We start from the raw sequence: 57,671 nt of genomic DNA, 5'->3' as shown, positions 1-57,671 counted from the left end.
CCGGCTGGTCGTCCTCGACCGCCGATACGCTCGATCCCGCCAAGGCATCGCTGTCGACGGACTATGTGCGCTGTTGCTCGCTCTACAATCGCCTGACCTTCATCGATAAAGCCGGCGTGACGCAGATGGAGCTCGCCGAAAGCATCGAAAGCAAGGACGCCAAGACCTGGACAGTCAAGCTGCGCAAGGGCGTGACATTCCACGACGGCAAGGAGCTGACGGCCGATGATGTCGTCTTCTCGCTCAAGCGCCATCTCGATCCCGGTGTCGGCTCGAAAGTCGCCAAGATCGCCGCGCAGATGACCGGCTTCAAGGCTGTCGACAAGTCGACGGTCGAAATCACGCTCGCCGACCCGAATGCCGACCTGCCGACCATTCTCGCCCTGCATCACTTCATGATCGTCGCCAACGGCACGACCGATTTCTCCAAGGGCAATGGTACCGGAGCCTTCGTTCTCCAAACCTTCGACCCGGGCAATCGCTCGGTCGTGGTGAAGAACAAGAACTACTGGAAGTCCGGACAGCCTTATCTCGACTCGTTCGAATTCTTTGCGATCAGCGATGATAATGCCCGCGTCAATGCGCTGCTTTCGGGCGACATCCACTACGCCGCTTCGATCAATCCACGCGCCATGAAGCTGATCGACGGCCAGTCGGGCTTTACGCTGTCGAAGACCACGAGCGGCAATTATACCAATCTCAACATGCGCCTCGACATGACGCCGGGCAACAAGAAGGACTTCGTCGATGGCATGAAGTCGCTCGTCAATCGCGAGCAGATCGTCAAGTCGGCCCTGCGCGGCCTCGGCGAGGTTGCCAATGACCAGCCCGTTTCCCCCGCCAATATCTATCACAACAACGATCTGAAGCCGAAGGCCTTTGATCCGGACAAGGCGAAGTTCCATTTCCAGAAGGCCGGCGTGCTCGGACAATCCATTCCGGTGATAGCCTCCGACGCTGCAACCTCGTCGATCGACATGGCGATGATCATCCAGGCGGCCGGCGCCAATATCGGCATGAAGCTCGACGTTCAGCGCGTTCCCTCCGACGGCTATTGGGATAATTACTGGCTGAAGGCGCCGATCCACTTCGGCAACATCAATCCGCGCCCGACGCCCGACATCCTGTTTTCGCTCCTCTATGCCTCGAACGCGCCCTGGAATGAGAGCCAGTACAAGTCGGAAAAATTCGACAAGATGCTCATCGAAGCGCGCGGCTTGCTCGATCAGGCCAAGCGCAAACAGATCTACGCCGAAATGCAGGTGATGATCGCGGAAGAAGCCGGTACCATCATCCCGGCCTATATCTCGAATGTGGATGCGTTTTCGAGCAAGGTGCACGGATTGGAAGCCAACCCGCTCGGTGGCATGATGGGTTACGCAATGGCGGAGTATCTGTGGCTCGATGCCTAGCGGCCGCTGAACCTCCCTGGACGGCGCAAAGTCGTCCAGGGACCTCCGTCTCGCAAACGCCGTTCGTTTCGTAGATCGCCGCAGGAGCATTGCCTTTGAGATCCGAGGTCTCCATTCTTATCCTAAACCGGCTCTTCATCGCGCTCATCACCTTGCTGATCGTGTCATTCGCCGTCTTCTTCGCAACGAGCATGCTGCCGGGAGACACGGCCTCCATCCTGCTCGGCCAGGCGGCGACGCCTGAAGCGGTCGCCGGCCTGCGCAAGGCAATGCATCTCGACGAGCCGGCGATCCTGCGGTTCCTGGAATGGCTGCTGGGCCTGGTAAAGGGCGATCTCGGCACGTCCTACGCAAACAATATGCCCGTTGCGGAGCTGATTGGCCGCCGCCTGCTGGCAACACTGGAGCTTGCCGCCATCACGACGCTCGTCTCGGTGCCGCTTGCACTTCTGCTTGGCATTACTTCGGCCATGCTTCGCGGCTCCTATTACGATCGGATCGTCACGATCATTTCCATCGGCGTCATATCGGTGCCCGAATTCATGGTCGCAACGCTTGCGGTGCTGTTATTCGCCGTCTATCTGCGCTGGCTGCCGGCGCTCTCCTCCATCAGCGAGGCGCATACGGTCTTCGATCTTGTGAAGATCTACGCCATGCCCGTCATCACGCTCACCTTCGTCATCTCAGCCCAAATGATCCGCATGACCAGGGCGGCTCTGATCGAGACGCTGAAGACGCCTTATGTGGAAATGGCCCTGCTGAAGGGCGCCTCGCGCGGCCGCATGGTGTTCAGGCACGCATTGCCGAATGCGCTGGGGCCGATCGTCAACGCAGTCGCGCTGTCGCTCTCCTATCTCGTCGGCGGCGTGATCATCGTCGAAACTATCTTCAACTATCCGGGCATCGCCAAATTGATGGTAGACGCCGTCGCGACCCGCGATCTCCCGCTCATCCAGAGCTGCGCGATGATCTTCTGCCTTGGTTATCTCATGCTGATCACCATGGCCGATATCGTCGCAATCCTCTCAAATCCGAGGCTGCGATGACCACGAACAGCTTGGCTTCCCATACCCCATCCCTTCTCGGCTACAATGTCAGCCTTGTTGGCATCGTAGCTTTTGCCATCATCCTTGGCTGGACGATTGTCGCCCTGTTCGCGCCCTATATCATCCCCTATTCGGTCGGCGATATCGTCGATACCGACTATTTCGGCCCTATAAGCGGACAACTGTGGCTCGGCTCGGACTATCTCGGCCGTGACATGTTCTCGCGCGTTTTGATGGGTGCGCGCTATACGGTCGGCATTTCATTGGCCGCGGTGGCGCTCTGCTGTTTTTGCGGCGTGACGCTGGGCATGATCGCCGCGGTTGTCGGTGGATGGTTCGACACGATCCTGAGCCGGTTTCTTGACGCCTTGAACTCGATTCCAAGCAAGCTTTTCGGCCTGGTCGTCGTCGCCGCCGTCGGCTCGTCCATTCCGGTGCTGATCATCACGCTCGCCGTCATCTATACGCCCGGCGCCTATCGCTTTGCCCGCGCGCTCGCGGTCAATATCAACACGATGGATTTCATCACGGTTGCCCGCACCCGCGGCGAGCGGGTCGGCTACATCATCGGTTCGGAAATTCTGCCGAACATTATCCGTCCCGTTCTGGCGGATTTCGGTTTACGCTTCGTCTTCGTCGTTCTCCTGTTGTCCGGTCTTTCCTTCCTCGGCCTCGGCCTGCAGCCGCCCTATGCCGACTGGGGAGCCCTGGTTCGCGAAAATATCGGCGGCCTGCCCTTCGCAGCACCTGCCGTGATCGTGCCCTCCTTTGCCATTGCCAGCCTCACCATCAGCGTCAACCTGCTGATCGACAACCTGCCGCGCAAGATCAGGGACAGGAGCGCATGACGATGGACAATCTGGTTGAAATCAGAAATCTGAGAGTCGAAGCCAAGACCGACTCCGGTCGCATCGTCGAGATCATCAAGGGCGTCAGTTTCAATATCGCCAAGGGCGAGATTGTCGCGCTCATCGGCGAAAGCGGCTCGGGCAAGACGACGATCGCGCTGACGCTCATGGGGCATGCGCGCGAGGGCTGTCGCATCTCCGGCGGTACGATCCAGGTCGATGGACAGGACATGGCCGCCCTTTCCGAAAACGAACGCTCGAAGGTCCGCGGCACAACAGTCGCCTATATTCCGCAAAGTGCCGCAGCCGCTTTCAACCCGGCGACGAAGATCATGGAGCAGGTGATCGAGGTCACTCGCATCCACCGGCTGATGCCGCCCGAACAGGCGCGCCGGCGCGCGATCGAGCTCTTCCGTGCGTTATCGCTGCCGAACCCGGAAACCATCGGCGAGCGATATCCGCATCAGGTCTCGGGAGGCCAGTTGCAGCGGTTGGCCGCAGCCATGGCTCTGATCGGCGAACCGAAGCTTGTCATTTTCGATGAGCCGACGACCGCGCTCGACGTGACGACGCAGATCGATGTGCTGAAGGCATTCAAGTCGGTCATCCGCACCGGCGATATTGCCGGCGTCTATGTGTCACACGATCTGGCGGTCGTCGCCCAGATCGCCGATCGCATTGCTGTGCTCAAGGGCGGCGAAATCCAGGAGCTGGCGAAAACCGAAGCGGTCCTGACGCAGCCGAGCCATCCCTATACGCGTGAGTTGCTGGCCGCCTTCGAGCCGAAACAGACTGCTCGCGACAGCAAAACAAGCGGGGCGACTGCATCCGTGCTCAGGATCGACAATCTGGTGGCAGGCTATGGCGATATGCAGCCCAACGGCCTGCCGGCGGTTTGTGCGGTTCAATCCGTAAGCCTCGAAGTGGAGAAAGGCAGAAATCTGGGCATCATCGGTGAATCCGGATGCGGAAAGTCGACACTGGCGCGTGCAATCGCCGGCATATTGCCGGCGGTATCAGGCACTATCGGCTTTAATGGCAGCGAGATGAACCGTGCCGCAAAGTTGCGCTCGCGCGATCAATTGCGGGAAATGCAGATCGTCTTTCAATATGCCGACACCGCACTCAACCCGGCAAAGTCGATCGCCGATATTCTCGAGCGGCCCCTGGCCTTCTACCATGGTATGGACCGCAGGACTCGAGCGGCCAAGGTCGATGAGTTGCTCGATATGGTGCGATTGCCCCGAGCGCTTCGCTATCGCTATCCGTCGGAATTGTCGGGCGGACAGAAGCAGCGCGTGAATTTCGCTCGCGCGCTCGCAGCCGAGCCGCGCCTGATCATTTGCGATGAAATCACATCGGCGCTCGATACGGTGGTCGCGGCGGCAATCATCGACCTGCTCAAGGAACTGCAGCGTGAACTGCATTTGTCCTACATCTTCATCAGCCACGATCTATCGGTGGTCGAAGCAATCTGCGACGAGATCGTCGTGATGTATGGCGGCAAGAAAGTTGAGCAGATCACGCGCGAGGCGGCAGATGCGCCCCGCCATCCCTATTCCCAGCTGCTGTTCGGATCTGTTCCCAAGCTTGATCCGACCTGGCTCGACAATCTCGTTCAGGACCCGGAACTCAAGCGCGAATATGGCCATGGCTAGCCGATACAGCCTGGAAATACCGTTGGACACCGCTACATGGGAAACAGGCTGGTCAGGGGCATATGCGCCTTGACGATCGGCGACTTGAGCACCACGAAGCTGAAATACTTGTCGATGCCGATATCCAGGTCGGTCAGGCGCTCCATGATCGTCTGATATTCCCCGATACCTGCCGTCACGAACTTCAGCATATAATCATAGCCACCTGAGACGAGGTGGCATTCGATGACCTGATCGACCTTCTCCACTGCCGAAAGAAAACGCGCGAAGTCGATCTGCCGGTGGTTCTTGAGCGTGACTTCCGTAAAGACTGTCAGCGTCTGACCCAGCTTACCGATATTGATCTGGGCAGAATATCCCTCGATATAGCCTTCCTGCTGCAGTTTCTTGACCCGCATCAGACAGGGGCTTGGCGACAGGTTGACCAGTTCCGCCAATTCGACATTGGTGATGCGTCCGTTCTTCTGAAGTTCGTACAGGATCTTGATGTCGATACGGTCGAGCTTCATCGGCAAATCTTTCCCATATGAGGCAGCATTTTATGCCGCGAATTCTCCAAGATCGAGCATAACACCATGGTTCGTCTTGTCTATTTCATTCTGTACGACTACAGCCGGCACAATCAGCCGCTTGGTTCGTCATGAGCAGAATCTTATGCCGAATGGCGTAGTTGTGCGGCAGCTTCATGTCCGATCATTTCGCTATGCTGTCGGCTCGATAGGAGACCCGCATCCATGCCCGCACCGCTTACCCTTGTCGAAAACACTCCCGAATTGCCGACGTCCGCCGATGTCGTCGTCATCGGGGCTGGGATTGTCGGCGTTTTTACCGCCTATTATCTGGCAAAGCGGGGCCTCAAAGTCGTTCTCCTCGAAAAAGGCCGCGTCGGCGCCGAGCAGTCCAGCCGCAACTGGGGTTGGTGCAGGCAGCAGAACCGCGACGCTCGCGAGCTGCCGATGGCGACGAAAAGCCTCGAGCTCTGGGACCAATTCGCCGCAGAAACGGAAGAGGACACCGGCTTTCGTCGCTGCGGCCTCTTCTATCTGAGCAATAGCGAGGAAGAACTCGCCGGATGGGCACGCTGGCGTGACTTTGCGCGCAGCGTCGGTGTGACCACTCATATGCTCGATAGCGCTGAAGCCAGCGAGCGCGGCAAGGCGACCGGCCGCATCTGGAAAGGCGGCGTCTTTTCTCCCACGGATGGTATTGCCGATCCGGCCAACGCTGCACCGGCGGTCGCTCGCGCCCTGATGAAGCGGGGGGGCTGTCTGCGCCAGAATTGCGCGGCTCGCGGCATAGAGACCGAAGGCGGAAAGCTCTCCGCCGTCGTGACCGAAGAAGGCACGATCAGGACGAGGATTGCCATCCTGTCCGGCGGCGCCTGGGCATCATCCTTCTGCCGACAGCTTGGCGTCCGTTTCCCGCAGGCGTCGATCCGCTCGTCGATCCTTTCGGTCAGCGCCGGCGCCGGCGACCTCCCGGACGCTCTGCATACCGCACATGTTTCCGTCACCCGCAGAGGCGACGGCGGCCATACGCTCGCGATCAGCGGGCGTGGCCGCGTCGATCCCACGCCGCAGACCATGCGCTTCGGGGCACAGTTTCTGCCGATGTTCATTCGCCGATGGCGCGCGCTTTCCCTGGGCGGGTTCGAGGGCTTTCGCAGCGGCCACGAAAACCTGTCGCGCTGGCGCCTGGATCGGCCAACGCCGATGGAGCGGATGCGCATCCTCGATCCGGCGGTCGACAGAAACACGATCCGGCTCACCTATGACCGCGCGGTCGAATTGCTGCCTGCCATCGCAAACCGACGCATTACCGCAAGCTGGGCCGGCTACATCGATTCGACCCCGGACGGCGTGCCCGGCATAGGCGAGATCGCTGCCATTCCAGGCTTCGTGCTGGCCGCCGGTTTCAGCGGCCATGGCTTCGGCATCGGTCCTGGAGCCGGCCACCTGATCGCCGATATCGTCACCGGTGCCACGCCGATAGTCGACCCGAAACCCTATCACCCCGACCGCTTCCTGCAGTCCGCATGGGGCAAGGTGGCCGACTTCTGAAAAGGACCGCCCGTGCTAGACTTCGCCGGCAACCGAACCAGACACTACGGATTTTCCTGATGCAGGCCCGTCAGCTCGAAGTCTTCTGCATGCTCATGCGATCGGGAACGGTGACCGGCGCCGCCGCCATGCTCAACATCACGCAGCCGGCGCTGAGCCAGATCCTGCTGCATGCGGAAGACCAGCTGGGGTTCAAACTCTTCAATCGCGTGCGCGGCAAGCTGGTCCCCACCCGCGAGGCCGAAGAACTGTATCCGGAAGCAGAGCGCATCTTTTCCGAGCTCGGGGCGCTTCGGCGCCGAACGACCGACATGCGCTTCGGGCGGACGGGGCTGATCCGGATCGCCGCAACAACGCCGCCAGCCATGTCGATCGTTCCCAAGGCGCTTCTCGCCTTCAGAACGACCTATCCGGATATCGTCGTCCGATCGCTGATCGCACCGCTGATCAATGTCGTGGATATGATCCGCAATGGCGATGCTCCGCTCGGCATCGTCATGAACAACATTGCGCGGCCCGGCATCGATGTCGAAACGCTCGGATATGCCGAACTCATCTGCATCGTACCGGAGGGACACCATCTTGCCCCGCGCGACAGCATCACATTCGCCGATCTTCAGAACGAGACGCTGATCTCCTACCGCGCTGATACCTTCCCCGGCCAACTGCTTGCCAATGCCGCAGCCTCGGAAAACCAGGCGTTCAATCCCGCAATCGAGATCGATATCTCCATCACCGCCTTGCCTTTTGTCCGCAACGGCTTTGGTGTCGCGATCGTGGATGGTCTGCTGCCGTGGGAACAGTTTCCGGGCCTTGTGCGCCGGCCGCTTCTGCCGCGAAAGACCGTCCCGATCGCGCTGCTGACCAGCCGGGACCGTCCCCTGACGGGCAGCCACCTGACGATGCGCGACTATCTGCGCCAGGCCTGCGCCGGGGCGCTGAAGGATGGCGAAGCCGTGCCGGAGTAAAATCGCGTCGGCATAGCCGAACCGAGCTTGGTCACGTGTCGTCGTCCATCCAGGATCCGATCGGCAGCGGACGAACAGGCGCCTGCTCGCGCAGGCGACCGACCTCGCAAACCGGGATTCCCGCACGCTCCGCAATCAATTCGGCGCCGGTGAGCTGACAAAACCGTCCCTGGCATCGTCCCATACCCACGCGCACCATTGACTTCACCCGGTTTGCCTCACCTCCGGCATAGTCGACGCTCTCACGCAGATCGCCGGCGCTGATGCCTTCGCAGCGGCAGACTATCGTTTCATCGGGAATGGATCGGACCATGCCGGCGGGCCAGGGAAAGGCGCGGGCGATGGCGCGAGCAAAGCGTTCGTAGCGGGCAAGCCGCCGGAGATCCCGTGCCGGATTTGGATAGGGCAATCCCATATCGGCAAGGCAGGCGCTCGCGGCAAGCCGCCCTGCAACTTCCGCGCCATCGGCGCCAAGAATCCGCAAGCCGTCACCGGCAAGATAGACGCCATCGGCAGATCGGCCCATCCGATCCGCCTGCGGCAGCCATTGGGCCCAGCCCGGATCGTAATCGAAACTGCATTGGGCTAGGCCTGCAAGCTGCGTTTCGGCTCTCAGGTGCCAGCCAATGCCGACCGCATCGCATTCGATATGATGGTCGCACCCGCCGGCATCCCGCCAACGAACGGCCACCGGGCCGCCTTTGTCGCTGACGATTTCCGTCAGCGACACCCCTGCGCGATATAGGCGGCCGAGTTTCGCCCGCATCGCCAGACCCCGCAAGACCAGGACCGGCCTTGCCATCATGCCCGGAAGCGCAAGGATCTGGTTTCGAACAGAAGAGGTATCGAGAACGGCCGCAACATTTGCCCCGGCCTTCAAAAGCTGGAACGCAACGAGGGTCAGCAGAGGCCCGGAGCCCGCTAGAACAATCCTTCGCCCCATGGCGACCCCTTGTGCCTTCAGCGCGATCTGCATTGCACCGAGACTATAGACGCCGGGAGCTTGCCAGCCCGGCAGCGGCACCAGCCGGTCGGTCGCGCCGGTTGCGAGTATCAGCCTGTTATAGGCGAATTCCCGGCGGCCGGCGGGCGTCAGCACCTGCAGCATATTGTCGGCGAGCGCCATCGCTGAACTTCGAGCATAATATTCGACCTCGCCGCGAGCCACCATGCGATCGAAGACAGAGTGAAGGGCAAGGGCTTTGCCGGCTTCCGATCCATAGAGCTGCTGGGCTGACCGCGTAAAGCTCTCCGGGGGACGGCGATATATCTGGCCGCCGGCCCTCATTCCCTCATCGATGACGACGGGCCGGATACCGGCTGCCATAAGAAGCTCGGCTGCGCGTATGCCCGCCGGACCGGCGCCGACAATTACCGTTACTTTCCGTTCACCCGCCATCGTCATGGCCAGCCTCCGGGCGCTTGTGTCATCAGGGACATGCCATTGCCGACGAAGGTCGAACAGGCGCGCAGGCGGGTTCCATCCTGTTGCCAGACCCAGCAGTCCTGGCAGGCACCCATCAGGCAGAAGCCCGCCCGCCCTTCCGGCCCGAATTCGGATTGCCGAAGAGTGGGAGAAAATATCAGCATGGCCGTCAGTACCGTGTCGCCGGCCAGTGCTTCCCGTTCGATGCCGTCGAGCAGGAAGCGGACAGGCGCACGGCCCTGTTCGGCGAGGCGGACGATGCGCCCCGTTTCTCCAGGCGGACGCGCACCCTTGCTCATTCGGCCGCCTCTTTGATTTGAAGACGAACTTCCGGCATTTCCGGGAACCGGGCGCGAACATCGGCAAAAGCCGCGGCAACGCCTTCACGTCCCGCACGTCCCTTCATTCGGCGGAAAATCTCCGTCTTGGTGAAGAAGCGCCAATGGATGGGAAGACAGGCAAGAATATCGGTGAGCAGGTTGTAGGCTGCGGGTGTCCACTGCGCCTCGTAGCCGTCTCGCTCCGCGCCATAATGGAAATGGGCGGTTGGACTTGTGCGCGATACCCTGAGACGGGACGTTTCGGCTTCGTCCACCTTGCCGTCGCGAATGACCACGCCATAATCCCGCTCGGCCGCTTCCAAGGAAACATAGCCGCGCTCCACATCCCGCAGCACGCGCCAGTCCTCGCGCTCAAGTGGATTTCCGCGGCCGCCGCCCCCGGCCGAACGGATCTCGAGCACATCTCCCGGCTGCAGGACAGCGGTATCGATGTTGCCGAGGCGACGAAAGTCCTCGCGCCCGGGGTTCAATACCATATCGGAGAGCCCTGCCGCCTTGCCGCCGAGCAGCCCCCAGGGGCGGAAGAAGCTGCGGTCGCGGTTGCGGGCCGTGATACGGCTCCCGGGCGCGAACACGCGGAACGCCATTTCGGTCGCGAGCCCCCCACGCCAGCGGCCGGCACCGCCGCTGTCTCTGGCAAGCCCGTATTTGACGAACTCGATCGGTACTTCGGTTTCCGTGATTTCGATCGGCGTATTCTTCAGATAGGCAGCATCGGCGCCCGAACCGTTGGTCCCATCGCGATGCGGCATCCCGCCGCCGCCGCCAACCACCGGATTGACGGCGGCGATCACGCTGCGGCCCGTCCGTTCGTCAGTGGTCATGACGTTGACGATGCAATTGTTGCCGGCCGGCGCGGCAGGCAGCAATTCGGGAACCGCCTGGCAGAAGGCGCCGAAGATCACGGACCGCAGGCGCGCGCAGGTGAGCGAACGCATGCCGACAGCAGCCGGCGATACCGGATTGAGAACGCTCCCCTGCGGCGCGATGCAGGTAAAGGGACGGGTCAGGCCCGTGTTGAGCAGGATCTTGGGGTTCAGCGTGTAGAGAATATAATAGACGCCGACCAGCAGCATGGTGTGGCGCGGATCGCCGCCAGAGGGAACGTTGAGCGACGAGCCGAGCTGCGGATCGGATCCGGTGAAATCGAGGATCGCCTCGTCGCCCCTGATCGTCAACGTCAGCTTCAGGCGGCAAGGATTGGCCTCGACGGAATCCTCGTCGGCATAATCGACGAATTCCCAAGTGCCATCCGGCATTGCCCGCAGGAGATCGCGCGCCTGCGCTTCGGCGTGATCGAGAAGCACGTCTGCGCCTTCGAGAAATGCCTGCTTGCCGAATTTCTCGACCATGGCCAGGATCTTGCGCTCACCGGTGTTGAGCGCCCCGACGAGCGCCTTGATATCGCCGATATTGAGGTCTGGTTTGCGGACATTCGTGGTCATGATTTTCAGGATGTCTTCGTCGAAGATACCTTCATTGACCAGCTTCATCGGCGGAAATCGAATGCCTTCCTGATGGATCTCGGTCAGCGCGCGCGACAGGGAAGCCGGCACGGCACCGCCCATGTCGGTGTTGTGGATATGCCCGCCGGTCCAGGCAATGATCTCGCCGTCATAGAAAACCGGTTTCCAGAGATGCGTGTCCGGCGCATGCGTGGCCACGAAGCAGGAATAGGGATCGTTGGTAAAGGCAACGTCGCCCGGCTTGTAGTCCCCGATCATTTCGATGGCTCGGGTATAGGTAAGCCCGGGATACCATGTCGCGCCGAGGCCCATCGGAACGCCGAAGGTTTCGCCCTTGCGATTGATGAGCATAACGGTGAAATCCTCCGTCTCCTTGACGAAGGCCGAATGGGCCGTCCGCTGCAGCGTATAGGCCATGTTTTCGGCGGCAGCCCTGGTATGGTTGGCAAACACTTGAAGGTTCGAACGGTCGAACATGGGCCACTACTCCGAAAAGGTGAGATGAAGGTTCTGGTGGCGATCGATCGTCACCTGCGTGCCGGCGGGAATGGCGAAGGTCGTATCGTCCTGGGCCACGACGGCAGGGCCGCTGAACCGGCCGCCTGGACGCAGCTGGTCCCGCCGGTATAGTCCGATCCATTCGAACGCCTTGCCGGTATAGACCGGTATTTCGCGCTCCGGTTCGGCCATCCCGGCAATCTCTTCGAGACCGACGGTCGTTTGCAGCGCCGGTCCGGCGCCGATCGCGGACAGACGGAGATTGACGATCTCGATCCTGCCGTCCCGGTCGGCAAAATCATAGAGGCGAGCGTGCATGGCATGGAACGCCTCTTCCATTGCGGCGAGATCGCCTTCCGCCACCCAGGCCGCCCGCAGCGGAACCTCGATTTCAAAGCTTTGGCCGACATAGCGCATGTCGGCGGAAATCCGCAGCTCGGCAGGCCCCTTATGGCCTTGCTTGATGAGCCAGCTTCGCCCTTCATCCGACAGCGCCTCCGAAGAACCGCGCAGCAACGGCAGGGCTTCCGGCGACAGATGCGTGAAGACCGTCTTGATGAAGTCGCCGCGCAGATCCGCGACCAGACCGCCGAGTGCCGAAACCACGCCCGGACGCGGCGGCCCGATGACTTTTGCCATGCGGAATTCGCGAGCCAGGAACGCGCCCAGCATGGGGCCACCGCCACCGAACGGCATGAGGGTAAACTCCCGCAAGTCGACTCCAGCACGCGACGCCAGCTTTTCCACCTCGACGAACATCTCCGAGATCGCGATGTCGAGAATGGCCTGGGACACCTCTTCAACCGAGCGCCCGATACGCTCGGCAAGCGTTGCGACGGCCGCGCGCGCCAGCCCGACATCGATCCGCAACTGACCGTAGGCCATCTCGCTGTGCCCCAGCCAGCCGCAGACCGCCATGGCATCGGTCACGGTCGCTTGCGTGCCGCCCCGGCCATAACAGGCGGGACCAGGCGTCGAACCGGCTGATTCCGGCCCAACCCGCAAGATGCCATGGGCGTCCACGCTGGCAATGGAACCACCGCCGATGCCGATGGAACTGACGGAGACCGAAGGGATGTGAAGCGGAAACTCGCCGATCAGCTCGCCCGTCCCGAATTGCGGCTCGCCATCGATGATCAACGCGAAGTCTGCCGAGGTGCCGCCGATATCGAGGGTAAGAACATGTTTCTCACCGGCAAGGCGCGCCAGCCAGGCGGCGCCGATCACGCCCGAGGCCGTGCCGGAAAGCAGCATCTGAACGCAGGAGCGCTTTCCTTCGGCCGCGTTCATCACGCCGCCATTCGATTTCGTCAACAGGGCCGGCGCCTTCACTCCGCGCGATGCGAGCTTGTCTTCGAGAGCCGTCAGGTAGCCCGAAACCCTCGGATGGACGTAGCCATTGAGGATCGCGGTCGTCGTCCGCTCGTATTCGCGAATGACGGGCCACACCTCCGAGGATGTGAAGACGAAGAGATCGGGTGCGAGCTTTTCGATTTCGTTCTTGACCGCGGTTTCCTGGGCATCGTCGCGCCAGGCATGCAGAAAGGATATGACGATGCCCGCTGCGCCCTTGGCCTTTGCCGCTGCGACCGCGGTGGCAACCACCTTCATATCCGGCGCTTGTACTTCGCTGCCATCGGCCCGCAAGCGAGCGGGGATGCCGAAGATCATGTCCCGTGCGATCAGCTGTTCCGGCCGCGAGCAGAAGAGAGAATAGACGTCAGGCATTCTCAGCCGAGCGAGCTCGATGACATCTTCAAAACCGGCATTCGTCAGGAGCGCAAGCGATACGCCGCGTCTCTGAATGACGGTGTTGATACCGACCGTGGTGCCGTGAACGAAGCGACTGATCGCCTCCGGCGCCAATCCCTCGCGCTCGGCAAGCAACGAAAGCCCGGTCATCAATTCCGCACCCGGATCATCGGGTGTGGTCAGCACTTTCAGCGAAGCAATGCGGCCGGAGCGGCTTTCCAGGGCGCAGAAATCGATGAAGGTGCCACCGATATCGACACCGATCTTCCAGTCCTGCTGCGAAGCCTCTGCTGCTTGCCTTGCCGCATCCGTCATGTCCGTTCCTTTCCTTTGCCTGTGACGAAACTGGCATGGACGGATCGGCAAGGTCCAAGAGCGAAAATGCTAGAGGTCATAAGCCGGACTTATGCTCTGACGATCGGCAAAACCCATAGGCCGGACTTATAGGCGTAGCGTAATCCCGACTTTGACAGCGGCAAGCTGGCTCGGACAAGGTGGAGGTTGTTTTCAGCCTCTGGAGATCCTCGATGGACGCTATCGTGCTGGGCGGCGGGCTCATGGGAGCCGCCTCTGCCTTTTTTCTCGCCCGGCGCGGCGTCCGCGTGACGCTGATCGAACGCAACCGGGTCGGGAGCGGCGCCACGGTGGCGTCATTCGGCAACATCAGGCGAAGCGGCCGATATATTCCGCAATTGCCGCTTGCCCACCGCTCGCTCGCTCTGTGGCGACAGGCCGAGGCCATGCTCGGCCGCGACGTCGAATTCCGCGCGACGGGCCACCTGCGGCTGGTATTTAGCCAGGAAGGACTAGTGGCGATGCGATCCTTCATCGAGGATGCCCGGCCATGGGGACTGGAGCTGGAGGAGCTGACCGCAAAGGAAGTACGGTCGCGCTTTCCTGGTCTTGGTCCTGAGGCGATCGCCGCATCCTTTTCGCCGAACGATGGAAGCGGCAACCCGCGTCTGATCGCACCCGCCTTTGCGAGTGCTGCCCGAAAGCTAGGCGCCAATATCGTCGAAAATGTCGGCATCGGGGCCATCAGAAAACGTGCCTATGGATTTCAGGTCGAAACGTCGAAGGGCTCGCATGAAGCCTCGATGTTGCTGAACACGACGGGTGCCTGGGGTGCGCGGGTCGCGAGCCTGTTCGGAGAGAGGGTTCCGATCGTTGCCAAAGGCCCGCAAATGGGAGTGACCGAACCTCTCCCCCATCGCATTCTCCCGGTCGTCGGTGTATGGGCCCATGATCACGGCGGTGGCTACCTGCGGCAGGTGGAACGAGGCAACATCGTCTTCGGTGGCGGCGCCGAGCGCACCGACGTTTCACTCGATACCGGCCACGCCAGGGCGGACCCGGCGCGCTTGCCGGGCCAGCTTCGTTCTCTGCTGCCGATCTTGCCGGCGCTGAAACAAGTTGCCGTGATACGCACCTGGTCGGGTTGCGAGGGCTATGTCGAGGACGGTCTTCCGGTGATGGGACGGTCATCGACGACACCGGGGCTCTTCCACGCATTCGGTTTTTCCGGCCACGGCTTCCAACTCGGACCCGGTGTTGGCGACGTCATGGCGGAAATCATGGCGACAGGGAAAACAGATATTCCGCTGCAGGACTTTCACATCGAACGCTTCGGCAAGTGGAATTGACTTCCAAGCCGACGCAGTTGACCGTTATTCCCACCGCGGGGTAGATGCCGTCTTCGACCATCGACGCTCGGATTTCGAGGCTCGTCAGGTTCCTTCCAAGTTGAAAGCTCCCTGCGCCGACCTTCAGGCTGCCGCAGGGAGCTTATCGTTCATTACTTCGCGATCTTCTGGTCGAGGAAGCTGCGGATCAACGGCGCCATCTCATCCAGCTTGTCTTCCAGCGCGAAATGTCCGGTGTCGAGCATGTGAATTTCGGCCTCGGGAAGGTCGCGAAGATAAGGATGCGCACCTTTTTCCGGAAAGATCTGGTCGTTCTTGCCCCAGACGATGAGGGTCGGCGGCTTGCGTTCGCGGAAGAATGCCTGGAATTGGGGATAGAGGGGCAGATTGGTGCGATAGTCGTAAAACAGGTCGAGCTGGATATCCTTGTTGCCCGGCCGGTCGAGCAGCGCCTGGTCGTGAACCCAATTGTCGGGGCTGATCCGCGTCAGATCTTTGACACCATCGGTATACTGGAATTTGGTCGTTTCCGGTGCAACGAGAACAGAAAGCGCGTCCCGGTCCTTCTTGGCCCCCGACTTCCAGTAGGTGCGGATCGGGTTCCAGAAATCGCGAATGCCTTCGTCATATGCGTTGCCGTTCTGGACAATCAGTCCGGTGACGCGATCCGGATGCTTGAGCGCCAGCCGGTAGCCGACCGGTGCGCCGTAATCCATGACATACATCGAATACTTGGCGGCACCGAGCTTGGTCAGCAACGTATCGACGATATCGGCATAGTGTCCGAACGAATATTCGAACTTCGTATGATCGGGTGCGTCGCTCTGGCCGAAGCCCGGATAATCAGGGGCGATGACCCGGTAGCGGTCAGCAAGCAGCGGGATCAGGTTGCGGAACATGTGAGACGATGTCGGAAAGCCGTGAAGCAGGACGACGACGGGGCCGTCTGCGGGGCCTGCTTCCCGATAGAACACGTTCACGCCATCGATCTTTACGGAGCGATAGTGGACCGTCGCAGGTACCTGCTGAACGATTGCGGGTTTTTCGGCAAAGGCGATCGTGGCGGAAGCGGGGGCGAAGATGCTGGCGGAAGCGAGAAGCAGGGTGACAAGAGCGCGGGCCATGATGTTTCTCCTCAGTGGGGGTGACAGGCTTATTGCCTGCAGCCAACATCGCTCTTTCACCGGGAGACGAGAATGCATGTAATTGGAAAGAGATTGTTACAGTGACCGATATGAATTCCAGTCGAGGTAGAAGCATTTCCACCGCCGACGATTACGCAGGCTGACTGTCGAAAATTCCTCGACCAGCAGGTCGATGAGCATCCCAACTTGACGCGCGGGATTTTCGCCCGGGCACCTTCGATTGGCGGATCGCTTTCCAACCCCGTTGCCATATAGGGGTCAATTAAGAAGCCTGTTCTCGCGGAGGCTAGCCGAAGCCATATCAACAAATGTCCGGACCTTCGCAGGAGCATGCCGGCCCTCGGGATGCAGTATGTGAATGGGCATGGGCGGTTCTTCATACTCGCTGAGTATGATCTGTAACTCTCCTGCCATGAGTGCGGGTCCAATCTGGTAGTGAAGAACTCTTGTGAGGCCCCATCCCTCTCGTGCTGAATGTATAGCAGCTTCGTTGGTATTGCATTGCAGAACCGGATCAACCGTCACACGCTGATCATCGGCAAACCGCCACTCAGGCGATGCCCAAGCGGCTGTCGATGCAGCAATGCGATGGTCTTTGAGATCGGCTGGCGATTGCGGGACACCGTAGCGCTCGAAATACTTGGGCGAGCCACACATCACGCGGCGAACAGTTCCCACCTTGATAGCGGTAAGGCCTGAATCCGGGAGATGACCAATGCGAATGGCCACGTCGATCCCTTCATCCACGATATTGACAGGCCGATCGACGAAAAGCGTTTTTGCCTTCATCGTGGAGTATGTGTCGAGATAGTGCGTCACGATCGGGAGGACGTACATCTGACCAAATAAAACCGATGCTGTGAGGTAGAGAGTCCCTGTCGGCGTGGCGTACGAACCGCCGGCCGCCGCCTCTGCCTCTGCTATATCGGCCAGTATCCGCCGACAATCGTCAAAATAACGCGCTCCCGCTTCAGTCATCTTCACTGAACGGGTTGTTCGGACGAAAAGACGAGCCCCGATGAGATTTTCCAGAGAAGCGACGGCACGAGTGACAGCTGGAGCGCTCATGAACATCTGGCGAGCGGTATCTGCGAAACTCTCGGTTTCAGCAACCTTCACAAAAATCCGCATCGCCTGCCAACGGTCCATCCGTTCCCCCAAAGCACTTGTGTTTCCAGGACTTTAAGGGCTCGAAACCGAAGCCTCAAGTGGCATCGCGCCAAACATTAGGGTTCATTGGGTTGGCGCGGATGGCTTGAGCAATGCGTTCTATTTCCGCACAGGCTTCCACGGAAAGGCCAGCGTATAATGCGCGCTGGCGGCTTTCCTGGCGGGCATCCAGCGCAAGCGAGACCGCGATCGAGGTCTTGAAATCGAAGCTGGAGCCTTGCCTAGCAACATCCATCTCGGCGCCGGTCATACCCAAGGCGCGACCGGCTTCCTCCTGTTTGGCGAGTAAGGACGGGCTGGCGCTTGTCGCGGTAAGAGCAAGCTCTATCGAGAGCCTTACCCGTGGATCGATTGACGAGCCGGCCATTTTTCCATCCTCTCGGTCGGCCGCCTAAAAACCAAAATCGCTCAGCCCTGGATGGTCGTCCGGTCGGCGGCCCAGCGGCCAACGAAACTTGCGATCCGCTTCGGCGATTGGGTGCTCGTTGATGCTCGCGTGGCGTTCGCGCATCAGGCCATCCTCGGCAAATTCCCAATTTTCATTGCCATAGGCGCGGAACCACTGGCCGCTGTCGTCGCGATATTCATAGGCATATCGGACTGCGATGCGGTTGCCGGTGAAGGCCCACAGCTCCTTGATGAGGCGATAATCGAGTTCCCTGTTCCACTTGCGGGTCAGGAAGGCCTCGGCCTCAGCGCGGCATTTTGCAAATTCGACGCGGTTACGCCAACGCGTATCGAGCGTATAGGCAAGCGCCACCTTGGCGGGATCACGACTGTTCCAGCCGTCTTCGGCAAGGCGGACCTTTTCGATGGCACTTTGTTCGGTAAATGGTGGGAGTGGCGGACGGGACATTGAATGACTCCTCTGGAGCTGGTGTGAGAAAGGCGCGGAATAAGGGATGGCACAGCTGATGCCGCCCTTACTGTCGTGTCATGCAGCGGGCGGTACGCTGGCCGCAGCAATCCAGGTTTTAAACGGCGAGCTGCAGGCCGCCTTCCTGTTCGGCGGGAACGGCGCAGCAGAGCAGGACTTCATCGGCGCCGATCTTCGCCGTGGGCTTCTTGACGTAGGCGACGGCACCCTTGACGAGCTTGATCCGGCACGTCCCGCAATTGCCTTCCCGGCAACTGAACTCGGGCTCGAGGCCACGCGCCTCGGCAAATTCCAGGAGAGTGCCGGAACCAGGCGTCCACCGAGCTTCTTTCAAGGAATTCGCGAACACGACCGACACCGGTTTTTCCGATGGCTGCGCGCCGGGAGATACAGCAGCGACCTTGGAATCCCCCGTGCGGATCAGCGACGACGGACCGAAGGCTTCAGCCTGGATGCGATCGTCAGCGATGCTGTAGCTTCGCAGCCCGTCGTAAAGGGCCTGCGTGAACTGGGCAGGACCACAGAGATAGAAGTCATAGTCGTTGAAGGGAAGGAATCGCGTCAGCATCGCCATATCGATCCGCCCTGCGGCGTCGAAGTCCCTGCCCTCTTCAGCATCCGTCGTGTCACTGAGGATCCTGATTAATCGCACGACGCCCTTCGCCGCATCGATTAAGTCGGCGATCTCGTTGTCGAACGGTCGATCAGCCTTCGAGCGAGCCGCGTAGAACAGCGTGACCGGACGGATACGCTGCTTGCGAAGCCCTTCGTATACGACGTGCCGAAGCATCGCGAGCAGCGGCGTAATGCCGACGCCTCCTGCAAGAAGAACCGCTGGGCGGATCGAGCGGGCGTCGATGGTGAACTCGCCGGCCGGCGCACGCGCCTCGATGACATCGCCGACGGCAACAGTGTCGTGCAAGAACTGCGACACCCTACCGTCTCGCTTGACGCTGATGCGATAGATACCGTCGGACGGCGCGACCGAGAGCGTGTAAGTCCGAATGGTCGACTTTTCTTGGTCCGGCAGCTTCAGCCGGATCGGGAGGTGTTGACCGGCTTTGTGCGGCAGCAATCCCACCCCGTCATCTGGCTGCAAATGGAAAGATTTGATCGTCGCGCTTTCATCGACGATCGCGGTGATCCTCATTGGCCGCCAGGTTGCGGAAATCTCTGTGGCGTGGAGACGATCGGCCGCTTGCTGCCAGTTCCCTGTCATCAGAGAGCTCGGCGACCAGCCGTCCTTCTGAAAAGCCCATCTCAACGCCAGTGCATTACGGCGACGAACGATACGTGTCGGCTTGAATGCCCAAAGCCGTTCCGCGCCCTGGAAGGCGGCGATCTCGGGTGAATCGAAAATGACTTCGGCATTCCCCGTCATCTGCAGCATGTCGCCCGTTTTGAAATCGACGAAGAGAAGTCCTGCCCTTCCATTGAGAAGGATATTGCCGAGCGTTGCGAAGAAGAGATTGCCGTCGAAATCCGGGATCGTCAGGACACCGTCGTCACCGACACGAACAAAGCCCGTATTCCCGCCGCGATGGGACACGTCCACCTGTCGTCTCTCCTTGCGGTCGGCATAGGAGGCAACGAAGAACGCGTCAGCTCCGCGGATCGTCGCACGGGCCGCCTCGTCCAGTTCGATCAGATCCTCCGACGTGCCTGCAAACGGCTCTCCCGGCTGGCGCTCGAACGAGAAATCCCGCAACTGAATGTAGCGCGGACAATTTCCGAAACTTTGGTCGACATCGACGCGGAAGCCGCCGTCGATCGTTGAAACAAATCCATTCATGCGGTTTCGGCGACGCGTGTGCATCTCTATGCCGAGGAGGCCGATCGGCAGACCATCCGCCATCCCTTCGCTCGCAGGATCACTTGGATCTCTTGTCGCTGCGATCTCGAGCACCACAGGCGACGGTGACGACATGAACCCTGGTTGACCTTCAATGAACGTCGCCCAGGCGTCGCCGCGACTATCGACACTTCCAAGGACGATGAAGGGAAGCTGGGCATAGAAATCGCGGTGCTGGTCCGGCATGAAATCGCGCACGACGCGCTGCCCCACAGAGGCCATCCGCTCCTTCATCCCAAGTTTCTCCTGGATAAAGATCTCGCCTTCATGCCATGTCGGCAACTTCGTGAGGTTCATGGACATCTGCGTTCTCCGGAAACGGGAAAATTCGGGCGCGCCGGCCGGCACACCCGATATTGTTGGGATCATGCGGCAAGGCCGACCGGCGTCCGGGCGAAATCGACAAAGCCGGGAAGGGTTTCGACCCGGTGCAGGAGAGCCTTCACCGCCGGATACCCGGCTAGATCGACATTTCCTTCGGGAGCGCGTGCCACGTAGCTGTAGATCGCGATGTCCGCGATGGTGGGACCCGAGCCGACCAGCCACTCACGGCCTTGGAGGTGATTGTCGATCCGGCCGAGGATGGTATGCGCGCGGCCAATCACTTCTTCCGGATTGAATTTGGCGCCGAACACCGTGACCAGTCTCGCCGCGGCCGGACCGTAAGCGATTTCCCCCGCAGCGACTGAAAGCCACCGCTGAACGTCGGCCGCACCCTTCGCGTCTTCGGGAAGCCATGCAGTCTGACCGCTCTTCTTGGCGAGATAGACCAGGATCGCGTTGGAGTCCGAGATGAAGACATCGCCATCCGCCAGGACGGGAACCTGACCGAACGGGTTCATTTCCAGGAAGTCGGGCTTCTTATGAGCGCCCGATTTGAGATCGACTTCGACGAGTTCGTGGGGGAGCCCAATCAGGGAAAGGAACAGCCGGGCGCGGTGGGAATGTCCCGATAGCGGATGGTGATAGAGTTTCATGTGATCGCTCCTGGATCTTGGGCCGGGTCCATTCCCGATCCGTAATCGCAAGATGCAACGAACGATCAGCAAGCTGAATAATCATGTTTGGCAGTTCACTATTCCACCGCGTGCAATAGTGGTTCCCTCGCTCCGACGTGCATTTCCATGGGAACTCCGCTGCTTCGTAAACCGTAGCGTCCAGCAGATTTATATCCAGATCGCTAAATCAAATGGGATTTCCATCTCGAATGCCTGGAGGGTGGCTGCGCGGCTCGCAATGGGCCCAACGACCGAGGCACCATGCTCTTGAAGGTCATCCACTACGTCATCGCGAGAATGAAATCATCCTCCGCAACGAGCACATGCTTTCCGTCAATCGGGTTACCCAATGCCATTCATGTCCTCCGGAAAACCGGATCACTCACCGACTGCACCATGTTTTGGCGATAGCGCTTCCCTTATTTCGTCTTATGCCGGCGTTTCGTCGCTGGCTTGATCGGCTCTGCCTCAGGCTGCGCCAATCGAAGCGCGCGGAGTTTCTCGGTCTTTTTCTCTCGATCGGCATTTTCGGTGGCCGTGATCTGCTTGGCCGCTGTGTCAGTCGCCGATGCCTTATCCTGAAGAGTTTGCCTACCCTGTTTGAAAAATTTCTCTTTTGTGACGGTCATAATGTTTCCTGGTGATCGATGGCAGGGATATCAGCGCGACTGTGCGACCCTCTTCTTTGGGGCGGGAAGAAGCCCTTCTCGCTGCGCGCGTTTGCGGGCAAACTTGAGACTGCGCCTGATGGCATCGGCCTTTTTTCGAGCGCGCTTTTCCGAAGGCTTCTCGTAAGCTCGACGAGCCTTCATTTCGCGGAAAAGCCCGTCCCGCTGCATCTTCTTCTTCAGGACGCGCAGCGCCTGATCGACGTTGTTATCTCTGACGTCTACTTGCAAGATTGCTCTTTCTGTTATCGTTTTCTGGCGCTGATTGCTATCGAATGAACCCAGCCGGAAGGCTTCGCGCCCGATGGGAAACCGATGTTCGGTGGTAGCGCCGGCGATGCTTCGACATCGATGTCAGTGTGGAGAACGCGTCGTTCGAACTTCTCGCCTTCAAACCGCACTCGATATTGCGCGGCACCGTCTGCTTCCGGTGAGTACGATATGATTTGACACCTCCCGAGAGGGCCGGAGTTCCCAAGAATACCACGTTTCAAGATGATCGTGTCACCAATCCGGTATCGCGGGTTCTGCATGCCGTTCTCCTTTTTAGGCAAAATAAAAGGCCGGGCGTTACCCCGACCTCTCAGCATCATCCGTTCGCACTGCCAGTACATCCGTGGTCAGCGCGTGCGAATGACAAATTCAAGCCGCCTGGAGATTATCGGCGGAGCTCTTGCCGGACCTGCCGTCCTGCACAATGTCGTAGCGGATCTTCTGCCCATCGCTGAGCGAACGCATTCCGGCTCGCTCGACGGCTGAAGCATGCACGAAGACATCCGTGCTGCCGTTGTCGGGTTGAATGAAGCCGAAGCCCTTGGCGGTATTGAACCACTTGACGGTACCAGTGTTCATAACGATTTCCTTTCAAAGCAATCGTTGTTGTTCCCGCGTTACCTTGCGAGATTAGATCGATTTTTTGAGAGGGAATCCGAGGAGGAGCGATAAGCTCCCAGCCGACATCACAAGCAATGGTCGATAGGCAACATATAAGCTCAATTTTTGATTTTACAATGAGAAACTTTTTAAGTGAGAATTGCGTAGGAGTTCTCTCCTTGTCGCAACCAATCGCTGGGACCAGGCAATGACGCCGGTAACAAGGAACATGCAGAAAGCTCTGCGATCAACTGCGGGCACCATTCTAACAGCATGGCATGCCGTCACGGCACCTCGACCTAAGGCTTTTACCGCTGTTCCACAAAAGCAATGCAGACATCGCTGACGAGACCCATATTGCTGCGACCCGAAGTTTTCGAAATACATAAATTAATAATTTATAAAAATTATGAAACTTTTCCAAAGAACCGTGATATCGTGCCCACTCCATAGAAAATAATTATAACAAGGAGCGAACATGAAAAATAGTATTTTATCCAACACACTCCACCGGTTGACACGCATGCTGATTGAAACTTCCGTTTTGGTCGCTGGAACCGCTGCCATTTTGAGCATCAGTCTCCCATCAGTTCACCTTTGGATATGATCATGCTCAAACATCCAAAGCATTTCACCTGCCCAATTCGCGAGAAGACTGAAACAGTCTTCCGGCCGATTACCACCGGGGACGTCGCCAGACGGCTCGAAAAGGCCGAACTTCTTAAAGCCCTGAGGATAGAGCGCGATCGCCCTATACGCCCTCAAACTATCCGCTAAGGAACGCATGAACGGGATAACGGTCCGTATTGCATGCTGCCGCGGCAACGGACGCGGTATGCGCAGTCGTTGGTATGACGCTTGCCATTTAAACCAAACGAAAGTGGTGTGACGTTTGTGCCGCTGGCGGATCACGCAGGCACACGGTTGGAGAAACTGCCGCTCGCGGTCGCATAGGTGCGGCCAGTCAGGGCTCCAACCCATGACCCTCTGCTTAAGCTTCTTGAAGACAACATCAGAAGACATTCGGAAGTTCGCTTAGTCTCTACGACCAGCCGAAACGGCCTCTACTGCGCACCGCATAAGAGAAATTGCGAGGCCCTATTTCAGGAAATAAGAGTGCCAGCGGAGCAAGATGGCAGTCCCAATCAGGATGACAAGGAATGCCGGCGGCAGAAGGACGACACACTGTAGCCAGACGCCGAAGAGCGAGTCCGCTTGCGCATGGTTTGGCTGAGCGGGATCGTAGAGGATCGCCAGCCGGGATCCGGGCGCATATTGCTGAGAGCTTGAACCGACGCCGGATGTGAACGACACCTCCCGGCCATCCGTCGTGCGAAAGGTGAACCTCGGATAGTACATGACCCCGTAGCTGGTATTGCGCTCGATAGCACCCTCGAAGGTGGCCTCAGTCCGTTGCGCCTGCATCACGAAACCCAGGCTGTGCACGAAGGACAGGATGCCAGGCACCAGCAGGAGTAAGCCGATTGCCAGCACGATACGGCCGCCCTTCTGAACACGTACGCGATGCTGATCGTCGATGGTCATCCGGCTCCCTTCCTAGCGAAATTTTACCGCGAAGCGGGTGATGGGCGCCCCAACTCCGATGAATGAAACCATCCATTCACTCCCTTTGCTTGACCAAATCGCCGACTTTTAGCCAGCCGCATCCAGCCGTAGCGAACGCAATGCCTGCGAACTTACATCTGCGATAGAGGGGCACCAGCGCTCCATGCTCGCCTATACCATCATCTCTCTTAATGTGCGTAAATCCAGCGAAAGCGGTAAACCGTGGTTCTGGTCAGCCCCTGGATAACAAGGTCGGTTGCAGGCCAAGGAAAACGCAACGAAATCGCCGCTCGCGCGCGATGGATTCCTAACGGAAAGGTGAGTTGAATGGCGAAATGGGAAGCAAATGACTTCGGCCCTGAAAGCATTGTCCTGGACTCCGACAAGCGGTTGCGAGCGGTCACCGCTGACGAGTTGGGAAATCAGATAGTTCGGATCAATCGGCTTTGCACGATTTTGTCCCGCGTTCTCTCTGCGGCGGAAATAGCCGTGACGGACCGCGAACGCATCTGGACGGAGATTGAAGCGTTTCAGGATCAGAACTTTGAAGCGTACAAGGACCTGCTGGGGCGCGAGGCCACGAGGGGACCTTAAGCAGCTCATCTTTCGATCCCAACTGCTGGAAGTCGGGTGAAGCCGACGAAGGCGGTTTCCGGACTTTCGGCATGAGGATCGGCCGCGACCGCGCGGAAGACAGGCTGCGCCGCAAAGGCGATCATCAATACGGGTGGTGAACGCTGACTGATGTGTGGCTGAGCGGTTTTCAAGGCTCATCGACACGCTGAAGCTCGAAGAAATAGATCCGCTCGTCACCCCTGATCGTCATCGCACCCATGAGCCTCAGCTCATCGAGCCGGCGAAAATAATCGACGATCGGTTGAGCGTCATAGACCATGGCAGCACTTTCGATACCGTCAAACGGCAGGGTTTTCAGGGCTGCGACCGGCCCGTTCGCCCGAAGCCGGCGCTGCAGATAGGAAAACAGGTTCCTCGCCATGCGAGTCCGGCCGAGCTGATCGAGACGCAGAGCCCAATGAAGCGGTATATATTTCGGATCAATTGCCGTGAGACGGTGTTCGCCTGAGCGAAACAGCAAGGCGTCGGCGCGCATATTGGGCATGAAGCGCTTGCCGTACCAGCCGAGATTTTCGAGCACGCCGTCAAATGGATGGTTCGCCGGTATGCCGTGCCCCTTCCACAGGCCGACGAGTTCGCGCGGCGCGATCGGCGGCAAGTGCCGGAATTTCTCAAGCACTGTCTGCTGGTCGTTCACTGGATGGCTTGTCCTTTTCCTTACGCTCTTTGGCCCGCCGCCTGGATCTGGCGTCGCGCCGGGCGATGCGCAACTCGTCAAGAGTTGGCATCCACCAGCCGCGATTGCTCTCGCCTTGATCGGGTGGCGTCCGCGCCGGCCACGTCGTCACCAATTCTTCCAGCGTGCCGCGCCGCCATGATGCCCAGACATAATCCTCGCCATCCGCCGCGGCAAAGTAGAAAGCGGTGACTGACGCCGGATCTGCGAGTTCACCCTCAGTCCTGGTAAAGAAGACGATCCCGATATGCGTGCCGATCGCGCGGTCGAAGGGTGGCGGATCATCAGCAGGGACGGGATATCGCTTCTGCCGGCGCTCCCTCATCCTCCCCTTGGACGCCTCCTCTTCCTCCGTCCCTTTGGTCGCCTCGCGCCTTGCGCGCCGCGCTTCCGGCTCGCTGCGCTTGGCTGCTGCCTCTATGACCGCCCAGCGCTGCCGCAGTTCCGCAAACGAACGGTAAGGCACGGTCCAGAGGCGGCGGTCGGCGTCCCAGCGGGCATGCGGAATCTCGCGGATTTCGTCAAGAACGGCCCGTGAGTAAGGTGTCCGGATCTGGAGGGCCGCGGGTGCCGCCTCCAGGTACCGGCTTTCGATCGGCTCGAAGGCAAAGGCATCCCTGCCCTTCTCGTCCGCGAACCTGTCTGCCTCGGCCTCCATCTCGGCGAACCAGCGGCCGATGCGTTTTTGGGCAGTGCTGCCGGGCACAAACCAGGCATTGAGCCTGTCGTTCCACCGGGCACGCGGGAACGCCTGCCGAAACCGCTCCACCGTCACCCGATCATGCGGCAGGTCCGTGGTTGCGCCCTCGCGCGCGGGTGGTTCGGCCGTATTCTTCGTTGCTTCGTCCATATGGCATCGCCTGAAAATATCCTTGCGGGATCACGCTGCGCGCCGTGTTTTTCCGAGGCGTTTGATCGCCTGTTCAAGCGGTCGCTCGCCGTCGTAATTGTCCTGCCAGGCGGAGCTCTTGACAAGCAGCACCGACCGTTCGGATCGAGATCGGATTTCACTTGAGCCGCGTCAAGGGATCGAGACGATGGCGCCAGGGCGAGCCCACGATGAGAGCGGTGCGATGGCGGCCAATCCGCATTTCTTTTTCAAATGGTTGAATTTTCGCGCCTCCCCTATTCGATCCCAAAAAAGTTGATCCTTCCCGAACATATTCGGCGAAACATTTTCCACAAATATTGTAGAAAAGGAACGACCTGTCTTTCTCTCATGCGCTCGATGATCTAGCCTTTCAAGCGTCGAAGGCAGTTTCGGAACGACTTCGGAACAACTGGCGACGCCAGTTAAACGCGCTGCGAGAAGGTACAAAAATTGAAACAATTCGCTGGAGGCGCACGCGCAGATATCCCTCCTCTGCTTGACTTCTCAAGCGCCGAGTAGCCTGTCCACCCTTCAAAAGCCGAGCCTGCCAGCGCCCGTCCTTGAAAAAGGCTTGCTGACCCGCGAGATCTCCAACCTAAAGCAGTTCAATGAAAGAGCCCATATCCGACCATATTATCAGATCCGCTGGAACGCTTTTTTACCGTGAAGGCATCCGTGCCGTCGGTATCGATCGGATCATCGAAGAGGCGAACGTTGCCAAGGCAACCCTCTATAGACATTTTCCCTCGAAGGACCATCTTGTCGCAGCTTACCTGCGCGAGAGACACGAACGAGTCGTCCGCTCGCTGCACGAGGTTCTGGATACGATGGAGCGTCCACGGAACCAGATCAAGCTAATCTTCGAGCGGTTGCACGAGAAAGCCGATAGCCCGGAATTTCGAGGCTGCGCATTTGCCCTTGCGGTTGCAGAACACGGCGATTCCGATCGTGTCGTCGCAGTGGCACAAACCCATAAGAAAGCGGTCGGCGACATTTTTCGCACTATCGTGTCGAAGGCGGACGTCAAGACCGATCAGATCGCTGCGCATCTTTCCCTTCTCTATGAAGGCGCGCTTGCGACCGTCGCCGTGGCGCGCGATCCGCAGGCTGTTCTCACCGCCCGTGACTGCGCCCTCCTCGCATTCGATGCGGCAGTTTCCTCGACCCCAGCCTTGAAAGCTTAGGCCATGGCAAAGACAATTGACTACTTCTTCGGCATCGGCTCTCCCTGGGCTTATATCGGCCTCGAGCCCTTTGCGGCCCTCGCTGCCCGACACGATGCAACGATCCGCCCTTATGTGATCTCGCTGATCGAGGACAATGGAGCGATCTATTCTCGCAACCGGCCGGAGGCACGGCGCGCCTACTGGACCAAGGATCTGAAACGTTGGGCGGCCCTGCGCGGCAAGGTGCTAAACCTTGAAAATCGCTCAGGCCTTTCCGATCCGACGCCGGCCGGCATGATGGTCATCGCCGCCATCGAAAAAGGCGCCGACTGGCTGAAACTCACCGGCGCCCTTCAGGAGGCTTTCTGGACGCGCGGCGAGGACATCGGCAAGGCCGATGTTCGCCGGGCGATTGCCGATGCAGCAGGATTGGACGCCACAGCGCTCGAAGCTTTTGCTGAGAGCCCTGCGGCTCAATCGATCTGGACATCGAACATCGGGATTGCCAAGGCCGCGGGCGTCTTCGGCTTTCCGACCTTCCGTTTCGAGGATGAACTCTATTGGGGACAGGACAGCCTGCCGTTCCTTGAGCGCCATCTGAACGGCGAAAAGCTGGTTGCCTGATCGCCGTCTTGTCGGACCGGCGCAGCCATGTCTGCGCCGGAACGCGCACTTGATCTCTCCAGGCTGTATTCCGGAGTTCTCCATGTCTCCTTCCCTGCCGGGCTTGCCCATCTCTACCGAGTGGCTGGCTGCACATCTTCACGCCATCGATTTCAAAGGCATCATGAACCCCGGCACGATCCTGCCGGCGTAAGTGCTGCCGATTTTCCACCCTTACCACGGGAGACGGTGCGATGGACGGCTTCAAACCTCACAGCTCTCATTGGGGCGCATTCTATGGACGGCACGAGGGAAACGAGCTCGAAATCCGTCCCCATCCCGACGACCCGCATCCATCTCCGCTGCTCGGCAATCTTCCAGCAATTGCCCGCAGCCCTGCCCGCATCCGGCGCCCTGCCGTCAGACGAGGCTGGCTTGAAGGCAGGCCCGATCATGCGGAAAAGCGCGGAAGCGACGTCTATGTCGAGGTAACGTGGCCAGAGGCGCTCGATCTGGTCGCCAACGAGCTTCGCCGTGTTTACGGCGAGGCCGGACCGCAGGCCGTCTTCGGCGGGTCGTACGGCTGGTCCAGTGCCGGACGATTTCATCACGCCCAAAGCCAGGTTCACCGCTTCCTCAACGTGCTCGGCGGATATGTAAGATCGGTCAATACCTACAGCTCGGGCGCGGCGATGGTCATCATTCCGCATGTGCTCGGCCCCTATGATCATTTCGACCGAAAGAGCGTTACCTGGGAGGCGATCGAGCGCAGCACCGAGCTGATCGTCGCCTTCGGCGGCATGGCGGTCAAGAACACCGATGTCCATGGCGGCGGCATCAGCCGGCATGTTGTGCGCCCTGCGCTGAACGGTGCCCACGCGCGTGGTGCGCGCTTCGTTCTCATAAGCCCGCTCAAGGATGATATTGCCACCGATCTCGATGAGGAATGGCTGCCAGTCATCCCCAGAACCGATGTCGCGCTCATGCTCGCAATCGCCTTCGTTCTCGTCGCCGAGGGGCGGCATGACCGGGAATTTCTCGACCGCTATACGACAGGCTATCCACGCCTCGAGGCTTATCTGCTGGGACGCGAGGATGGCGTCGAGAAGAGCCCGCAATGGGCAGCCGGCATCTGCGGTATCGCCGCCGAGACGATCGTGGGTCTGGCGCGGAGCATGGCGAATGCCCGAACGCTGATCACCGTCAGCCATTCCCTGCAGCGCGCCGATTACGGCGAGCAGCCGGTCTGGATGGGGATCGTGCTGGCGGCCATGCTCGGCCAGATCGGCCTGGATGGCGGCGGCTTTTCCTATTCGCTCGGCGCCCTCGGCAATATCGGCAAGCGCCAGCTTGCAGTGCCCCTGCCGACGCTCAAGCAGTTCCACAATCCAGTGCCGGATTTCATTCCCGTCGCACGGATTGCCGACATGCTGCTGAACCCGGGCGAACCGTTCCACTACAATGGTCAGGCCCTGCATTATCCTGACATCCGCCTGGTCTATTGGGCCGGCGGCAATCCGTTCCATCACCATCAGGATCTCAACAGGCTTCGCCAGGCGTTCAAGAAGCCGGAGACGATTATCGTGCACGAGACGGCTTGGACGTCGTCTGCACGCCACGCCGATATCGTCCTGCCCGCAACCACGACGCTCGAGCGCGACGATATCGGTGCGGCCGACCGCGATCCGATGATGATCGCGATGAAGAAGCTGATCGAGCCGGTCGGCGAAGCACGCTCCGACTACGAGATATTCGCTGATATTGCAGAGCGCCTCGGCAAGCGCGCTGAATTCACCGAAAACCGGTCAAGCCGTGAGTGGCTCGCTTTGCTCTTCGAGACCACGCGAACAGCACTCGCCGCCGCCGGTCATCCCGCGCCGGATTTCGAAACGTTCTGGGAAAAGGGAGAGCTGCTGCTGCCGGTAAGGCCTGACGATGGCGGGCCTGCGCGCGCATTCCGAACCGATCCGGACGTCAATCGGTTGCCGACGCCATCGGGCAGGATCGAAATCTTCTCCGACACGATAGAGAGCTTTGGTTATGACGATTGTCGCGGCCATCCACGTTGGTATGGACCGGACCCGAAGACGGAGGCGGCGGAGGGCCCCTATCCTCTTTATCTTGTCTGCAACCAGCCCCACTCGCGCCTTCACAGCCAGCTGGACTATGGTGACTTCAGTCGTTCCACCAAGATCGGTGGCCGGGAGCCGGTGCGCATGCACCCGGCCGATGCGGCAGAGCGTGGCATTTCGGACCGGGATATCGTCAGGCTGTTCAACGCCCGCGGCAGTTGCCTCGCCGCCGCTGTCATCAGCAGGGATGTAAGCCCGGGTGTCATGCAGCTTGCCACCGGCGCATGGTTCGAGCCCGATAACGCTGAAGCTGCGATGGCCATGTGCGTTCATGGAAATCCGAACATCCTCACCCGTGACGCCGGCACATCGCAGCTTTCCCAAGGCTCGACGGGCCAGCTGACGAAGGTCGAAGTCGAGCGCTTTACCGGTGAACTGCCGCCCGTACGCATTCTCGATGGAATGACGTTTATCGTCGGATAGACCGTCGTCACGCAATCTCGCTCGATGGGCACTCGGCCGGCGGAAATCCTGATCCTCGTGCTTCAGATTGCGCTGACAAAATAATCTACAAATTTGATAGAAAAAGAACAACCAGTCTTTCTCGAAACCGATCCGCTCACATAGGCTCCTGTTCGTCATTAGCCCGGCAACCAAACAGGACTGCTTCATGAACGACCGTTCTCCTCGCCTTCTTCTTTCCCGGCGTCGTCTGCTGACCGCCACCTCTGCGCTGGCATTTGCCGCTCTGGTCGCAACAGCGAATGTAACCCCGGCATTGGCTGAGGACGGCGCGCATGATGGCGGAGATGTCGTCTTCCTGATCGATTCGCTGGGCGACACCTGGATTCCCAACAACAGCGCGATCTCCAGCTTTCAGGGCCATATCTGGGGCCATGTCACCGACAAGCTTCTTTATGTCGATGCCGACGGCAAGGTCAGCCCGTGGATCGCCGAGCGCTGGGAGCAGAACGACAATGCGACGGAATTCACCCTGCATCTCAAGAGCGGCGTGACCTTCTCCGACGGGAGCCCGCTCGATGCAGCAGCCGTCGTTGCCAATCTCGACATCTGGTATGCCGGACGCAAGAGCGAGGGCATCAACCCGATCGGCCTGTTCCCCAAGACCTATGATCATGCCGAAGCCGTCGACGCGACAACCGTGAAGGTCTTCTTCAAGAAGCCGACGCTGGGCTTCATTCCGACGCTCGGCTATCACGGCTCGATCCTTATCTCCCCGAAGACCATCGCATCGCCGGCGAGCAGCCAGGCCGATCTCAGCAAGACCTCCGGCAGCGGCCCCTATGTCGTCGAGTCCTGGAAGGAAGGCGACTACGTCAAGCTTGCCAAGCGCAAGGATTACAACTGGGGTCCTGCCGCGGTCGGCCAGACCGGTCCCGCCCATCTCGATACGATCACCTACAAGCTCGTCTCGGAACCGTCGCTGCGCGTCGCAGCCGTGCAGTCCGGCCAGGCCGACGTTGCCTACAACGCATCGCCGCAGGAGCTCGAGTCTCTCAAGTCGGAAGGCCTCACGGTAGCGACGCCTCGCTATCTCGGCTTCGTCAACGGCTGGGCGATCAACACCAAGCTTGCGCCCTATGACGATGTAAAGGTTCGCCAAGCGCTTCAGGCCGGCATCAATCGCCAGGAGATCATCGACACGGTCTATACGCCCGACTGGAAGCTTGCGACGTCGTTCATCCAGAGCAACGTTCCGGGTGCGACCGACCAGAGTGCGCTGCTTGCCTATAATCCTGAGAAGGCAGAGAAGCTTCTCGACGAGGCAGGCTGGAAGAAGGGAACGGGCGGCATTCGCGTCAAGGATGGCAAGCCGCTGTCGCTGACGCTGAATTCCAACCCCTACCTCGCGACATCGAAATCGATCGACGAACTGATTGCCCAGCAGCTCGGCAAGATCGGCTGGAAGGTCGATATCCGTGCCTATGACGTCGTCACCTTCGGGCAGAAGATAAAGTATGGCGGCGCGGGCGTACCGGCATATGAGGTGACGCGCTCCTTCATCGACGCCGGCACCGTCGCCAGCATCCTGACGAATGCGAACAATGGCGAAAACTGGTTTGCGCTCGACGAGAGCGACAAGACCCTCAACGACCTGCGCGACAAGATCGCCGGCGCCGCCTCCATCGAAGCGCGCAAACCGCTGCTCGACGAACTGCAGAAATACGTCCTCGACCAGGGCTATTTCATTCCGCGGACACAGATCGTCCAGCGCATCTATGTGCAGTCGCCCAAGCTCAAGGGAGCGGTCTACAACGGCGTCGCCTATGCCAGCTACTACACCGCCACGAAAAGCGAATAGTCCGGCCGTTCAACAGACACAGAGGTGATGGGCATGAGAAAAGCCTATTTCGAGTATGCCGGAAAGCGGCTCCTGCAGGCGATCGTCGTGATCCTGTTGTCCTATGTCTTCACCTTTGTCGTCGTCAGTATCCTGCCCGGCGATCCGATTACCAACGTCCTGAACAACCCGCAGAACGGCTTCACCCCGGATGAGATCAAGGAAATCATCGCCGCGCAGGGATTGGACAAGCCGGTCCCCGTGCAGCTCTGGAACGCCTTCTCCGGCTTCGTGACCGGCGATCTCGGTCTGTCGATGCGAACCAACCGGCCGGTGGCGACGCTGATTGCGGAGGTTCTGCCGTCGACACTCGTGCTTGCCTCGGCGGGGCTCGCGGTTGCGCTGTTCCTGGCGGCAATCATCGCCTACGGCACGCAATTTCTGCCCCGGCGGTTTGGCCAGGGACTGCTCCGCGGCTTCCCATCGCTGTTTCTGTCGGTTCCGAACTTCGTGATGGGCCTGGTGCTGATTCATCTCTTCGGTTTTCAGCTCGGCGTCTTTCGCGTCATCCAGCCCGACAGTTTCTGGGCAACGCTTTTCGCGGCGATCGCCCTCGGCATTCCGATCTCGGCACAGATCGCCGAAGTCCTGATTGCCAATCTCGACCATGAATCCAGTCAGGATTATGCCGCCGTCGCACGTGGACGCGGGCTCAGCCAGATGCGTCTCTTCGTCATGCACCTGCTCAAGCCCTCATCGCTTCCGGTCATCACGGTCGTCGCTTTGACGATCGGCGAATTGCTCGGGGGCTCGCTGATCACCGAGACGGTGTTTGGCCGAAACGGGTTCGGCAGCCTGGTGCAGCGGTCGGTCAGCACGCAGGACCTGCCGGTCCTGCAAGCCGTCGTCTCGCTTGCCGCAGTGGTCTTTGTAGTCGTCAACCTGATCGCCGACCTTACCTATCCGCTGCTCGATCCGCGCGTCAAACTTCTCGGCGGGCAGGACCGCCGTCCGACGACCGCCGACGACAGCTCTCTCCCCATCTCCAAGGGGGTGACTCCATGACGCTTGCCTCTGTTTCCTCCGCCCCGCGCACGACCGCGCTCAGCCGTCTGACGGGCCTGCGCGTGCCGCCCGTCGTCATCCTTTCGTTCCTGGTCGTTGCTCTCGCGATCTGCTGGTCTTTGGCGCCCAGCCTGTTTACCCATTACGATCCGGTGAACGGCACTCCCGCCCAAAAGCTGCTCGGCCCAAGTGCGGCACACTGGTTCGGTACTGACCATCTCGGCCGCGACCTCTATACACGCGTCGTCTATGGCACGGCTTCTTCGGTGGCGAGCGCACTGATTGCAGTCGTCATCGGCGTCGTCGCCGGCGGAATTATCGGACTGCTGGCCGGTTTCTTCGGCGGCTGGGTGGATACGGTCTTTGCCCGTCTCGTCGATGTGTTGCTGGCCATCCCCAAATTCCTGCTGGCGGTCATCGTCGTCACCGCAATCGGTTTCGACACGACCAATGCGGCAATCGCGACGGGCGTCTCAGCCGTTGCGCTGTTTGCCCGGGTGATGCGCTCCGAAGTCATCAAGACCCGACAGGCCACATTCGTCGAATCGTCCTTCCTCCTCGGTGGCTCGCGCTGGCACATTCTATGGCGCCACGTGCTTCCGAACGCATCGCGATCGGTGCTGCCGCTTGCCGTCCTGCAGTTTGGCGATTCCATTCTGGTGATCGCCAGCCTTGCCTTCCTTGGCTACGGCGATCCGCCGCCGGCTTCCGACTGGGGTCTGCTGATCTCGATCGGCAAGGATTACCTCAAATGGCCCTGGCTGGTTTATGCCCCGGCCCTCGTCACGATCGCAACCGTCCTCTCTGTAAACAGGATCAGCCGATGGCTCCGCAAGACAGACTGACCATGCTTTCAAACCGCCCATCGACCCCGCTGCTGCGGGCCGAAGGATTGTCGGTCGCCTACGGCACCCATATGGTCGTCAGCAATGTCGGCTTCGAGCTTGGACGCGGCAAAGGTCTCGCGCTGATCGGCGAATCCGGATCGGGAAAGTCGACCATCGCCCGCGCCGCCCTGCGACTGCTTCCCGCAGCGGGACACGCCACGGGCCGCGTCGAATTCGAGGGCCAGGAGCTCCTGGGGCTTCCGGAGCGCCGCTTCCGTCCATTCAGAGGACGCAGGATCGGCTTCGTGCCGCAGGACCCCGGCAACTCCCTAAACCCGGTCCGCACGATCGGCGCGCAGGCAATGGAAGCGGCCGCACTGCTGGACGAAGCGGACAAGGCACTTCGCAGGGCACTCGTTCTTGAGACATTCGCACAGGTCGGGCTCGACAATCCGCAGCGCGTCTACGACTCCTATCCGCATCAGCTTTCCGGCGGCATGCTCCAGCGCGTGCTGATCGGGCTCGCCGTTCTGCCGCGGCCGTCGCTGCTGATCGCAGACGAGCCGACCTCCGCGCTCGATGTCACGATCCAGAAGCGTATTCTCGACCTGTTGTCGAAGCTGCAGGAGGAACTGCAGATCAGCCTTCTCCTCATCACCCATGACCTGGCGATCGCAGCCGAGCGCGCGGATTCCATCGTGGTCCTCAAGGACGGCATCGTCCAGGAGGCTGGCAGTACCGCTACGATATTTTCCGCGCCGTCCTCCTCCTACGCCAGAAAACTTCACGGCGACGTGCCGGCACTCAACCCGGACCGGTACCGGCCGTTGCGGGAGCCCGGTTTCCGGCATCTTGGCGCGCTGCGTGACAAGACACCGAAGATCGAGGTCAGCGGCGTAACGAAGACCTTCACCGTCGACGGCAAGGTGCTGACCGCCGTCAACGACGTCTCGTTCGACGTTCAGGCGGGAACGACGCATGCGCTGGTCGGTGAATCGGGATCCGGAAAGACAACGGCGATCCGGCTTCTGCTCGGGCTTGAGCAGCCCGACGCCGGGAAGATCGCGGTCGGCGGCGAACAGGTCAACGGTCGCTCACCCGAACAGCTGCGCTCTGTCTGGCGGCACCTGCAGCTCGTCTACCAGAACCCCTTCACATCGCTCGATCCGACCTGGAACATCGAGAGGCTCGTGCGCGAGCCGCTGGACCGCTTCAAGATCGGGACCCATCAGGAGCGGGCGCTTGCGGTGCGCAAGGCGTTTGCGGACGTCGGGCTGGGAGAGCATCTCCTGTCCCGCAAGCCCGCCGCCTTGTCTGGCGGCCAGCGCCAGCGCGTCGCCATTGCCCGCTCGCTTGTCCTGAAACCTGACGTGATCGTGCTTGACGAGCCTACCTCTGCGCTCGACGTCAGCGTTCAGGCCGATATTGTCGAGGTGCTGCTGTCGCTGCAGGTCAAGCTTGGCCTTACCTATATTTTCGTGTCGCATGATCTGGCGCTCGTGCGCCAGCTTGCCCACACGGTCTCGGTCATGCAGCGCGGACGCATCGTCGAGCATGGCACCGTGGGTGAGATCTTCGACACCCCCCGCCAGGCCTATACGCGCTCGCTGCTGGAATCGATCCCTTCGGGTGCTGCACGTTTCACACGCACCCACCCCCCGCAGCACCGGCAGATATTCAACAAGGAAAAGATTGCATGACCGTCATCGCCCCCGCCGCGGCGCCGTCCGCGTCATTCCGTCCGAAGAAGCGGCTTGGCTTCAACACGCGCGTCTCGTTCAACGACGAGACCGGGCCTGCTCACGGCTTGCGGGAGGGCATCGAACTTTTCAAGGCGGCCGAACGCCTGGGCTACCAGTCGGGCTGGGCCTATCAGCGCCATTTCGACCATTATCTGTCCTCGCCGCTCCCCTTCTTTGCCGCAGCCGGCCAGCACACAAGCCATATCGTTCTCGGTTCGGCCGTCATTCCGATGCGCTATCAGGATCCCATCCTGCTGGCGGAAGCCGCAGGCACGACAGATCTCCTGATCGGCGGCCGGCTGGAACTGGCGATCTCGACCGGCTCCAACGCCGCCTTCGATGCGGTCTTCGGCACGGTCGATACCGATGCCCGGACGGAAGCCAAGCGCCGTCAGGCCCGTTTTCTTTCCGCGATCGCAGGCGAAGTTCTGCACACCATCGCAGGACCCGGCCAGGGTGCCGCGGAGGGCAGCCAACTCAGAGTGACGCCGCATAGTCCGACCCTTCGTTCACGCATCAGACAGGGCTCCGCCAGCTTCGGATCGGCGATACAAGCCGCCGAACTCGGCATCGGGCTGATCGCCGGAACCGTACAGCATGACCACGCCGAAGGTGAGAGCTTCGGAGATTATCAGGCGCGCTGCATCGAGGCTTTCCGAGCCACCTGGCGGAGGGAACGGACAAGCGAGCCGCCGCCTGTTGCTGTGGCAGCGTCGATCCTGGTCGGCACCACGCCGGACCTTCGCGAAAAATACGCCGCCTATGATCTCGAGCGTCGCACCCAAGGCATTGCGGCATCGCGGCCGAAGGGCGCGCTTGAGCCGAGCTCGCGGACCAACCAGCCGCCAGGAAGCCAGATCTCACCGGTCTTTCACGGCACGCCGGACCAGGTCATCGAAGCGGTGCTCAGTGATCCCGGCCTTGCCGCGGCCGACGAAGTCGTCCTCTTTCTGCCGCCTGCCTTTGACCTTGCCGAGAACATCCGGCTGCTCACCGATCTTGCTGAAACCGTCGCTCCAAGCCTCGGTTGGTCGCCCGACTGGTAAGGCCGCCGCCCGGCCAGATCTTCCGCGGGAGCGATTAGGGAATATTTTCTATAGTTTCAATGGAAATAGAAAGACCTGTCTTCCTTACTCCTTAGCTGCCGCCTAACTTTGTCCAACATTCGACAATCAGAGGAGCTCCCATGTCCGCGGAATTCATCAGCGTTAGCTTTCCCAACGCCTCGAACGATCTCAATCCCATCCCGGACGCTCCGGTCGATCCCAGCTATCTCGAGCGCTATGCACGCGCGCTCGATGACTACGGCTTCAACTATACGCTGATCCCCTACTCGTCCTCCTCCTTCGACCCATTCACCATTGGCGCCACCGTCCTTGCGCATACGAAGAACATCAAGATCATCGTCGCGCTCAGGCCCAATACCGTCTATCCGACAGTTGCGGCCAAATCGCTTGCCACACTTGACCAGTTGAGCGGCGGGCGCGTGGTCGTCCACTTCATTGCCGGCGGCAGCGATGACGAGCAGGCGCGCGAGGGCGACTTCCTCAACAAGGAGCAGCGCTACGAGCGGCAGGAGGAATATATCCGTATCCTGCGGCTTGCATGGAGCTCAACGGAGCCCTTTGATTTCGACGGCAAATACTACCAGTTCAAGCAGTTTCGCAGTGCCGTTCGCCCGACGCACGGACTGATCCCGATCTCGCTCGGCGGATCATCGGACGCCGCCTACCGCATTGGCGGCTCTCTCTGCGACATCTTCGGACTGTGGGGCGAGCCTCTGGCGGAAACCAAGCAGCAGATCGAGCGGATCTATGCCGAGGCAGCAAAGGCCGGTAGGACCGATCGGCCTCGAATCTGGGTGACCTTCCGCCCGATCGTTGCAGAGACCGACGAACTGGCCTGGGAAAAAGCTCACCGGGTCCTCGATCGCCTTAAGGAAAACCGGGAAAGGGGCCTTCATCGCGCGCCGCCCACCGCCCCTCGCCCCGCCAATGTCGGATCGCAGCGGCTTCTCGACATTGCCGCACGCGGCGACGTCCATGATCGCGCCCTGTGGTATCCGACGGTTACGGCGACCAATGCCTCCGGGGCAACCACCGCGCTTGTCGGATCGCCGCGCACGATTGCCGATTCGATCCTCGACTATATCGATCTCGGCGCCGACCTGATCTCTATCCGCGGCTACGACAACTTCAACGACGCCGTCGACTACGGCCGCTACATCCTGCCGCTGGTGCGCGAGGGCATACGCGAACGGGAAGAGGCAAAGAAGAAGGCCGCGGCCTGATGATCGCCGATGACACGCTTTTCGATCCAAGCCAGCTGAAGGCGACGACGCGTGCTCTTGCGGACGCTGCCCCGGAGGCGGACCGGACCGGGGACTTCCCATGGGTCGGCATCCGCGCGGTTCATCAAAGCGGCCTGCTCGAAAGCACCGTCGCAGCGAGATATGGTGGCGCCGGCGCAACCCTATACGAGGTCGCGACGATTCTCGCGGCGCTCGGCCGGGGTGATCCGTCGGTCGCGCTCATCAGCGCGATGACGATCTTCAACCATCTCGGCCAGGCAACGAAAAGCCATTGGCCGGAGGATCTCTACAAGCGCCTGCTTGCGCAGGCCAAAGAGCATCCGCTGCTGATCAACGCCGCACGCGTCGAGCCCGAGCTCGGCTCGCCCGCCCGCGGCGGCCTGCCGGCGACACTCGCCCGCCGCACCGCCTCCGGCTGGTCGATCACCGGCCGCAAACGGTTCGTCACCGGTGCCCACGGGCTGACGCATTTTCTGGTCTGGGCGCACACCGATGAAACGCCGGCCCGCGTCGGAACATTTGTCGTGCCGAACAAGCTTCCAGGCATCCGCGTCATCGAGAACTGGAACAGCCTTGGCATGCGCGCCTCCGGCTCCCACGACGTCGACTATACCGACGTCGAGATCCCGCTCGAGAACGTCATCGACCTCGTCGATCCATCCATTGCACAGCAGGACAATCGCGCGCATGCAGCAATCACGCTGGCACTGACTGCGCTTTATCTCGGGGTGGCCGAGGCCGCTCAGGAAGCATTCATCCGCTTTGCCCACGAGCGGGTTCCAACCAACCTTGGCCATCCGATCGCCCGCACGGAACGCTTCGTGACGCTCTCCGGCGAGATCGATCTGCTGGTGTCCGGTGCCCGGCAGATTATTTTCGATGCGCTGAAGGACAAGCATGCCGATGCCGAGAAGCATATAAGGGCCCGGTTGATCGCGGGCCGGCAGCTGCGCGACGCGGTTCAGGTTGCCGTTCGCGGAATCGGCAATCCCGGTCTCGGAAACGAGTTGGGACTGGAGCGCCACTTCCGTGACATTCAGTCGGTGCTCGTCCATGCCCCGCAGGAGGACACATCCATCTCCATCCTCGGGCGCGCAGCTTTCGAACGCTGGAAGAGCGAAAAGGACACGCCTTCGGCTCCTCCGCTCAATTTCACCGTATTGAAAACGGCCTGATCATGACACGCTACATCATCATCGGCGCCGGTGCGGTTGGCGCGAGCCTTGCGGCCGAGTTCGAAACGCACGCCATCCCCTATGTCCTGGTCGGGCGCGGCGCCCAGATCGCACATATTGCCAGGCACGGCCTTTCCTATCGCCGCGCGGCGGAAAACAGGATCGTGCGGCTCAACACCGCCGATACCGCCGCACCGCCGGCGCTCCGGCAAGGCGATATCCTCGTCCTCGCAGTCAAGGCGCAGGATGTCGAGGCCACGACCGAGTTTTGGGCCTGGAGGGATGTCGAGGGGTCAGGTTTCGCATCGGAACTGCCGCTCGTGACGCTGCAGAATGGACTGGCGGCGGAAGATACTGCTCTGCGGCGCTTTGATCGCGTTTATGCGGCCAGTATTCGCATTCCGGCGCGCTACACGGTCACGGGCGAGGTCGTCGTTGGGGGCGAGCCGAATGTCGGCATCGTCGCCCTTGGATGCTACCCTGCGGGGCTCGACGATACGGCCCTGTCGATCGTCGCCGATCTTGCGAAGGCTGGCTATCTTGCCGAAGCGCGTCCGGACATCCGGCGATGGAAGGCTGCCAAGCTGGAGCATAACGTCACCAATGCGGTCGAGCTGTTCGCCGGTTCTCCCGAGCTTCATTCAAAGGCGGCAGCAAGCCTGGCGAAAGAGGCACGCACCGTTCTGGTGGCTGCCGGCTATGATCCGGCCGCACCGTCGGAATGGACGATCGATATTTCGTCCTGGCGCGTCGCACCCGAGAGCGGCATAAAGCCCGGCCAGCAATCGACCTGGCAGAGTTTCACCCGTGGCGCCTCAAGCGAGGTCGATTACCTGAACGGCGAAATCGTCAGGCTCGCGCGCATCCATGGCATAGCGGCTCCTCTCAATGCAGCCTTCCAGCAGGCGGCGGCAAGGCTTGCGCTCGAAGGTCGTCAACCGGGCACGAGGGATATCGCCGAGATCTGCTCCGTCGTTGCCGGTGGGGTGGCGCTTTGATTTGCCCGCGTTCGCCCACTTTTCGGGTGCTTCATGGCACATACATTGCCGACCGCCATCTATGCGTCGGAAAGGGATTTCACTGACTACACCGTCTCGTCAGGACAACTGACCAAACGCATCGAGGAAGCAGTGGGCGAACTGGGCGCTTTCTTTCGCCCGTCAACGGCCAGTCATGCTGCCGCCGAGTGAAACGTTCCTAACGATTGTCGTCGTATTCCTATCTTGGCAGCGAGGATCGCCGCGCATTGAAACATGCCCGGCACATCTCTCCTTCACTGCGACGTGCATTGTCATTTCACCCACGCTTGTTTCAGGCTGGCCGCAAAAGTGAGAGACTGCGGGCTTCAAGTTTTAGAGTTTTCTTCTCAACTGCGCTTCGACCCTGCTCATCGAGGCAGGATGTCGACAGCTCCAGGGCCCAGCGTTTGTCATCCGGCAAGGTAAAATCGCCATCTCCGTCATGGGGGTTGAAAAGGAGTAGAACATCATCCCAGCCCTCTTCGAAGGGCTGCTTACGCGACAGGCGCAGGCCGATCGCCGTATTTGCTTCATCGTCCCATTGCTCATCCGTCTGCTCGCCGCCGCTCGGATTGAGCCAGGTGACGACCAGACCGTCGCGCCAATTTTCTCGTCTGAGGATGGAATGTGCCTGACGCAAGGCGATCAGCCGTTTGACGAAGGTATAAAGCGCTTCAGCGCTGCCATATCGATCGTCCCAATGCAGCCAGCTGAGTTCGTTATCCTGACAGTAGCCATTGTTGTTGCCCATCTGGCTGCGGCCGGATTCATCACCCGCGAGCAGCATCGGCGTACCATGCGATAGAAAGAGGGTCGCGAGAAAATTGCGCTTCTGGCGCTCTCGAACGGTATTGATGGCTTCATCATTCGTCGGACCTTCAGCGCCGTAATTGTAGCTGCGGTTGTCATTATGGCCGTCATTGTTGTCTTCGCCATTGGCCTCATTATGCTTCTCGTTATAGGAGACGAGATCATTGAGCGTGAAGCCGTCATGGGCGGCGATGAAATTGACGCTCGCCCAGGGGCGGCGGCCGCGAAGATCATAAACATCGCCCGACCCTAAGATGCGGGCGGCAAAATCCCTTGTCATGCCGGGTGTGCCCTTCCAGTAATCCCGCACCGTATCGCGATATTTGTCATTCCATTCCGCCCAACCCGGCGGAAATCCCCCAACCTGGTAACCGCCGGGACCAATGTCCCACGGCTCGCCGACAAGTTTGACTTTCGCAAGCACCGGATCCTGGCCGACCGCGTCGAAGAAACCGCTGCGCTGATCGAAACCCTGAGGTTCGCGGCCAAGAATGGTGCCGAGATCGAAACGAAAGCCATCGACATGCATTTCTTCGACCCAATAGCGCAGCGAGTCCGTCACCATTTGCAGCACGCGCGGATGCGACGTGTTGATCGTGTTACCGGTGCCGGTGTCGTTGATGTAGTAGCGGGCTTGGTCCGGCAGGGTGCGGTAATAGGAGAAATTGTCGATGCCTTTGAATGAAAGGGTCGGACCGAGTTCATTGCCCTCCGCGGTATGATTGTAGACGACATCGAGGATGACCTCGATACCGGCATCGTGGAAGGCACGCACCATGTCGCGAAAGCCTTCAAGGCCTTTCGGCCCGTAATACCGAGTTGCCGGCGCGAAGAAGGCAAGGGTGTTGTAGCCCCAATAGTTGCGCAAGCCCTTGTCGAGCAAGTGACTGTCATCGGGAAAGAAATGGATGGGAAGGAGCTCGATCGAGGTGACGCCGAGGCTCTTGATGTAATCGACGACCGCCCCGTGCCCCAGGCCGTCAAAGGTGCCACGCAACGGCTCCGGAATTGCCGGATGCAGCATCGTCATTCCCTTGACGTGCGCCTCATAGAAAATGGTCTCAGGCCACGCGATCGACGGCCTTTTATCCGGCGCTTCATTCTTGAGGTCGACCACACGGCATTTGGGCATTTGTCCGGCGCTGTCGGTCTCGTCGAAGGAAAGATCCTTTTGCTCATCATCCAGACCATAGGCGAACTGGGCTTGCGACCATTCGATGTTGCCGACAAGCTCGCGGGCATAGGGATCGACGAGCAATTTGCTCGCATTGAAGCGATGACCATTTAACGGATCGAACGGGCCATGCACGCGGTAGCCGTACAAGGCACCCGGCTTCAATCCAGGCACATAGCCATGCCAGATTTCATGGGTATATTCCGGCAGAGCGATCCGCTCGATCTCCTGCTTTCCGCTTTCGTCGAAAAGGCAAAGCTCCACCTTTTCCGCATAGGCGCTGAAAAGTGCGAAATTGACACCTCGTCCATCATAATTCGCTCCCAGGCGTGTGTAATCTCCAGGCTCGATCGCATGCCTCTTGCCGCCTTCCGTCATGGAATCCTCGTGATGTTGCTGCGCAGCAGAAACACCCCGTGCAGCGCTTTGTTCCGGCCTTGAAGCTGGACTACACATGTATAGACGCCGGGATCGTCACCGATCTCCCACGAGAAGCGATAGGGAATGATCGGCAAACAGCTGCGCTGCCAGAAGATTGCCGGCTGCAGAAGGCTTATCCGTCAGGAGATCGTATAGCGGCCCCTTGAGCTCTCGCGGCATCGTCACAGCGGTGTCTTTCCAGAAATCCGATGAAGGCATATCGACCAGGCGCGGCACGATCGTAATCGCTATCCCACGCTCATGAACGCGCGCGAAAGCCACGAGATTGGACGCTCGTGGCCCGCTGGTTTCCAAGGGCACATATTCGCCCTCGAGAAAAAGCAAGGGATGTTGATTACGATAGCGTAGCACCTTACGGATGACGTGCCGTTTCAAGGAAGCCGCATCCGACGCGAGGGGACCGGCCGCTTCCGTGTCAGTCCATAGATAGCCGACCGGTCTTCGATTGTCCGGATCGACTAAGCTGAAATCAAGACCCTCGGTACCCTGATAGATATCGGGAATACCGGGAGCCGTGAGCTTGATCAGCAACTGAGCCAGGCTATTGCGGAAACCAAACTCCATGAAAGGGCGCAGCGTCCGGTCGAAATCACGGATGAACTCCCGACTATCCTCCGAAAACGAGGCGGCGGCATAGGCCTGGACCGCATGCTCATAGGAAGGATTTTCATCCATCCAATCCGTCCGGAGCTTGGCTTCTCGGATGGCCTTCAAGGCATAGGCGCAAAACCGTTCCTTCAGTGCGCTCCGATCGGCCCTCTCGATGTCCTGCGGCCAGATGCCGGCAAGCGCCTGGTAAAGCATCCATTCGATATTGGGCTCAGGCGCAGGTCCATCGGCAAGGCTGGAACGAAAAGGAGAATTCATGTTGCGCCACCGCTCGACACCGGCAATCCAGGCATCAGTATCCTGCGTCAGTCCGTAGAGGCGGGCGCGGGCGTCTTCTCCCCGCTTGGTATCATGCGTCGAGGTCGCGGAAAGGCCGCGGCGTTGTCGCCGAAATCGATCGGTCATGAATTGATGAAAGGCCGCCACCGAGCCCGGCGGCGTATGCGGCTCGCCTCCGACCTCGTTCAATGCGATCAGGCGGTTATACCGATAAAACAGCGTGTCCTCGACTGCCTTTGCCATGATCGGACCGCTGAGCTGCTGGAATCTGGCTCGAAACTCCAGAGCTTCGGCTGCAGCAACATCCCCTTTCAGAAGGCGGCCAAGCGCATTAACGGCATCAATGGTCGGCAATCGGCTTCGGACCTTCTCGCAGGCACTCTCGATGACCGCCACGTCATCGGACGATGCAGCTCCCCGATAGCCGTAGGTACGGTAAACCGGGAAGGCGACCAGCAGCTCGCGAAGCGCCGCCGCTATTTCCTCCGTGTCGAAATCGGGAAAAATCGAACATGCCAGGCTCGCCAGACGCCTCGTCTCGTCGGCGAAATTGCGCTCGACCATCAACAGCTTCGCCCTGCGCAAACCTGCGGCAAAGTCGGCATCCTCCTCGCTGACGGACCTGTAGGCTTCATCCAGCTTGCGCAATCCCTCCTCGTTCACGAAGAGATCGGCCATGGCGGCGATGAATTCGTAGCCGGTCGTTCCCGACACCGGCCAATCCGCCGGCAGCGTCTCGCCAGGGGCAAGGATTTTCTCGACTACGATGAACGTGTCCGGGCCGACAGCTTGCCGCAAATGCTCGAGATAACCCTTCGGATCGGCCAGTCCGTCGATATGGTCGACGCGTAATCCTTGGACCTGTCCGGCGCGAACCAATTCGATGATCAGCCGATGCGTGTCGTCGAAGACCCGCGCGTCCTCCACGCGCATTCCGACCAGACCCGCCACCTCGAAGAAGCGCCGATAGCTGAGGTTTTCGGCGGCATCTTTCCAATAGAGCAATTGCCAATGCTGTTCCGCGAGCAGTTTTCTCATCGCGGCCGCATCCCTCGAAAATGCGCGCAACCGCTCCGCATCCATTCCTATGTCCGCTGCCAGCCGCTCGGCACTTTCAGCCGAGAGCGGAAGCAGATTGTCGAAATAGGCCAAATAGATGCGCCCATCCGCAGGCTCGTAGCGAAGATCAAAGTCCGCCCCGGCCAGGCTTTCCTCGAATGGGTGTCCCAGAAGCGGCAAGGTAAGCTTGCGTCGCCAGTCGATATCGAAATGGCCGGCATAGGCACTGCCCGATCCTCGCTGCAACACGTCCCGCCACCACGCGTTTTCCACGGAAGCGGCCATATGGTTGGGAACGATATCGAGGATCAAGCCCATGCTCGCCTGCTGCAAGGCCATGCAGAAAGCATCGAACCGCTCGCGACCGCCAAGCACCGGGTCGATCTCGTTCGCATCCGTGACATCATATCCGTGCGTCGATCCCTTTTTCGCTGCAAGGATCGGCGAGGCATAGACATGGCTGATACCGAGATCTTTCAGATAGGGAACCAGCTCCGTTGCCTTGTCAAAGGTGACATCTCCGCGAAACTGCAGGCGATAGGTGGACGTTAAGACGGTCATGGCTTCCTCGCTGCGTCGGGGGGCTCTGAAGAACGGAACTGAAAGAGATCTGTTCCCACCTCAGGAACCGTTCCCGTCAAGATGTGTTGGAATGCAGGAAAATTTCAGCGTCATCGACGGACAGGGTGTCATGCAGCAAGGCTTCGCATTTGGACCACAAATCAACGAAAATGCGGTCTTGTTCCGCCTGTGGGCGCCCTTGGCGGAGCGCGCGCTCGTCCGCATCGAGCAGCGCGGGGAATGGGCCATGCGGCGGAGCCAGGACGGGTGGCATGCCGTCGAAGTCAAGGATGCGCAGATCGGCGATCGCTATAAGTTCGTGCTGGCCGATGGGTTTGCCGTGCCGGATCCCGCCTCGCGCTTTCAGCCCGAAGACGTTCACGGCCCGAGCGAGCTGATCGATCCAACGTTCGCCTGGCAAACGCAGGGATGGAAGGGACGCCGCTGGGAGGAAATCGTCATCTACGAACTGCATGTCGGCGCCTTCACGGAAGCTGGCACATTTCTGGCGGCCGTCGAAAAGCTCGACCATTTGCAACGCCTCGGTATAACAGCCATTCAACTCATGCCGCTTTCGGATTTTCGCGGCCGATATGGGTGGGGCTACGACGGTGTTTTACCCTATGCGCCGGATAGCAGCTACGGCCGTCCCGAGCATCTAAAAATGCTCGTCGATGCAGCCCATGAGCGTGGCATCTGCGTCTTTCTCGATGTGGTCTACAATCATTTCGGGCCGGACGGGAACTATCTGCCCCGCTACGCGCCGATATTTGGCGACCGGCACGAAAGCGTCTGGGGCAAGGGCCTGAACTACGATGGCGAAGGCAGTCGTTTCATCCGCGATTTCGTCATCGAAAATGCAATCTACTGGCTGAGCGAGTTTCGGATGGATGGTTTGCGGCTCGACGCCGTTCACGCGATGAAGGACGACAGCGATCCGCATATCCTTCTCGAACTTGCCGGTCGCGTCAGAAGCGCCTTCCCTGAACGCTATGTCCATCTGATCGTCGAGAACGAGGATAATGACGCGGCTCTCCTCTCTCGCGGCGAAGACGGTAAGCCGCGCCACTTTACGGCACAGTGGAATGATGACATCCACCACGCTCTTCATGTAGCGGCCACAGGCGAGATCTTCGGCTACTATCAAGACTATGCCGATTGGGGACCACGCCTGAGCCGCGCGCTTGCCGAAGGCTTCGCGTTTCAGGGGGAGCATATGCAGTATCGAGGCCGGCCAAGAGGATCGCCGAGCGCTGGCTTGTCACCATCGGCTTTTATTTCTTTCATCCAGAACCATGACCAGATCGGCAATCGGGCACGCGGCGATCGCATGATTTCCTCCCATCCGATCGAGGCGATAAAGGCCATTGCAGCCATCTATCTTCTCTCGCCGCAGATCCCCATGCTGTTCATGGGTGAGGAATGGGGCGCTGCCGATCCCTTTCCCTTCTTTTGCGACTTCGATGAGGAGCTCAACGCCAAGATCAGGCTTGGCCGCAAGGAGGAACTGAAGCGCCTGCCCGGCTTCGAAGCGGAGGATGTGTGCGACCCGACGGCCGAAGCTACCTTCCGAAGCGCGAAATTGCGCTGGGATAAAATGAATGAGAACCCGGGAATTGGCCACTATTACCGGCAGCTGCTAAGGCTCAGACATGAAATAATCGTGCCGCTCCTTGCTGAAGCGCATAGTTGCCCGGCCACCTATGATCCGGACGCCTCTCCCGTCCGAGTGCGCTGGCAAACGGGGTCCACACACCTTCATTTGGCAGCCAACTTGTCGAACGCGCCAGTCGTTTTGAAAAGACCGACCGAGGGACAAGCATTTTTCTCGTCGGGCAGCACAGCCGACAACCGGCTGGGACCGTGGGCCGTTGTTTGGAGCCTGTCCTGAGCCACGTTCAAGTTGAACGACAAGCTTGCGCCGCTCTTCGAAAACCTTAGAGGTCCGCGAGTTTAGACTTGTAGGCGCTCCGCCTTCTCCAAGGCGTCGAGGATCACTTTGTCGGTAAATGGCTTGCCAACTATTCCGACTGCTCCTTCGAGGCCGTATCCAACCCGTTCGGGGCTGCCGGTCACAAAGATGACTTTTATCCCGAACCGATCCGTCAATCGGCGGGCGAGTCCCGCTCCGCTATGGCCATCGGCCAAGCCGAGATCCACGAAAGCCACCCGTGCCTTTGACGCGTAGGCCAGGGCCTGCTCCGCCGTCATGAAGGGACCTACGACTTCGTGGCCGGCTTCGATAGCAATACGCTCCAATTCGAGTGCCACCAAGGGCTCGTCTTCGACGATCATGATCTTCATTAGCAACCTCCTCGTGCAACAAGAGACAGATCAAATTGGAAGAAAGATGGTGTCCGCTACCCGACAGTTCCGTCGAATGCGCCTCCGCGACACTATTGTCCAACCTCCAAAGACAGCAGACTTTCAGGATTGTTCACCTCCCCTCGTCGCCTCTTCGGGATCAAAGACAAACATCGCCGTTGAAAGGGGCGCGAGATCGAGGAGAAGAGACTGGCGGCGCCCATGCGCAGGAAAATCGCCGGCAACACGATCGCCAGAGCCGATACCTGCTCCGCCATAAACAGGGTCATCGGTATCGAGTATCCGCCGCCAGAGGCCGGAAAAAGGCACGCCTACCCTGTATCCGCCCCGGAAAACCGGAGTGAAATTCGAGACGATCAGAATGGCCGACCGCCGCCCGGCATCAAAACGCAGCATTCCGAAAACCGACTGTTCGGCATCATCTGCAACCGCCCACTCAAAGCCGTCCGGCACGGTATCGCCATGCTGCAAACAGGGAAAATACCCGTAGATCCGGTTCAGATCGCGCACCAGCCGTTGCAGGCCGGCGTGAGACGGTTCATCGAGGAGATCCCATTCCACGGAACTGTCGTGGCTCCATTCCGACCATTGACCGATCTCGCCGCCCATGAAGAGAAGCTTCTTACCGGGGTACCCCCACATGAAGCCGAAAAGAGAGCGGAGATTGGCCATCTTCTGCCACTGATCGCCGGGCATCTTAGCGAGCATCGAGCCCTTTCCATGTACGACTTCGTCATGCGAAAACGGCAGGATGAAGCGCTCGCTATAGGCATAGATCATGCCGAAGGTCATCGAACCATGATGATACTTTCGATAGACTGGGTCGTCGGACATGTAATGGAGCGTGTCGTGCATCCATCCCATATTCCACTTCATGTCGAAGCCGAGCCCACCTTCCGCTACGGGTTTTGTGATGTTCGGAAAAGCGGTCGATTCCTCGGCGATCATCAGTGCATGCAGACAGCGTTCGTGAACGATGCTGTTCAGATGCTTGAAGAACTCGATGGCTTCCAGGTTTTCGCGCCCGCCGTAGCGGTTCGGGATCCATTCGCCTTCCGGGCGGCTATAGTCGCGATAGAGCATGGAGGCGACGGCATCGACGCGCAATCCGTCCACATGATAGCGCTCAAGCCATTCGAGCGCGCTCGCGATCAGGAAGCCTTTGACCTCGTTGCGGCCGAGATTATAGATCAGCGTGTTCCAGTCGCGATGGAAGCCCTCTCGCGGATCTTCGTGCTCATAAAGCGCGGTGCCGTCAAAACGCGCCAATCCCCAGACATCCGTCGGAAAATGCGCCGGCACCCAATCCAGGATGACACCGAGCCCTTCCTGGTGGCAGCGATCGACGAAATATGCGAAATCTTCGGGCGTGCCGTGGCGCCCGGTCGGCGCAAACAGGCCGAGTGGCTGATAGCCCCACGATCCGCCAAAAGGATGCTCCATGATCGGCAACAGCTCGATATGGGTGAAACCCATTTCGCGGACGTAGGGAATGAGCCGCTGCGAGAGTTCGATCCAATCCAGCGCGCGGCCGCCATCTTCCATGTTGCGCAGCCAGGAGCCGGCATGGACCTCATAAATCGAAAGCGCCTTGGCGAAATGATCGGTGCTTCGGCCATTGTCCATCCAGCCATGATCGTTCCAGCGGAAAGGCTCGGCCGAAGCCACCACGGACGCCGTCGATGGCGCCGGCTCCGCGGCCCGCGCGACCGGATCGGCCTTTTGCGGAAGCAGGGTGCCGAAGCGATCGAGAATCTCGAACTTGTAGCGTTCGCCGTCCGTGATATGCGGAATGAATATCTCCCAGACACCTGCCTGCGGCCGGAGCCTCATCGGATGGCGGCGTCCGTCCCAGGCGTTGAAGTCACCGACTACGGACACCCGGCTTGCATTCGGCGCCCAAACCGCAAAGCGCACGCCCGCGACATCGTCGATCGTCATCGGATTGGCGCCGAGAGCTTCGCTGAGACTGTAATGCGTGCCCTGCGAGATCAGGTGGAGATCCAGATCGCCGAGCAACGGCGCGAAGCTGTAGGGGTCGGCCATCACCTGGACCGCATCGGGCCATTGAATTCTCAGATAATAGGCGTTGCGGTCGGCAAGCATCGCGCCGAACAAGCCTGCCGGATGGATGAGATCGGCCAATGCCAGAACGCGATCGCTGTCTCGATCGAGGATTTCAACGCGCAAAGCCCCCGGAAGATAGGCCTTGACGCTGTAGCGGCCGTCCACACCTTGGTGCATGCCGAGGATCGAAAAGGGATCTCCGTGCCTCCCCTCCACCAGGGCATGTATCGAACCCGCATCCACTCCGCTGAGAATGTCGGCAACGTCGCTCATGAGCGGCTCTCCGAAAGTCGGGCTATGATGGCGGCAAGTCCGTTCAGCGGGATCGGTAGCCACTTCGGACGGTTTCGTGCCTCGTAGGCGATCTCATAGGCGGCCTTTTCCAGAAGAAAGATATCGATGATCCGCCGCACCTCGGCGGGCGTTTTCGGCAAATCGGGCGAAGCCGCCAATGCCTCGATATAGGACGTCAGAAAAACGAGCTCCGCATTTTCCGCGAAGCGCTGGATCACCTGTCTGCGGCGGGCATCATGATGATCCGAAATAGCGTCGTTTTCGAGCATGGCGGTTGCCGAGAGATAGTCGAGCGACCGCAGCAGGCCGGCAGCGTCGCGCAGCGGGCTCGTCTTGGCGCGACGCTCGGCGAGATTGCGCGCCGGCTCGCCTTCGAAATCGATGATAACGGCATCGCCTTCGGTCACCAGGATCTGGCCAAGATGGAAATCGCCATGCGCGCGCGTCAGCAAAGTGCCTTTCGCCTGGTCCGCCAGCGCACTGGCAAGCTCGATGATCCTGTCGCGTTCGGCAAGCAGCAAGGATATTTGCTCTGCGATCTCCGGCTCGACATTATCTTCAAGGCCGGTCAGCTTGGAAAAAGCATAGGTGATCTCGCCCGTTACGGTTTTGCGAATGCCGGCGATATCGCGTGTATCCGCACGACGTGGCGCAAAAGCTTCGTCGTCGGTCGGCTGCGCCAGCAAGACATGCAATTCTCCGAGGCGTTCGCCGACCATGGAAATGAAATGCAGAAGAGGCTGCAGCTGCTCATCGGCTGACTCGACTGCAGCCTCGGTGATCACGATCTCGTCAGCGGTGCGGCGCAGATTGGACAGCATCCAATTCCAGGCATCACCCTGGTTACGGATCGCGCCTTGCACGATGATAAGCGTCGATCGGCGACCTTCGCCGTCGGTCCGAGCGACCTCGCCCAGAAGAGGCGCAGTATGCTCATAGCCATGTTCCGTCAAATAGCGCGTCATCTCGACTTCCGGATGGACGCCGACGAAGACATGGCGGATCAGCTTGATCATTGCCAAGTCGCCCACGAGCAACGAGCTGTTGGATTGTTCGGCCGAAAGCCAGCGGATCGGCATATCCTCGGTCAAGGCCAGGCAATCGAGCCGATCGGTACCAATGAATTCGATCATGCCTGTGCGTCCGCTGACCGTCGAGCGGTCGCACAGGCCCTGAAGGATGCCGCGCGCCATCATCTCGACGGCAAATCCATCGGTCAGGAATCCAACCCGCCTGCCCTGCCGGATACGGGCAAGGGAAAGCTGCTGGGCGAGCACGTTGGTCGCCGTATCGTCCCATTCAGCTGCGAGCGGCAATTGATAGCTTTCCACATGATCCGGCAGCACGACCTCGATCTCTCCGAGCACGACGCCGTCGGCAAAGGGTATCGGCGTCGCGGAAACGAGCCTCGCCTCCTGCAGGGCCTGGTCCTTGGCGCCGAACCAACGGCGCTTCGCAAGATAGGCCGGCAGGATATCCCTGCTCAGCACCGCAGTGTGATGCGGCAGCTCGGCAAGCTCCGTCAGGCTGCGCCGGATAACGATCGTCACCAGATCGACAAGTTGCTCGGGCGGTGCCGTGCGCCAGCCTGGTCCGTCGGCGTCGGCATTCAGCTGGAACCAGAAGAAACCATAAGGGGGCAATGTGAGCAGGTAGGTGAGTTGCCCAATCGGCGGGAACGGCGACATGCCCGTCAACTCCACCGGAACCCGCCCTTCGAACTGCTGCAGATCAAGCTCGACCGCCTGGGGAACGCGCGACAGGTTTGCGACGCAAAGAATGACCTCGTCACCATATTCACGCAAATAGGCCAGAATCCGCCGGTTGGCCGGTGTCAGAAAGCGCAATGAGCCTCGGCCGAAGGCGCTGTGGCGGCCGCGCAGCGCCAGCATTCGCCGCGTCCAGTTCAACAGGGAATGCGCGTCCGCCACCTGTGCCTCGACATTCAATGCCTCGAAGCCATAGAGCGGATCGGCAACCGGCGGCAATACGAGCCGTGCCGGATCTGCGCGCGAGAAGCCACCATTGCGATCGGGTGACCATTGCATCGGGGTGCGTACCCCGTCCCGGTCGCCGAGATAAATATTGTCTCCCATGCCGATCTCGTCGCCGTAATAGACGATGGGCGTTCCCGGCATGGACAGCAGCAGCGCATTCATGAGCTCGATACGGCGGCGGTCGCGTTCCATCAATGGCGCCAGCCGCCGGCGGATGCCAAGGTTGATGCGGGCGCGCTTGTCGGAGGCGTAGGTCTCCCACAGATAATCGCGTTCAGCGTCGGTGACCATTTCGAGCGTCAACTCGTCGTGATTTCTGAGGAAGATCGCCCATTGGCAGATTTCGGGGATTTCCGGCGTTTGACGTATGATGTCGGTGATCGGGAAGCGGTCCTCCTTGGCAATCGCCATGTACATGCGTGGCATGAGAGGAAAATGGAACGCCATGTGGCATTCGTCGCCGTCGCCGAAATATTCTCGGGTGTCCTCCGGCCACTGGTTTGCCTCGGCAAGGAGCAGCACGCCGGAATGTGTCGCATCGAGCGCCGCACGGATCTGTTTGAGGATCAGATGGGTTTCCGGCAGGTTTTCGTTGTTGGTGCCCTCGCGCTCGACAAGATAGGGGATCGCATCGAGGCGGAAGCCGTCGATGCCGGTCTCAAGCCAGAAGCGCATGACATCGATAATTTCCTTCATGACCAGCGGATTGTCGAAATTGAGATCTGGCTGGTGCGAATAGAAGCGGTGCCAGTAATAGGCGCCCGCCGTCGGATCGAATGTCCAGTTCGACTTTTCCGTATCGAGAAAAATGATACGGGTCTCGGGAAATTTCAGGTCGGTGTCCGACCAGACGTAGAAGTCTCGCTCGGGGCTTCCGGCAGGCGATTGCCGCGCGCGCTGGAACCAGGGATGTTGGTCCGAGGTGTGATTGATGACAAGCTCGATAATCACGCGGATATTGTGTTCATGCGCCGCTGCCACGAACTTCCGGAAATCCTCGAGTGTCCCGTAGTCCGGGCTGACGTTGCGATAATCGGCGATATCATAACCGTCGTCGCGCCGAGGCGAGGGAAAGAACGGCAGGAGCCAAATGGCATTCACGCCGAGTGCAGCTATATAGTCGAGCTTCTGGTACAGGCCTTCGAAGTCGCCAATGCCATCGCCATTGGCATCGTAAAATGACTTGATGTGCAGCTGGTAGATGATCGCATCCTTATACCATAGTGGGTCGTCGGCAAGTTTATCGCTCTCGGCCATGTGAACAGTGTCCATCTCAGACCTCCCCTGCCCTGACGCGCCAGATGGCAAAGGGCAAATGAGCTGGATCGAGCCTGATCATCTGCCACTTCCCGGTACGGCTGAATCTTTGGCCACTGACGAGATCCTCGAAAACGATTGTGCCATCGTCTGCCAGGCCGAACCGCCAGAGCGGAAATTCGACATTGCTTTCCTCTATCGCATGCGGATTGAGCGTCACGGCGACAAACAGAACGTTGTGGCGTCCGGCGCTTGCCTTCTCGAAAAACATGACGTTGGGGTTCGACGAGGGCAGAAAGGTCAGGCCGAGATGCGAATGCAGCGCTGAATTATCCCTGCGAATGCGGTTGAGCATCGAGATCTCCGCCTTGATGTTGCCCGGTCGGTCGTAATCCCAGGCGCGGATTTCGTATTTTTCACTATCGGCATATTCCTTGCGCTTGGCATCCGGACGTCCTTCGCAAAGCTCGAAACCGTTATAGACGCCCCAAAGCCCGGACAGTGTGGCGGCCAGCGCGGCCCGGATGAGATAGGCAGAGCGCGGCGCGTTCTGCAGGAAGTCCGGGTTGATGTCGTGCGTGTTGACGAAGAAATGCGGGCGAAAGAATTCTCTGACCTCACTTCGAGTAAGCTCGGTCAGATATTCCTCCAGCTCCGCCCTTGTGTTGCGCCAGGTGAAGTAGGTGTAGGACTGGGAGAAGCCGACCTTTGCCAGCCGGTACATCACCTTCGGTCTTGTGAAGGCTTCCGAAAGGAACACGACCTTCGGATGACGCGCGCGGATGTCGCCGATCATCCACTCCCAGAAGGGAAAAGGCTTGGTATGGGGGTTATCGACGCGAAAGATGTCGACACCTTCCTCGATCCACATTTCGACGATGTCGCGAAGTTCGGCCCAAAGTGCCGGCACCGCCTCCGGCGCGTAAAAATCGACATTGACGATGTCTTCGTATTTCTTCGGTGGATTTTCAGCATAGCGGATCGTGCCGTCGGGGCGCCAGTCGAACCAGCCCGGATGCTCCTTTAGCCACGGATGGTCAGGGGAGGCTTGAATCGCTAAATCGAGCGCAATCTCCAATCCGAACCGCTTGGCTTCCGTAATCAGATGCTCGAAGTCATGGAATCCTCCAAGCAGGGGGTGGATTGCCTCATGCCCGCCATCCTCCGAACCAATCGCGTAAGGACTGCCCGGGTCAGTTGGAGCGGCGATAAGAGAATTGTTGCGGCCCTTGCGGTTGGTGTGGCCGATCGGGTGGATCGGCGGGAAATAAAGCACGTCGAAACCCATATCCCGGATGGCCGGCAAACGTGCGATGACGTCTTCGAAAGTGCCGTGGCGATTGGGGTCCCCGCTCTGGGAGCGTGGAAATATCTGATACCAGCTTGCAAAGGCCGCCTCGCGGCGTTCGGCTTCGATGCCATAGGTCCGCGAGTGCGAAGCAAAGGGACGGCGGTCGGCGAGCGCCATGAGTTCGTTTGTTCGTGTGGCAAGCAGCAATTCAAGCTTGCCCTCCCCATCACGCCTTTCAAGCTCGGCAAGCAGCGCCGCGAGTTCTGTCCTGGTTTCGTCTGTCATCGGTATGCCGTCATCGGCTGCAGCATCCCGGATCAATTCTTCGCCTTCGATTAGCTCCAGCCGCAGATCGAGCCGCGCTTCGCTCTTCTTGAGAAGCTCGTAGCGGAAGATAGCGAAGGGATTTTTCCAGGCTTCGACCTTGAAATCGAAACGCCCGAGGCGATCGAGCAGGAAGGACCCCTGCCATCGATCGTTTTCGGAAAGGACCATTCTCGCTCGACGCCACTCAAGCTCATCGCGAGCGCGGTAAAGAAGGGCGGCCGACAGCAGATCATGGCCATCGGCAAAGATGTCCGCCTCGACGATCACGGTGTCGCCAACGATGCGCTTGACCGCAAAACGTCCGTCATCCACTTGCGGCATAATATTTTCGATGGCGATGCGCGGAGAGGCTGTCGCTTCAGCGAGAGACAGCTCCCCTTCGTCAGCCGTAACAATAGAGTGGGCCTGCGTTGTAACGGCACATACGGCGCCGGGAGCGATCCTTCGGCTGCCGGACACCTCGATAGGCAGGAAAGGCGAGGCCAAGCGATGCATGATGTCGTCAGGCAGTTCCCCGACACGACGCAGATTTCTGTTGACAGCGAGAAGCCGCGCATGCGCTGCCTCCCGCAATGTAGACCGGTCGGCCTGCGCGATCACCGTGACTTGGCTCGTTGTTTCACATTGAAGGAGCACCCATCGAGTGGACGCACGTGGAACGGAATTCAGGTCGCGTATATCGGTCGAGATATCGTAGGCTCCCTCGGCTTTGAGGACACGCAAACCCTTCCCATGACCATATGTCGGATCAAGCGGCAGGGTGGCGCCGAATTCGAATCCCATCGGCACAAGCAATCCGTCGCCGAGTTCGGCTGCAAGATGGAGAGCGCGGCGTGATTTTCGCTCGCGGATTTCCCTGCTTTCGGTGCCATGCGCCAGTCGCCTTCCAAACGGCGCTTCCGGAAAGGCGATCTGTGGCCCGAAAGGGAGCTGCAGGCGATATTCCTCGAGGAACCAGCTTTCGCGCAGATCCCACCAGGCAAGCGACGAAAAGGCCCCATCGAACCCGCAGTCTTGCAATTCTGAACGAAAAGCGAAATCAGTTCCCGGGGTATAGGCAAAAAATCTCGTTTTCGGATCGGCGATCTTTGCGCTGGCGATCAATCGTCGCCAACCATCAGCAGGCAGGCTGTCAAGACCAATGACCCGATACCCTATGATCCCGCAGGCCGCGAAGTCTGCGAGGTGCGTTTCCCATTCGCCGGTCACCTCGCTCGAATATGGCGCGCGGGACTGAGATGGAGAGCCCGGCGATCGCCGGGGGTCGAGAGGGGTCGAGACCTCTGTTCTTACATCGCGCGGCTTTACCGCGAGATCGAGCATAAGCCCCACGCCGCGCTCGCGCGCATCTTTTGCCAGGGCGAAAAGACCCTCCTTCACTTCGTCTTCAAGTTTGGCCTCCGCATCCGATCGCTTGTAATTCTCTGTGGAGCAAAGACCGGCACTCCTCGTGTCGGGGAAGGGCGGGGCGGAAAGCACGATATCGAAACCGAGCGTGCTTGCATGATCGAAAGCTTCGCTCCATTGGTCTCGCCCAGTTAGGAGCAACGGATTTACATAATAGATCCGCGGATGGCTAAACGCCCCGGCCGACTCGGCTGCAAACGTCATCAGTCTGTTCTCCACGCATCAGGCGGAAATAAATTGTCCCTCCCGGCGATACCAAGACCAACCATCGAACGACTTGCTTGTTCCCTCCAATCGAGCAACTTCCATTTGAACAACCCAGTCATAAAGGCGCATCGTTCCCCATTCAGACGAACGTGCTTTCACTTCAGTTCACAATAGATTGGCTAAAAGCGTTCGCGCGTTTCCTCTTCAGGCCAGCCGTCACCGTACATTGCCCACAGCAGTCTGCTTTCGACCCTATAGCATCCCGCGGGTGCGATACGATCTGGGTCATCGAGAGTACATGCTGTCATGCAGAGGAGGTCGTCATCAAACCAATGCAGGAAAAGCAATGATCCACAGACAGGACGTAAGCTGCTCAACAATCGGTGAGGAGCGATGCTGCCCTGAATTGGGGTTGCCGGCTATGCTCAGCGGCTCCATACATGCAGTGCACCGGCATCTGCGAGACTGCGTTTGACGGTGGCGGCCTGGCTTGAGGCGATATCCGCCGAGACCTCGATCTCGCCTGCAAGCGGTGCGTCACCGCGAGCCCCCTCATCATGCGAGGCATCTCCACCCGAGGGCGCTGAACCTGCAGTGTTGCGGTCGCTTGCCGACTGAACGAAAATGTCCGGCCTCGAAATTCCATGCTGCTGAACCAGATGCTCGACGGCAAGATCGGCTGCCTGACGTGTTTGGAAAGTGGCTCTGATCGTTGTGGTGCTGTTGTCCGCCATTGCTGTCTCCAATGAAAGAACTCAAGGGGCAAAACACCAGCATTTGCGGGAATTTCCTTGGGTTCGGTTATGTTTTGACCGGCGTTTGCGCCGATCGGCT

At 59.8% G+C, this 57,671-nt stretch carries 44 protein-coding genes and 1 pseudogene (1 of these 45 running past the window's edge); 21 read left to right on the top strand and 24 right to left on the bottom strand.

Going from position 1 to position 57,671, the window contains the following annotated elements:
• From FHT84_RS08775 to FHT84_RS08760, 4 genes are all read left to right on the top strand, one after another.
• A protein-coding gene (locus FHT84_RS08775; protein WP_113248766.1) for an ABC transporter substrate-binding protein crosses the window boundary here: on the top strand, positions 1-1,412 show its 3' portion. It extends 199 nt beyond the left edge of the window; only the last 1,412 of its 1,611 coding nucleotides appear in the window; the start codon falls outside the window, past its left edge; the stop codon is at positions 1,410-1,412.
• Positions 1,413-1,507: 95 nt separating this feature from the next.
• Positions 1,508-2,458, top strand: coding sequence for an ABC transporter permease (locus tag FHT84_RS08770; RefSeq protein WP_113248765.1), 951 nt, complete (start codon positions 1,508-1,510; stop codon positions 2,456-2,458).
• A complete protein-coding gene (locus FHT84_RS08765; RefSeq protein WP_112345864.1) occupies positions 2,455-3,306 on the top strand; it encodes an ABC transporter permease in 852 nt (283 codons plus the stop codon). Before FHT84_RS08770 ends, FHT84_RS08765 begins: the two co-directional genes overlap by 4 nt.
• Positions 3,307-3,308: 2 nt before the next feature.
• Positions 3,309-4,964 (top strand): ABC transporter ATP-binding protein, encoded by a 1,656-nt coding sequence (locus tag FHT84_RS08760; protein ID WP_113248764.1) that lies wholly within the window; start codon positions 3,309-3,311, stop codon positions 4,962-4,964.
• Between the two features lie 32 nt (positions 4,965-4,996).
• Here FHT84_RS08760 and FHT84_RS08755 read toward each other — a convergent pair whose 3' ends face one another.
• Positions 4,997-5,473 carry an Lrp/AsnC family transcriptional regulator gene (locus FHT84_RS08755; protein WP_015343674.1) on the bottom strand — a complete coding sequence of 159 codons (477 nt, stop codon included), beginning with the start codon at positions 5,471-5,473 and terminating at the stop codon, positions 4,997-4,999.
• A 225-nt stretch (positions 5,474-5,698) separates the two neighbouring features.
• Here FHT84_RS08755 and FHT84_RS08750 point away from each other — a divergent pair, with 225 nt between their 5' ends.
• Complete coding sequence (locus FHT84_RS08750) at positions 5,699-7,024, top strand: FAD-binding oxidoreductase (RefSeq protein ID WP_113248763.1); 1,326 nt, start codon at positions 5,699-5,701, stop codon at positions 7,022-7,024.
• A 59-nt stretch (positions 7,025-7,083) separates the two neighbouring features.
• Positions 7,084-7,992 (top strand): LysR family transcriptional regulator, encoded by a 909-nt coding sequence (locus tag FHT84_RS08745; protein WP_113248762.1) that lies wholly within the window; start codon positions 7,084-7,086, stop codon positions 7,990-7,992.
• 31 nt (positions 7,993-8,023) lie between these two features.
• Here FHT84_RS08745 and FHT84_RS08740 read toward each other — a convergent pair whose 3' ends face one another.
• From FHT84_RS08740 to FHT84_RS08725, 4 genes are read right to left on the bottom strand one after another with little or no spacing between them, the layout of a single operon-like run.
• Positions 8,024-9,397 (bottom strand): FAD/NAD(P)-binding oxidoreductase, encoded by a 1,374-nt coding sequence (locus FHT84_RS08740; RefSeq protein ID WP_113248761.1) that lies wholly within the window; start codon positions 9,395-9,397, stop codon positions 8,024-8,026.
• On the bottom strand, positions 9,394-9,717 hold the full coding sequence (locus FHT84_RS08735) for a (2Fe-2S)-binding protein (RefSeq protein ID WP_113248760.1): 324 nt from the start codon (positions 9,715-9,717) through the stop codon (positions 9,394-9,396). The genes FHT84_RS08740 and FHT84_RS08735 overlap by 4 nt, the downstream gene beginning before the upstream one ends.
• Positions 9,714-11,702, bottom strand: coding sequence for a hydantoinase B/oxoprolinase family protein (locus tag FHT84_RS08730; protein ID WP_113248759.1), 1,989 nt, complete (start codon positions 11,700-11,702; stop codon positions 9,714-9,716). The genes FHT84_RS08735 and FHT84_RS08730 overlap by 4 nt, the downstream gene beginning before the upstream one ends.
• A 6-nt stretch (positions 11,703-11,708) precedes the next feature.
• On the bottom strand, positions 11,709-13,790 hold the full coding sequence (locus tag FHT84_RS08725; RefSeq protein WP_183761825.1) for a hydantoinase/oxoprolinase family protein: 2,082 nt from the start codon (positions 13,788-13,790) through the stop codon (positions 11,709-11,711).
• A 212-nt stretch (positions 13,791-14,002) separates the two neighbouring features.
• Between FHT84_RS08725 and FHT84_RS08720 the strand changes: the two genes are divergently transcribed.
• The gene (locus tag FHT84_RS08720) at positions 14,003-15,118 is read left to right on the top strand and encodes an FAD-binding oxidoreductase (RefSeq protein WP_183761823.1); all 1,116 of its coding nucleotides are present in this window, start codon (positions 14,003-14,005) and stop codon (positions 15,116-15,118) included.
• Positions 15,119-15,270: 152 nt separating this feature from the next.
• Here FHT84_RS08720 and FHT84_RS08715 read toward each other — a convergent pair whose 3' ends face one another.
• The 10 genes from FHT84_RS08715 to FHT84_RS08670 all read right to left on the bottom strand — a co-directional run bounded on the left by FHT84_RS08715 (position 15,271) and on the right by FHT84_RS08670 (position 24,246).
• Complete coding sequence (locus FHT84_RS08715) at positions 15,271-16,242, bottom strand: alpha/beta hydrolase (protein ID WP_183761820.1); 972 nt, start codon at positions 16,240-16,242, stop codon at positions 15,271-15,273.
• Positions 16,243-16,521: 279 nt separating this feature from the next.
• A complete protein-coding gene (locus tag FHT84_RS08710) occupies positions 16,522-17,412 on the bottom strand; it encodes a LysR family transcriptional regulator (protein ID WP_183761817.1) in 891 nt (296 codons plus the stop codon).
• Positions 17,413-17,467: 55 nt separating this feature from the next.
• Positions 17,468-17,800 carry a hypothetical protein gene (locus tag FHT84_RS08705; protein WP_183761814.1) on the bottom strand — a complete coding sequence of 111 codons (333 nt, stop codon included), beginning with the start codon at positions 17,798-17,800 and terminating at the stop codon, positions 17,468-17,470.
• A gap of 24 nt (positions 17,801-17,824) precedes the next feature.
• Positions 17,825-18,289 carry a DUF1348 family protein gene (locus tag FHT84_RS08700; RefSeq protein WP_183761811.1) on the bottom strand — a complete coding sequence of 155 codons (465 nt, stop codon included), beginning with the start codon at positions 18,287-18,289 and terminating at the stop codon, positions 17,825-17,827.
• Positions 18,290-18,407: 118 nt separating this feature from the next.
• Entirely contained in the window at positions 18,408-20,465 is a 2,058-nt protein-coding gene (locus FHT84_RS08695) for a pyridoxamine 5'-phosphate oxidase family protein (RefSeq protein ID WP_113248756.1), read from the bottom strand.
• 62 nt (positions 20,466-20,527) lie between these two features.
• Positions 20,528-21,139 carry a glutathione S-transferase gene (locus FHT84_RS08690; RefSeq protein WP_113248755.1) on the bottom strand — a complete coding sequence of 204 codons (612 nt, stop codon included), beginning with the start codon at positions 21,137-21,139 and terminating at the stop codon, positions 20,528-20,530.
• Positions 21,140-21,579: 440 nt separating this feature from the next.
• Positions 21,580-21,789 (bottom strand): hypothetical protein, encoded by a 210-nt coding sequence (locus FHT84_RS08685; protein WP_112345878.1) that lies wholly within the window; start codon positions 21,787-21,789, stop codon positions 21,580-21,582.
• Between the two features lie 30 nt (positions 21,790-21,819).
• On the bottom strand, positions 21,820-22,059 hold the full coding sequence (rpsU, locus tag FHT84_RS08680; protein ID WP_113248754.1) for a 30S ribosomal protein S21: 240 nt from the start codon (positions 22,057-22,059) through the stop codon (positions 21,820-21,822).
• A 411-nt stretch (positions 22,060-22,470) separates the two neighbouring features.
• Positions 22,471-22,680, bottom strand: coding sequence for a cold-shock protein (locus FHT84_RS08675; protein WP_112345881.1), 210 nt, complete (start codon positions 22,678-22,680; stop codon positions 22,471-22,473).
• 1,119 nt (positions 22,681-23,799) lie between these two features.
• A complete protein-coding gene (locus FHT84_RS08670) occupies positions 23,800-24,246 on the bottom strand; it encodes a DUF3592 domain-containing protein (RefSeq protein WP_113248751.1) in 447 nt (148 codons plus the stop codon).
• Positions 24,247-24,594: 348 nt separating this feature from the next.
• Between FHT84_RS08670 and FHT84_RS08665 the strand changes: the two genes are divergently transcribed.
• Positions 24,595-24,861 (top strand): hypothetical protein, encoded by a 267-nt coding sequence (locus FHT84_RS08665; protein ID WP_113248750.1) that lies wholly within the window; start codon positions 24,595-24,597, stop codon positions 24,859-24,861.
• A 169-nt stretch (positions 24,862-25,030) separates the two neighbouring features.
• On the opposite strand, the gene FHT84_RS08660 is transcribed toward FHT84_RS08665, so the two are convergent.
• Together FHT84_RS08660 and FHT84_RS08655 are read right to left on the bottom strand one after the other, a co-directional pair.
• Positions 25,031-25,540 carry a DUF4334 domain-containing protein gene (locus FHT84_RS08660; protein WP_113248749.1) on the bottom strand — a complete coding sequence of 170 codons (510 nt, stop codon included), beginning with the start codon at positions 25,538-25,540 and terminating at the stop codon, positions 25,031-25,033.
• Complete coding sequence (locus tag FHT84_RS08655; protein WP_113248748.1) at positions 25,515-26,429, bottom strand: hypothetical protein; 915 nt, start codon at positions 26,427-26,429, stop codon at positions 25,515-25,517. The genes FHT84_RS08660 and FHT84_RS08655 overlap by 26 nt, the downstream gene beginning before the upstream one ends.
• Before the next feature lie 629 nt (positions 26,430-27,058).
• Here FHT84_RS08655 and FHT84_RS08650 point away from each other — a divergent pair.
• The 12 genes and pseudogenes from FHT84_RS08650 to FHT84_RS08595 all read left to right on the top strand — a co-directional run.
• Positions 27,059-27,634, top strand: a complete 576-nt coding sequence (locus FHT84_RS08650) for a TetR/AcrR family transcriptional regulator (RefSeq protein ID WP_113248747.1) — start codon at positions 27,059-27,061, stop codon at positions 27,632-27,634.
• 3 nt (positions 27,635-27,637) lie between these two features.
• Positions 27,638-28,240: a DsbA family protein gene (locus FHT84_RS08645; protein WP_113248746.1), complete on the top strand. Its 603-nt coding sequence runs from the start codon at positions 27,638-27,640 to the stop codon at positions 28,238-28,240.
• A gap of 233 nt (positions 28,241-28,473) precedes the next feature.
• Positions 28,474-30,774, top strand: coding sequence for a molybdopterin guanine dinucleotide-containing S/N-oxide reductase (locus FHT84_RS08640; protein ID WP_113248745.1), 2,301 nt, complete (start codon positions 28,474-28,476; stop codon positions 30,772-30,774).
• 187 nt (positions 30,775-30,961) lie between these two features.
• Positions 30,962-32,614: an ABC transporter substrate-binding protein gene (locus FHT84_RS08635; protein WP_113248744.1), complete on the top strand. Its 1,653-nt coding sequence runs from the start codon at positions 30,962-30,964 to the stop codon at positions 32,612-32,614.
• A gap of 33 nt (positions 32,615-32,647) precedes the next feature.
• Positions 32,648-33,658, top strand: a complete 1,011-nt coding sequence (locus FHT84_RS08630; RefSeq protein ID WP_113249062.1) for an ABC transporter permease — start codon at positions 32,648-32,650, stop codon at positions 33,656-33,658.
• The gene (locus FHT84_RS08625) at positions 33,655-34,503 is read left to right on the top strand and encodes an ABC transporter permease (protein WP_113248743.1); all 849 of its coding nucleotides are present in this window, start codon (positions 33,655-33,657) and stop codon (positions 34,501-34,503) included. Before FHT84_RS08630 ends, FHT84_RS08625 begins: the two co-directional genes overlap by 4 nt.
• On the top strand, positions 34,482-36,185 hold the full coding sequence (locus FHT84_RS08620) for an ABC transporter ATP-binding protein (protein WP_113248742.1): 1,704 nt from the start codon (positions 34,482-34,484) through the stop codon (positions 36,183-36,185). The genes FHT84_RS08625 and FHT84_RS08620 overlap by 22 nt, the downstream gene beginning before the upstream one ends.
• Positions 36,182-37,273, top strand: a complete 1,092-nt coding sequence (locus tag FHT84_RS08615) for an LLM class flavin-dependent oxidoreductase (protein WP_112345893.1) — start codon at positions 36,182-36,184, stop codon at positions 37,271-37,273. Before FHT84_RS08620 ends, FHT84_RS08615 begins: the two co-directional genes overlap by 4 nt.
• Before the next feature lie 140 nt (positions 37,274-37,413).
• Positions 37,414-38,517 (top strand): LLM class flavin-dependent oxidoreductase, encoded by a 1,104-nt coding sequence (locus tag FHT84_RS08610; RefSeq protein WP_112345894.1) that lies wholly within the window; start codon positions 37,414-37,416, stop codon positions 38,515-38,517.
• Complete coding sequence (locus FHT84_RS08605; protein ID WP_183761808.1) at positions 38,517-39,713, top strand: acyl-CoA dehydrogenase family protein; 1,197 nt, start codon at positions 38,517-38,519, stop codon at positions 39,711-39,713. The genes FHT84_RS08610 and FHT84_RS08605 overlap by 1 nt, the downstream gene beginning before the upstream one ends.
• Positions 39,714-39,715: 2 nt before the next feature.
• The gene (locus tag FHT84_RS08600) at positions 39,716-40,711 is read left to right on the top strand and encodes a ketopantoate reductase family protein (RefSeq protein WP_183761805.1); all 996 of its coding nucleotides are present in this window, start codon (positions 39,716-39,718) and stop codon (positions 40,709-40,711) included.
• A gap of 6 nt (positions 40,712-40,717) precedes the next feature.
• Positions 40,718-40,903 (top strand): annotated as a pseudogene (locus FHT84_RS08595) (FMN reductase); the annotation flags it as partial.
• Between the two features lie 121 nt (positions 40,904-41,024).
• Here the strand turns inward: FHT84_RS08595 and glgX are convergent.
• Positions 41,025-43,094: a glycogen debranching protein GlgX gene (gene glgX / locus FHT84_RS08590; RefSeq protein WP_183761801.1), complete on the bottom strand. Its 2,070-nt coding sequence runs from the start codon at positions 43,092-43,094 to the stop codon at positions 41,025-41,027.
• Between the two features lie 96 nt (positions 43,095-43,190).
• Positions 43,191-45,665, bottom strand: a complete 2,475-nt coding sequence (treY, locus tag FHT84_RS08585; RefSeq protein WP_183761797.1) for a malto-oligosyltrehalose synthase — start codon at positions 45,663-45,665, stop codon at positions 43,191-43,193.
• 130 nt (positions 45,666-45,795) lie between these two features.
• Here treY and treZ point away from each other — a divergent pair, with 130 nt between their 5' ends.
• On the top strand, positions 45,796-47,556 hold the full coding sequence (gene treZ / locus FHT84_RS08580) for a malto-oligosyltrehalose trehalohydrolase (RefSeq protein WP_113249061.1): 1,761 nt from the start codon (positions 45,796-45,798) through the stop codon (positions 47,554-47,556).
• A gap of 62 nt (positions 47,557-47,618) precedes the next feature.
• Here the strand turns inward: treZ and FHT84_RS08575 are convergent, their stop codons facing one another.
• From FHT84_RS08575 to FHT84_RS08555, 5 genes are all read right to left on the bottom strand, one after another.
• Positions 47,619-47,969 (bottom strand): response regulator, encoded by a 351-nt coding sequence (locus FHT84_RS08575; protein WP_112341918.1) that lies wholly within the window; start codon positions 47,967-47,969, stop codon positions 47,619-47,621.
• 123 nt (positions 47,970-48,092) lie between these two features.
• Positions 48,093-50,330 carry a 1,4-alpha-glucan branching protein GlgB gene (glgB, locus tag FHT84_RS08570; RefSeq protein WP_183761794.1) on the bottom strand — a complete coding sequence of 746 codons (2,238 nt, stop codon included), beginning with the start codon at positions 50,328-50,330 and terminating at the stop codon, positions 48,093-48,095.
• Complete coding sequence (treS, locus tag FHT84_RS08565) at positions 50,327-53,620, bottom strand: maltose alpha-D-glucosyltransferase (RefSeq protein ID WP_183761791.1); 3,294 nt, start codon at positions 53,618-53,620, stop codon at positions 50,327-50,329. The genes glgB and treS overlap by 4 nt, the downstream gene beginning before the upstream one ends.
• 1 nt (position 53,621) lies before the next feature.
• Positions 53,622-56,834, bottom strand: coding sequence for an alpha-1,4-glucan--maltose-1-phosphate maltosyltransferase (locus FHT84_RS08560; protein WP_183761789.1), 3,213 nt, complete (start codon positions 56,832-56,834; stop codon positions 53,622-53,624).
• Positions 56,835-57,262: 428 nt separating this feature from the next.
• Positions 57,263-57,571: a hypothetical protein gene (locus FHT84_RS08555; protein WP_113248733.1), complete on the bottom strand. Its 309-nt coding sequence runs from the start codon at positions 57,569-57,571 to the stop codon at positions 57,263-57,265.
• Positions 57,572-57,671: the final 100 nt, after the last annotated feature.

The sequence above is a fragment of the Rhizobium sp. BK289 genome (assembly GCF_014193575.1).
GTDB lineage: Bacteria > Pseudomonadota > Alphaproteobacteria > Rhizobiales > Rhizobiaceae > Rhizobium > Rhizobium tropici_C.
The sequence above is the reverse complement of the archived record's forward strand: the minus strand, read 5'-3'. Positions and strand labels throughout refer to the sequence as shown.

Excerpts from the sequence above, each read along its gene's own strand:
- FHT84_RS08600 (WP_183761805.1), top strand. The coding sequence starts at position 39,716 with ATGACACGCTACATCATCATCGGCGCCGGTGCGGTTGGCGCGAGCCTT.
- FHT84_RS08675 (WP_112345881.1), bottom strand. The coding sequence starts at position 22,680 with ATGAACACTGGTACCGTCAAGTGGTTCAATACCGCCAAGGGCTTCGGC.
- treS (WP_183761791.1), bottom strand. The coding sequence starts at position 53,620 with ATGGACACTGTTCACATGGCCGAGAGCGATAAACTTGCCGACGACCCA.
- FHT84_RS08765 (WP_112345864.1), top strand. The coding sequence starts at position 2,455 with ATGACCACGAACAGCTTGGCTTCCCATACCCCATCCCTTCTCGGCTAC.
- FHT84_RS08635 (WP_113248744.1), top strand. The coding sequence starts at position 30,962 with ATGAACGACCGTTCTCCTCGCCTTCTTCTTTCCCGGCGTCGTCTGCTG.
- FHT84_RS08560 (WP_183761789.1), bottom strand. The coding sequence starts at position 56,834 with ATGACGTTTGCAGCCGAGTCGGCCGGGGCGTTTAGCCATCCGCGGATC.
- treY (WP_183761797.1), bottom strand. The coding sequence starts at position 45,665 with ATGACCGTCTTAACGTCCACCTATCGCCTGCAGTTTCGCGGAGATGTC.
- FHT84_RS08750 (WP_113248763.1), top strand. The coding sequence starts at position 5,699 with ATGCCCGCACCGCTTACCCTTGTCGAAAACACTCCCGAATTGCCGACG.
- FHT84_RS08695 (WP_113248756.1), bottom strand. The coding sequence starts at position 20,465 with ATGTCCATGAACCTCACGAAGTTGCCGACATGGCATGAAGGCGAGATC.
- FHT84_RS08610 (WP_112345894.1), top strand. The coding sequence starts at position 37,414 with ATGTCCGCGGAATTCATCAGCGTTAGCTTTCCCAACGCCTCGAACGAT.
- FHT84_RS08640 (WP_113248745.1), top strand. The coding sequence starts at position 28,474 with ATGGACGGCTTCAAACCTCACAGCTCTCATTGGGGCGCATTCTATGGA.
- FHT84_RS08760 (WP_113248764.1), top strand. The coding sequence starts at position 3,309 with ATGGACAATCTGGTTGAAATCAGAAATCTGAGAGTCGAAGCCAAGACC.
- FHT84_RS08725 (WP_183761825.1), bottom strand. The coding sequence starts at position 13,790 with ATGACGGATGCGGCAAGGCAAGCAGCAGAGGCTTCGCAGCAGGACTGG.
- FHT84_RS08740 (WP_113248761.1), bottom strand. The coding sequence starts at position 9,397 with ATGACGATGGCGGGTGAACGGAAAGTAACGGTAATTGTCGGCGCCGGT.
- FHT84_RS08710 (WP_183761817.1), bottom strand. The coding sequence starts at position 17,412 with ATGGACCGTTGGCAGGCGATGCGGATTTTTGTGAAGGTTGCTGAAACC.
- FHT84_RS08745 (WP_113248762.1), top strand. The coding sequence starts at position 7,084 with ATGCAGGCCCGTCAGCTCGAAGTCTTCTGCATGCTCATGCGATCGGGA.
- FHT84_RS08575 (WP_112341918.1), bottom strand. The coding sequence starts at position 47,969 with ATGAAGATCATGATCGTCGAAGACGAGCCCTTGGTGGCACTCGAATTG.
- treZ (WP_113249061.1), top strand. The coding sequence starts at position 45,796 with ATGCAGCAAGGCTTCGCATTTGGACCACAAATCAACGAAAATGCGGTC.
- glgB (WP_183761794.1), bottom strand. The coding sequence starts at position 50,330 with ATGAGCGACGTTGCCGACATTCTCAGCGGAGTGGATGCGGGTTCGATA.
- FHT84_RS08630 (WP_113249062.1), top strand. The coding sequence starts at position 32,648 with ATGAGAAAAGCCTATTTCGAGTATGCCGGAAAGCGGCTCCTGCAGGCG.
- FHT84_RS08615 (WP_112345893.1), top strand. The coding sequence starts at position 36,182 with ATGACCGTCATCGCCCCCGCCGCGGCGCCGTCCGCGTCATTCCGTCCG.
- FHT84_RS08700 (WP_183761811.1), bottom strand. The coding sequence starts at position 18,289 with ATGTCCCGTCCGCCACTCCCACCATTTACCGAACAAAGTGCCATCGAA.
- FHT84_RS08735 (WP_113248760.1), bottom strand. The coding sequence starts at position 9,717 with ATGAGCAAGGGTGCGCGTCCGCCTGGAGAAACGGGGCGCATCGTCCGC.
- FHT84_RS08650 (WP_113248747.1), top strand. The coding sequence starts at position 27,059 with ATGAAAGAGCCCATATCCGACCATATTATCAGATCCGCTGGAACGCTT.
- FHT84_RS08625 (WP_113248743.1), top strand. The coding sequence starts at position 33,655 with ATGACGCTTGCCTCTGTTTCCTCCGCCCCGCGCACGACCGCGCTCAGC.
- FHT84_RS08655 (WP_113248748.1), bottom strand. The coding sequence starts at position 26,429 with ATGGACGAAGCAACGAAGAATACGGCCGAACCACCCGCGCGCGAGGGC.
- FHT84_RS08670 (WP_113248751.1), bottom strand. The coding sequence starts at position 24,246 with ATGACCATCGACGATCAGCATCGCGTACGTGTTCAGAAGGGCGGCCGT.
- FHT84_RS08620 (WP_113248742.1), top strand. The coding sequence starts at position 34,482 with ATGGCTCCGCAAGACAGACTGACCATGCTTTCAAACCGCCCATCGACC.
- FHT84_RS08665 (WP_113248750.1), top strand. The coding sequence starts at position 24,595 with ATGGCGAAATGGGAAGCAAATGACTTCGGCCCTGAAAGCATTGTCCTG.
- FHT84_RS08715 (WP_183761820.1), bottom strand. The coding sequence starts at position 16,242 with ATGGCCCGCGCTCTTGTCACCCTGCTTCTCGCTTCCGCCAGCATCTTC.
- FHT84_RS08720 (WP_183761823.1), top strand. The coding sequence starts at position 14,003 with ATGGACGCTATCGTGCTGGGCGGCGGGCTCATGGGAGCCGCCTCTGCC.
- FHT84_RS08645 (WP_113248746.1), top strand. The coding sequence starts at position 27,638 with ATGGCAAAGACAATTGACTACTTCTTCGGCATCGGCTCTCCCTGGGCT.
- FHT84_RS08605 (WP_183761808.1), top strand. The coding sequence starts at position 38,517 with ATGATCGCCGATGACACGCTTTTCGATCCAAGCCAGCTGAAGGCGACG.
- FHT84_RS08730 (WP_113248759.1), bottom strand. The coding sequence starts at position 11,702 with ATGTTCGACCGTTCGAACCTTCAAGTGTTTGCCAACCATACCAGGGCT.
- FHT84_RS08555 (WP_113248733.1), bottom strand. The coding sequence starts at position 57,571 with ATGGCGGACAACAGCACCACAACGATCAGAGCCACTTTCCAAACACGT.
- FHT84_RS08755 (WP_015343674.1), bottom strand. The coding sequence starts at position 5,473 with ATGAAGCTCGACCGTATCGACATCAAGATCCTGTACGAACTTCAGAAG.
- glgX (WP_183761801.1), bottom strand. The coding sequence starts at position 43,094 with ATGACGGAAGGCGGCAAGAGGCATGCGATCGAGCCTGGAGATTACACA.
- FHT84_RS08690 (WP_113248755.1), bottom strand. The coding sequence starts at position 21,139 with ATGAAACTCTATCACCATCCGCTATCGGGACATTCCCACCGCGCCCGG.
- FHT84_RS08685 (WP_112345878.1), bottom strand. The coding sequence starts at position 21,789 with ATGACCGTCACAAAAGAGAAATTTTTCAAACAGGGTAGGCAAACTCTT.
- FHT84_RS08705 (WP_183761814.1), bottom strand. The coding sequence starts at position 17,800 with ATGGCCGGCTCGTCAATCGATCCACGGGTAAGGCTCTCGATAGAGCTT.